The organism is Pseudomonadota bacterium (assembly GCA_022572885.1).
GTDB lineage: Bacteria > Pseudomonadota > Gammaproteobacteria > Steroidobacterales > MnTg04 > MnTg04.
The window spans coordinates 57,672-100,367 of sequence record JACZVC010000008.1; the positions used below are offsets into that span (position 1 = coordinate 57,672).

The window sequence follows — 42,696 nt, forward strand, 5'->3', positions numbered from 1 at the left end:
CTTTACTCCGCATTCGATACCGTGGCGCTCGCTGAGCGTATCGCTCAACCATTCAACCGCCGCGACAAAGCCCAGCTCGTACAAAACGGGCGGACTGAGCTCGAAAACCAGTGTGCGGGTTTGGCGAATGGCATGGTCGATCAATTCATTGATTTCGTTCAAGGAATCAAAACTTCCTTCATCACTGGAATCTTGCAGCACCGACCCCAGCTTAAGCTTGGCGATACTGAGCTGCTGAGCCACGGTATCGTGCAGGGCGACCGCTATGTCTCGCCGCACCTTTTCCTCCGCGAGGGCGAGTCGCGTCGTCATGGAGCGAAGCTGGCGTTCATAAATTCGCAGATTCTGCTCGGTTTTCCGGCGCTCGGTGACATCCAGCAATGCCGAGACTCTGAGACTTCTGCCACCAATATCCAGAGTTCGCGCACGTATTTCGACGACGATTTTTTCGCCGCCCTTGCGCACGCCGGTGACTAAGTATGTATCTTCCAGCCGGCCGGCGAGATGATCCTTTACAACTTGGCGGCTATCCGGGTCGGTCAGGTCAATAACGGAACGTCCGACCAGTTCTTCCCGGCTGTACCCGAAATCATGACAGCCCCGCTGATTGACGGCGAGGATTTTGCCATTTTCAGATATGAACAAGCCCTCAAAGCTGGCATCGCTCATGATGTTCAGCCAGGCCTGGCTTTCCTGCAGCTTCAGTTTGGCCTCGTAAAGACGACTCACCAAGCCGTTGGCAGTCATGCCCAGCACCAGAAATGTCACCGTTGTGATTAGCCGGTGCGTCAGGTGGTCTTCGCCTGGTTTGACCAGGGCCACCAAAAAACCTTGTTGCTCATCGAAAAAAGCCACCAGCCAGGCATCGAAGCACCAATACAGGACCGCGACCGCGAAAACACTCCAGAAAAAACTGCCAAAACAATGCTCCGCCATCGATTTTTTTTCGTTGGCGGCGCTGGCAACAGGGGTAGTTCGCTCATATTCATTATTGCCATACAATCGGTTGCAGGACGAAACCCGGGCTACAGGCATGCCCCACCTCCAAGGGGGGGTTATAGCTTGCGTCGGCCCGCATATTTCACCAAGGCGGTGACATGCAGGCTAGCCGGCTTTCTTGGCCGCTCCGGTGTTTTCTGCATCCAGCACCCGGCGGATTTTTCGGGCCAGCTCATCGTGGCCATAGGGCTTGCAGATTACGCTGTCCGGACCGGCTTCTACGCCTTTATACATGATCGTGCTTTCAGCAAAGCCCGTAGCAAACAGGACCGGTAAGTCAGGGCGGATATTTCCAGCTTTTTGCGCCAGCACCGGCCCTCGCATCCCACCTGGCATCATGACATCGCTAAACAACAAGTCGATTTCCGGGTGCGCCTGCAGCACGCGCAGCGCGGATGGCCCGTCCCCCGCTTCCAGGGTCTGGTAACCGAGGTCGCTGAGCAGAGCTATCGTGGTTTTTCTGACCTCGTTGTCGTCTTCGACGACCAGTATGCACTCATCGCCTTTTGGCATTTCAATTTCAATAATCTGCTGCTCGCTGCTCGCTGCTTCGTCATCTGACATCGGGAATAACAGTCTGACGCGAGTTCCGACACCGACATCGCTCCTGATGCTGGTAAAACCACCAGACTTCTCGACAAAACCATGGACTATGCTCAGGCCCAGACCACTGCCCTTGCCGACGTCCTTGGTCGTAAAGAATGGCTCGAAAGCCCGATCGGCTACATCGGACGGCATTCCGCACCCGGTATCGCTTACCGCCAAAAATACATACTCACCTGGCGTCGCCTGAGGAAACTCGGGGGATCCGCTATCGGGGATGCTCAGGTTGCTGGTCTCGATCAGGAGTTGCCCGCCTTCCGGCATGGCATCCCGCGCGTTGATCGCGAGATTTAACAGCGCGCTTTCCAGTTGCCCCGGATCGATGGTTGCCGGATGCAGGTTTTTTTCGAATCGGGTTTCTATGTCAACGCTGCTGCCCAGCGTTCGCCTCAGCAACTCGTCCATTTCCATGACCAGTTCGTTGATATCCAGCAATTTGGGTTCGAGCATCTGGCGGCGAGAGAGGGAAAGCAGCCTCTTGGTCAGTTCCGCACCCCGCATTGCTGCCTTCAGTGCGGCATCGATCAGCTCCATGAGTTTCTCCTGCCCTTTTAACGGCCTGGAAAGCAACTGGAGATTGCCGACGATAATGCTCAGAAGGTTATTGAAATCATGGGCTACGCCACCGGTAAGCTGACCGACTGCTTCCATTTTCTGCGCCTGGCGCAGCTCCGCTTCCAGCCGCCGGTGCATGGTCATATCCTGGACCACGGAAAAGAAACCGATGACATCGCCGCTGTCGTCGCGGTGCGGAATATAGGTCACCTCCAGTTCAAAATCCTGCATCTCCCGCTCGGCGCCAGCCGAATAAGTGACCATCTCGCCGGCCAGGACTTTGTCGATTCTCGGCCGTATTATCCGGTACGATTCCTCCGAGGTGATATGTCTGATTTTCTTGCCAATCAATTCGGGTTGTCTTACCCGGAACCAGTCGAGATAATTTTGATTGGCGAAGGTAATGGTTTCGTCTTTTTCAACATAGGCGATGCTGATCGGCACCGAATTCAGAATCAGTTGGAAAAAGGACTGGCTGCTACGCAACGCTTCCTCGGCCTTCTTGCGCTCACCAATATCCGCCACTGAGCCGGCCATCCGGGTTGCTCTGCCATCCGCATTACGAACAGACTGACCCTTGGCCTGCAGCCACAGGTACTCGCCGTTCTCCCTGCGCAGCCTGAATTCCACGTTGAAGGGCCGATCGTCGCGCAGATGCTCGATCACCGCCTGCCAGACGCGCGGATGGTCATCGGGATGGGTGCGAGACTGAAATTGTTTGTAGCCGTCGTTTTCAAGCTGCGGGTCGAAACCCAGGAGGTCGACCAGTCTCGGCGATGCAAAGAACCGATCGGCGACCAGGTCCCAATCGTACAACCCATCCAGCGATCCCTTGACCGCCAGTTCAAAGCGTTCTTCGCTCTTGCGTAGCGCCGCCTCCGCCCGCATCCGCTCGGTCACGTCGATCAAAGTACCCTGGTAGTGGGATGGATTCCCATCGCTGTCGTAAACCAGGCAGGAATTCTCCAGCACGGTAATTTCCCGGCCGTCTTTTCTTGTCAGCCTGAGCTCCGAGTTGACCATTTCGCCCGCTGCGTGAACCTGCTCGACCCAGCGTTGCCTTTGTTCCGGACAGGCATGAATCTGGCTGGGGATATCGATCTTTAGCAACTCCTCCTCGCTGTCATATCCGAGAAGTTTTACCATGCTGGGGTTGGCGGAGATAAACTTGCCATCGAGCGTCGTGCTAAAAACACCGGCGACCACGTTGCCATAAAGAGCCCGGTATTTCTGCTCCGATGACTTGAGCTCGATTTTGATGCGGGCTCTCTCGGTCGCGTTGCGTATCGTTCTGACCAGAAGTTCACAGTCGAATTCATCCTTGACCAGGTAGTCCTCGGCGCCGCAGCGGACAGCTTCCAGCCCCAGTTCCCTGGGCTCCTGACCCGAAAGAACGATAACCGGTACGTCTCCGGCCAGCGGCAACAACTTCTTTAGCGCCTCCAGCCCTTTGCATCCGGGCAGCGCGAGGCTCAGCATGATGACATCGTATAGCTCGCCGTTAGCGACCGTAATATTGGTAGATGCTTCGATCTGCGGGATCTCCGTCAGCTCGAAGCTGACGGAGATCGCCTGGTCCAACTGCTCGCACAGGGATGCCCTGTCGCTGGCATCGTTGTCGATTAACAGCGCACGGATCAATGTCTTGTCTGCGGTCATGAGCGTATTTCCCAGAAATCCCCGAGTTGCAAAGCAGACGCAGAATCTAGCATGGCGTTTCCGGCCTTTTGTGGCCCTGGTTCACATTATTCGGAGCGGGCAGAAATATCGCAGCCGGGTCGCCGCCGCCGCACCGTTCGATTACGATAGAGTCCGGGAGAAGTAGCACTGCGCCGGGGGCACGCTCGGTTACGCAGCAACGACAGCACTCTTGATGAACAGAAAAAAACATTGGGACACCGTGTATGCCGCCAAGGCGTCAGACCAGCTGAGCTGGTACCAGGAAACTCCTGTTACCTCGCTGGACCTGATTGACCAAACCGGGGTCGCTCGCGAAGACGCAATTATCGATGTCGGCGGCGGCGCATCGGTCCTGGTCGATCACCTGCTGGCGCTCGGCTACACGGACTTGACGGTACTGGATATCTCAGGCCGCGCGTTGCGCGCTGCACGGCGCAGACTCAGCGGCAAAGCGGATCAGGTCTGCTGGATAGAATCCGATATTACGATGCTGGAGCCGCAACGCCAGTATGCGCTCTGGCATGACCGTGCAGTATTTCATTTTTTGACCGCGCCTGCAGACCGGGCGAAATACGTCGCGCTTTTGAAAAACAGCCTGGCCACCGATGGATTTTTGGTGATAGGCGCCTTCGCCGTAGATGGCCCCGCGCGCTGCAGCGGTCTGGATGTCGTCCGCTACGACCGGCAAGGAATCTGCGCGGAACTGGGCGCGTGTTTCCGTTTGCTCGGCGAATTTGCTGATCCCCATAAGACGCCATGGGGAGCCGAACAGAAGTTTGCTTTCTTCAGCTTTCGATACCTGGGGAATGACGATCGGCACTGACCATCCGGCGCGCTGGCCCGCAAGCGCCCCGTCACGGTATAGTGCATGGGTTGAGTCATTCGGGAGATACCCTATGTTGTGGTGGGGATGGATCGTACTCGGTGTAATTATCCTGGGCGCTGAGATGTTTGTGATCGACGCTCAGTTTTTCCTGGTGTTTATTGGTTTGTCGGCCATATTGGTCGGCCTGCTGGACCTGTTTGGGCTCGCCATGCCGGAATGGGGACAGTGGATGTTATTTGCCGCGCTGGCCTTGATCTCAATGTTCACTTTTCGCAGGGCTCTGTATACCAAGTTCAAGGGCAGCGCGCCTGGTTTTCGCGCGAGCCTGGAAGGCGATATGATCCTGGTTGCGGATGAGCTGGCGCCGGGCGCCGAGAGCAGGGCCAGTCACCGCGGCACGAAATGGACCATTCGAAATGTCGGCGGTGATAGCATCCCGGCAGGACAAAGAGCTCGTGTGCTAAAAACCGAGGGCCTGGTCCTGCATGTGTCAAACGATCCGGCGGATTGAAGCCGGGCAATTACAAATTTACAAATACGGAGAAAAAACCCATGGATTCATTGATTGTCGCACTGGCGATCGTTGTCGTCGCCGTTATCATCATCGCCAAGACTGCGGTCGTGGTACCGCAGCAAAACGCCTACGTAATTGAAAAGCTGGGCAAATTCAGCCGGACGCTCAAGGCCGGTTTTCATATTCTGGTGCCGTTTTTTGACCGGATCGCCTACAGGCACACCTTGAAGGAACAGGCGATCGATATTCCCGAACAAATCTGCATTACCAAGGACAACGTACAAGTGGGCGTTGACGGGATCCTGTACCTGCAGATCCTCGACGCGGGCAGGGCATCCTACGGGATCTCCGATTACATCTGGGCCATCATTCAACTGGCGCAGACCACCCTGCGTAGCGAAATAGGCAAGATAGTCCTGGACCGGACATTCGAAGAACGCTCGATGATCAATTTGAACGTGGTCACTGAACTCGACAAGGCGTCCGATCCCTGGGGCGTCAAAGTCTTGCGTTACGAAATCAAGAATATCAACCCGCCGCATGACGTCTTGACCGCGATGGAAAAACAGATGCGCGCCGAGCGTGAAAAGCGTGCGGTCGTGCTGACCTCCGAAGGCGAACGCGATGCCAAGATCAACGAAGCCGAAGGCGAGAAACAGCGGGTGATCAAGGAATCGGAAGCGACCAAGCAAATGCAGATCAATGAAGCGGCCGGTGAGGCGCAGGCTATCCTGGCCGTGGCAACCGCGACCGCTGAAGGCATGCGGCGCATCGCAGCCGCCGTGATCGAGAAAGGCGGCAACGAAGCGATGCAATTGCGTATTGCGGAACAGTATATCGAGCAATTCGGCAAGCTGGCCAAGGAAGGCAACACCCTGGTCATCCCGGCACAGCTTGCGGATCTGAGTTCCATGATCGCGCTGGCAACCAACATCGCCAAGGGAGACAAGACCGTTGTCGGTTAAGAAGCTGGCAGATCGCACGCAGAATTTGGAAGCCGCCTGACCCGGATTCCGATGAAAACGGCGCTGCTGATTTTCTCCGTTGCCATGGCCGTTTTTCTGACCTGGCTGTTTTTCTCGCCGGTTTCCATTTCTCCATCCGGCTGGCAACCGGACGCCGATCCCGGGATGACCGGCGCTTTCCGCCGCAACAACGCCCTGGCGAGCGTGGTTCGCCTGACGCCTGGCCTGGGCGAAGGGCCCGAGGATATTGCGCTGGGCCCGAGCGGCCTCCTGTATACGGGCCTGCAGGATGGCCGTATCGTGCGGTTCCTTTCTGACGGAACGATTATCGATGATTGGGTCAATACCGGTGGCCGGCCGCTGGGTATGCAGTTCGACAACCAGTACAACCTGATCGTGGCCGATTCGACGCGCGGCCTCCTGCGTATTTCACCGTTAGGTGAAATAGAAGTTCTAACCGACTCGGTCAATGGCCAGCGAATGATATTCGTGGATGATCTGGATATCGCAGACAATGGCGTAATCTGGTTCACCGATGCCTCGCAAAGGTTCGGACAGGACGAATGGCGCCTGGACCTGATCGAAGCCAGCTTTAGCGGTCGCCTGCTCAGTTATGACCCGCAAAGCGGAGAAACCCGGGTTCGTATCGGCAAGCTCGGCTTTGCCAATGGCGTCGCATTGGGACCCAACGACGAATACGTACTGGTCAACGAAACGCTGATGGCAAAAATTCACCGGTTGTGGCTCAAGGGGCCGCTGGCCGGGACGCGTGATGTTTTCGTCGGCTCCCTGCCAGGCTATCCGGACAACCTTTCCTTCAACGGCAAGGACCTGTTCTGGGTCGCCCTGCCATCGCCCAGGCAAAAAATTCTCGAGAACCTGGCCGGCTCGCCGTTCATGCTCAAGGCCCTTGCCCGGCTGCCGGAGAGCTTCGGGCCAAAGATTCCTCCGCTGGGCTGGGTAATCGGCATCGATCTGAGCGGACAAGTCAGGCACAGCATGCAGGACTGGTCCGGCACCTACTCCGGCGTTACCAGTGTCAATGAGATTGACAACCGGCTTTTCCTCGGCAGCATTGTCATGCACACAGTTGGCGCGATCGACCTGCCCGAGCGATCCCGGTAACCCCTGGATCGCAGATGATCCCGGAGCCAAAGCCCTGCTATTTCGTGATTTGACATAATCTGATTCCGAACGTATTTGTGATCCGGGTTCAGGCCGTGTTAAGCCGCCACTGCTAGAGTTGACGAGAGTCTCAAGCTGGCAGGACCATGTGACATGAATCGATCGACTATCCGGTGGCCCACCGCGGCAGCCATCGCCATGACCATGCTCGCTGGCTGCGCCAGCCAGCCGTCCGCGCCGGTTTACACCTCGAAGGAGAAATTTCGCTCCGTCTCCCAGGCTCGGGAGGTTCCACGCGGATCATCGCTGGGCCGGCGACTCGCGCGCACCGCGACAAATATGATCGGCGTGCCCTATGTTTACGGCGGGCGCACGCCAAAAGGCTTCGACTGCAGCGGACTGGTGTACTACTCCTACCAGCAGGCCGGGATAAAGGTCCCGCGTACCTCGAAGGAACAGTTCAAGGCTGCCAGGCGGGTTTCATTATCCGACGCGCAACCCGGTGACTTGTTGTTTTTCCGCATCGACCGAAAAATCTCGCACGTCGCCATGTACATCGGCAACGGCTATTTCGTGCATGCTCCTTCGAGCGGCAAGGCCGTGTCCGTCGCCAACCTCAATGACGCGTATTACCGTGAGCATTTCGAGCGCGCCGGCCGCCTGCATCGGGGCAAATAGACCGTAGATTTTACTAGGGATCGCGGATTTCGGGTTAAGCCCCGGGCGGCTGCAGGCCTCAGCGAGCCGCATTTTTCAAACCTTATATCGCACCAAGTCTTCCAATCGGGGAACAAGCGTTTATCCTCTTGGTCGTAGTCATGTTGGTAAATCATCGGGGAGCTTCCATGAAAAAGTCTAGCGGCCGCACACTGGGTGCACTGGCGGTACTGTTATTCGGCGCTAATGCCTTCGCGTCCATGCCGGACATCGACATCCCATACGAGAAATTCACGCTGGACAACGGCCTGCGGGTCATCGTGCACGAAGACCGCAAGGCGCCGATCATTGCGGTCAGCGTCTGGTATCACGTCGGCTCAAAGGACGAAAAACCGGGCAAGACCGGTTTCGCTCATCTTTTCGAACACCTGATGTTCAACGGTTCGGAAAATTACAATGATGAGTATTTCAAGCCATTTGACGAAATCGGCGCCACCGCGATGAACGGAACGACCTGGTTTGACCGTACCAACTACTTCCAGAACGTCCCGACCACGGCGCTGGAAGTTGCGCTGTGGATGGAATCCGACCGCATGGGGCATCTGCTCGGCGTGGTGACCCAGGAAAAACTCGATGAGCAGCGCGGCGTCGTGCAGAACGAGAAGCGCCAGGGCGACAATCAACCTTACGGCCTCGTCGAGTACCGTACGCTGGAAGGCCTGTTCCCCGTGGGACACCCCTATCGCTGGAGCACGATCGGGTCGATGGAGGATCTTGACGCGGCTTCCCTCGATGACGTCAAGGAGTGGTTCCGCCAGTATTATGGCGCGGCCAACACGGTGCTGGTTTTGGCCGGTGACATCAATGCCGCCGAGGCGCGTCCGCTGGTGGAAAGATATTTCGCCGATATCGACGCCGGCCCACCGCTGAAACGCCTGCAAGCAATGGTCCCGGAACGCGAAACCAGCACCCATGAAGTCATGTATGAGCGAGTGCCCCAGGCCCGTCTTTACCGGTCATGGGCAGTACCGGGCCGCACCGCACTCGAAGGCGCGCACCTGCAGCTGGCTGCCGCGATTCTTGGCAGTGGCCGCAATTCGCGGCTGTATCGCGAGCTGGTCTACCAGCGGCAGATCGCAACCGCGGTCAGCGTCGATTATGAGGCGCACACACTGGCCAGTATTTTCACCATCGATGCGATGGTGAGACCGGGCTCCGACTCTGCTGAAGTCAGCCGGGTCATCGAGCAGGTGGTGGGGGAATTTCTGGACAAGGGCCCGACCAAGGCCGAGATTGCACGTGTTCGCACTTCCATAAATGCCAGCTTGATTCGCGGTCTCGAGCAGATCGGCGGATTTGGCGGCAAAGCCGGAACCCTGGCTCGCAGCGAGCTGTATGGCGGCAGCCCCGATTTCTGGCGCACCCGCCTGGGCTGGCTGAACTCGGCAAGCAGGCGTGACGTACTCCGCACTGCCAAAAGATGGCTGCAGAAAGGCAATTACCAGCTCGATGTGCTCCCCTTTGCCGAACACCAGACGGTGGCAACCGACGCCGATCGCAGCAAGATTCCGTATCCGTCTGCCATGCCGGCGTTGAAATTCCCACAGATAGAGCGTTCCCGGCTGAAAAACGGTATCGAGGTGGTACTGGCCGAACGCCACGCCGTGCCTATAGTCAATATCGCGATTCAGTTTGATGCCGGCTATGCCGCCGACGCAGACCGCAAGCTCGGTGCCGCCAGCTTCACGCTGGCCATGTTGCGTGAGGGCACGACCAGCCGCGACGCGCTTGAGATCAGCGAGGAATCCGAACTGCTGGGCGCCCGGATTCGGGCCGGCTCCACACTGGATACGTCGCAAGTGAGCCTGAATGCGCTGAAGGAGAACCTCGACGAGTCGATGGAGTTGTTTGCCGATATCGTACGTAATCCGGCATTCGAAGTTGAGGAGATCGAACGGCTGCGGCCCCGATCGCTGGCGGCCATCCAGCAGGAAAAAGTGCAGCCGGTGGCTATCGCCCTGCGCGAGCTGCCACCGTTGCTGTATGGCAAAGACCACGCCTACGGAATTCCGTTCACCGGGTCCGGCACAGAGGAGTCGGTCAAATCGATTACCCGGGATGATCTGCGTGCATTTCACGCAGACTGGCTGCGGCCTGACAACGCAACCATTTTTGTCGTCGGCGATACCAGCATGAGCGAAATGCTGCCCTTGCTGAACCAGTACTTCGGTGACTGGCATGCACCGGCCAGCGAAAAACCGACCAAGTATATCGCCGAAGTCGAATTGGCAAGCGAAGCGAAAATTTACCTGGTCGACAAACCTGGTTCGCCGCAATCGCTGATCCTGGCCGGCCACCTCGCACCGCCGGCGGGCGCCGATAATAATCTGGTTATCAATGCCATGAATAATGTCATCGGCGGCGATTTCACGGCACGCATCAACATGGATCTGCGCGAGACCAAATCCTGGTCTTATGGCGCCCAGACTTTCATGATCGGTGCGCGCGGGCAACAACCCTACATGGTTTATGCGCCCGTGCAGACCGATCGCACGGCCGACTCGGTGACCGCCTTGCTGAAGCAGTTCGACGCCTACCTGGGTTCCGATCGGACCCGGCCCGAGGAACTGGACCGGGTCGTCAAGAACGAAACCCGCAGCCTGCCGGGGCGGTATGAAACCGGTGCGGCGGTATTGCGGACCATGCTATCCAACGCGCGATACGGCCGGCCCGACGACTATGTACTGACCTTGACCGACCAGTACGAAGCGATGAGCCTCGAGCAGATCGATGCGGCGGCCGACGAGGTCTTGAAACCTCACCAGCTTATCTGGCTGATCGTTGGCGATCTTGCCAAGATCGAGGAACCCATCCGGGCGCTCGGGATCGCGGATGTCGAAATACTGGAGTTGTAACTCAATTCGGTTTTTCAACAAGGTCAGAACAGATGTAGGAGGGCCTTCAGGCCCGATAACGCGAACAAACTGCGATGTTTTTTTCAAGAGATTACTAATGAACGACAATCAGACGACAGCCGGGATCATTGGCAGTGCCGTACTGGCGCTGGCCGGCGCAACCTGTTGTGCCCTGCCCATCGCGCTGGTCGCGCTCGGGCTGGGCGGCGTCGTGGCCTCGGCAGTTTCGGCATTGCCCTGGCTGGGAGTGCTCGCCGAATACAAAGCCGTCACTTTCAGCCTCACCGCCGTGATACTTAGCTATAGCTGGTGGCTTCTCCGGCGTTCCAGCCTATGCGAGGTCGGCGAAGCTAAACGATTGCGCGTACAACAGATTATCCTGTGGGCAATTACGGCGTTGTTTGCCGCCTCCGTATTTGCAGCCTATGCACTTTACCCGCTGACGCTGTTTCTGCACGGCCTTGACTGAGCCAACGAGGAGCTACATGAATCGCTTGTTTTTTCTTTTCACCTTACTGTTTTTTACGAGTCAGACCCTGGCGGAAGATGTGCAATATCATCTGGTGGTTGACGGTCTGGTCTGTCCTTTTTGTGTATATGGTGTCGAGAAGAAACTGAAAAATCTTGAGAACGTCGTGGACATCAAGTCGAAACTCGAAACCGGCGAGTTCTTCGTCCAGGTCGAAGACGGCGGGTCGCTTTCCGAAGAGACTATTAAGGAATTGGTCACCAAGGCCGGGTTTACGCTGGTGACTTTCAAAGAAATAATCCTGGTAGATTGAGCATGAGGCCAGCAGCCGCCCTCGCCGTTTCGAGCGCAGGCATCGGAGACTCTAAGATTTCCGGGTGAACTACTGAAAGGGCCAGACTCCCAACGACCCCGAAAATCGCGCGAAGTCCGGCTTCTCAATACACCAGACTTTCAACGGGAACTTGTGCACGATTATTCGGCTACTTATCTCGAAACTCCTTGATTATACTTGCCGATCGAACGGCTCGATCACGGACGCACTGCAGCTTGTGGAAAAAGAATACGACTTCCCGAATCGTGGCATTTACGACTTCGTATCGCGGTATATCGATGGCCTGCCTGATCTGACCGGCAAGGTCGTCATCGATATTCCGTGCGGTGACGGCCGGTCCAGTTACGCATTCAGCCTCAAAGGCGCTACGGTCAAAGCGTTTGACCTGTATCCCGAGTTCATGAAAATCGATGGAATGAAAGCTGAGTATGCGGACCTCGCCGGCCGTATTCCGGTTGACGACTCGAGTGTGGACTATCTGATCTGCCAGGAAGGTATCGAGCATATGCCGGACAAGATCAGCCTGTTCAGGGAATTCAGTCGAGTTCTCAAGAAGGGCGGAACCTTGATTATTACCGCGCCCAGTATTTCCCACGCCCGGGCGCGTTTATCGATGTTTTTAATGGAGAGTGAACTCTGGCGGCGGACGCCGCCAACGGAAATCGACAGCGTATGGTTCACGGAAACGAATTCCGACCGCCTGTATTTCGGTCATCTGTTCCTGGTCGGCGTGCAGCATCTGCAGACAATTTGTACATTATCCGGATTCAGGATTTCACAACGCGTACGGACCAAATTCAATATTACATCGGTGATTCTCGGAATCTTTTTTTACCCGTTGTTTGCACTTGGATCGTTGCTCGCATACAGCTTGTATAAAAAGAAAAATACGCATGTCGAAAAAAATCGACGTTATGCGATTCTGTGGGACAGGGCAAAGCTCAACCTGTCGCCCACCGTCATTTTCTGCAAACATATTTTCTGGGTTCTGAAAAAAGAGCACGATGAAGCGGAAGTACTGCAAGACCTCAAGTCCTTGACGCGGTTTGAAGAGTAGCGCTGAGTAGTTTCCTCTTCCGGCAAAATATCGACATTCGTTGATTCCAGAGTTCGACTCGTAGGAGATTCTATGGCACTTAGCTATAGGCGGTCTCCTGTTTTTTGAAGGATTGTTGGTTGGTTAACAAGGTGAAGGCGATTCTGGCGAGTTTGCGAGCCAGGACGACTTTGGCAGCGATTTTGGATAGTCCTTTGTCGAGTTGTTTCTGATAGTAGTTGTCGAAGAGTTGATAGGATCTTGCCGGTTGGGTGGCGCAGAACAACAGTCGTCGTATTTCGGCTTCACCGCACTTGGTGAGTTTACGTTGGCCTTTGTATTTGCCGGATTCGCGCATTCGTATATCGAACCCGATGAAGGCGACGAAGGTATCGCTGCCGGCGAAAGCACCCCGGTAAAAGACGCTGACCAAAGCCGCGGCATTCAACGGACCGATGCCGGGGATGGATAAACAGCGCTGATAATCAGCCCACCAACCCAGCGCCCGCACGAGTGCCTGTATGTGCCTGTCGATACGATCGAGCAGGTGTTGGATCTCAGCGGACAGCGCCTTGGTCGAGAGTTTGATCCCACTAAAGCTTTGTTCGAGCTGGGTGCGCATCTTGACCACCGCAGCCCGTCTTTTTAGCAGCGCCCAAAGCCGCTGCGCCTTGGCGCATAGGGGCTTGAACGGGCGCAGCGAGCTGCACTCACGGGCCAGGTAACGCGCCAGCAGCCAAGCATCCTGCGGGTCGGTCTTGTTGCGTACATTGACCGCTACCCGATAGTGGACCAGCTGGCGAGAGTCGATGAGATAGACCTCACAGCCCAGCACATGGGCTTGTTCAACCACCGCCAGGTGATAACTTGAGGTCGGTTCGATGGCGATCCGAACCGGCCCGTACAAGGATTTAAGCCAGGCCTTGATAGGGCTGCCCTGATTCGGCAGCGTGGTGATTTCTGCGGTATCCCAGTCACAGATGACCAGCTCATCCTTGGATACATCGATTCCGAGCGTGATTTTTTTGACCAGTTTTGACACAATGACCTCCGCGGTTAAGTTGCCGTGAAGCCGGGAACTCACCGGACGCAAGCTTGCAATCAATTGGCTGTTTAGGCAGCTAGATTCTTAATTGGCGTTCTATGGTGAGGGGATGGGGACGAAGTCTCCTACGGTCTGTACCAAAAGGTCAGAAGCGGCTTTTATGTCCCTCCCATCCCGGCGCCTTCCATCATCCTGATTTCAGGCACGAGTTACCATACAAGCGGCTTCAGCCGCGATTGGTCTCCCATTCGAGCCTGAAGGCCTTCCTACACAATTAATACAGAACTTCTCATTCGGGTCGCGGTTAAAATTCATCCATATAATAACGCACTTGATTTTCGGGTATGGTACTGGGTGAATTTCCCGCAAGCCATAAACGTAAGACCGCATACCGCGCGCCCTACTGGGCTGCCGAAATATGCAAGAGCCTCGATGCGATAATTGCCGAGCATTGTCCAGCGCCATAACCAGCGATATATTTCGGATTGCAAGTTGGCCGAGGATGATTACTGGAGCGGGTGATGGGAATCGAACCCACATTCTCAGCTTGGGAAGCTGATGTTCTGCCTTTGAACTACACCCGCTATTCTTTGTTCCCCAGGGGACAGACCACGGTTATTGTTAGCTTACCCGGAAAAGTCGGCAGGCAGGAACAGTTTGGTTCCAACCAAAACCGTGGTCTGCGCCCTATTTTTGAGTTTGACTGAAATCCTTGTCCGTAAAAAGCCGCGGCATATCCGGATCGACCAGGCGATTAACCAGCGCTCTTATTTTGCCAACCAGGACGGCACGGGTCGCGCGCAAGTCATCGATTTCGCTTCCCAGGCGGGTCAGTCTGAGTACCGACAGCATCGATACCACCAGGCCCACCTCCGCCTCTATCAATCGTACCGAGGCAAAGAAACTGAAGGTCAGGGCTATCACCGCAACGAATGCCCACCAGAACCCAAAGTTGATGCCAACGACTATCGCGATGAGCAAATATAAAAGCGGCAACAGCAAAATCGTCGAAAATACCTTCAAGGTTGCGATATCGTCCATTTCATAGCTAAAGCGATCGCCGACCGTTGCCGCTATCCAGCCGACCGGCAGGTGCAAAAGCGCGCCGGGTATCGCAAGCGGCAACAAGGCGAGCATGGTCAGGCTACGGAGCATCACTTTGCGAAACGCCCGGTCCAGCGTCATCGGCTGGCGTAATTGAAAGTCTTTAAGACCGAGCATGTCCAGCCGCGCCTGGTAGTTTTCCATCTCGTCCCGAAACGCCTGCATCTCCGGATCGTCTGCCGCCTGCAGATAGCCATCGACAAAGCGCCGGTTCAACTCGATATATTCCCTCGGGCGAAGGTCTGCCGAAGCCGGCTTGTATAAACGCCTGGCCGTTTGTATGAAACGCAATGTGCGCCAGTCCGGCGCATTCAGGGTAACGATGGTCAACGCCTCAGCGAGGTACTCGGTCAATTTTCTAACCGTTCCCTGTTCATCCTGGCTGTAGTCCCGCAACCATTGATCGTCGATGACGATCGGCTCGCCGAATTCGATCAGCACCTGGCTCCTGAAACGGTGGCGGTTAATGTAATTCAGACCGCAGGGAATAATTTTGACATTTGCTTTGCCGCGGGCAGATACGGAAAGCGCGATGCGCGCCGTACCGGTTTTCAGCTTGACCAGTTGCGACTCGACATGGCTGATGCCCTCTGGAAATATGCCCATGCAATTGCCGGACTCGATAACCTCGTATAGCTTTTCAAAAGCCTGGCTGTTATCGACCTCGCCAGAATGCTCCTCGCGACGGTAAACGGGCACGGCACCGATCGCATTCAGGACTGGCGCGAGCAGCCGATATTCCCAGAGCTTGGCGTTTGCCATGAAGTGCAACGGCCACCGACCGCACTTGGCGATCAGCAGGAAGCCATCCATCAGGGCATTCGGATGATTGCCGGCAAAAATTACCGGCCCGTCGGCGGGCACATTCTCAATACCGACCACATCGATTCGGCGAAAAAAAGTATTGGCGATAATGCCAATCAGCGAAATAATCATGCGCTGAACCATCGATACGCTCCGACACGTCCCCGGATCAATTCACTTTGCGATTTTGCCTGGTTGCTGTCAAATTTCCTTTGCTGACAGTTTTCTGGACGCGCGTTTGCGATCGGGCTCTTTCAATAATTTTTTCCGCAAACGTATATTTTTTGGTGTTACCTCGAGCAGTTCATCATCATCGATGAACTCCAGCGCCTGCTCCAGTGAATAACGAATCGGTGGGGTAAGCACGATATTCTCGTCGCTTCCAGCCGCGCGGATGTTGGTTAATTGCTTGGCCTTGGTCGGGTTTACCACCAGGTCGTTGCCGCGACTGTGGATGCCGACGATCATGCCTTCATAAACCTCGGCTCCATGGCCTAAAAACAGGCTCCCGCGTTCCTGGAGATTGAACAAGGAATAGGCCAGCGCTTTGCCCGCGACCATCGAGACCAGCACCCCGTTGTTGCGTTGCCCGATCGTGCCCGGCACCTGCCGATCATACTTGTCGAATACGTGGTAAAGCAGCCCCGTCCCCGATGTTGCGGTCAAATATTCGGTTCGGAAGCCGATCAACCCACGGGTCGGAATGCGGTAATCGAGCCGCACCCGCCCTTTCCCATCCGGGTTCATGCTGAGAAGTTCGCCTTTGCGACTGGCGAGGCGGGTCATGACGGCGCCCTGGTATGCTTCTGCAAAATCAACGCTGAGATTCTCCCAGGGCTCCAGCTTGACGCCGTCTTCTTCGTGAACGATGACCTCCGGTCTCGACACCGACAGTTCATAGCCCTCCCGGCGCATGGTTTCAATGAGTATCGACAAGTGCAGTTCGCCGCGCCCGGACACCCGGAACTTATCCGGGTCGTCGGTTTCATCCACGCGCAATGCCACATTGTGTTTGAGTTCCTGGGCGAGCCGCTCTCCGATCTGCCGGCTGGTCAGAAATTTGCCGTCCTGCCCGGAAAACGGCGACTTGTTGACCTGGAACGTCATGCTTATGGTCGGTTCGTCGACCGCCAGTGCGGGGAGCGGATCGGGGTGATCCACTGCGCACAAGGTATCGGAGATATTGAGCTGATCGATGCCGCTGAAGACGACGATGTTGCCGGCATCCGCACGCTGAATTTTCTCCCTCTCGAGACCGTGGAAGGCATGCAGTTCGAGAATCCGGGCCTTGCGAACGGCCCCATCGGGGGTCACTACGCAAACAGTGGAGTTGGCCTGAACGCTGCCCCGCTGCACCCGCCCGATGCCCAGGACGCCCACATAGGCGTCATAATCGAGGCTGGAAACCTGAAGTTGCAGCGATCCTTCCCGGTCTACTTGCGGAGGAGATACGTGTTCGATGATCGCCGCCAACAACGGCGTCATGTCTCCCTGGCGTACCGTTGAATCCAGTGACGAGTAACCGTGAAGGGCAGACGCGTAAATGACCGGGAAATCGAGTTGCTCGTCGGTTGCGCCGAGGCGATCGAACAGATCGAAGGTCTGGTCCAGAACCCAGTCAGGCCTTGCCCCGTCGCGATCGATCTTGTTGATGACCACGATGGGTTTGAGGCCGCTGGCAAATGCTTTTTGGGTGACGAAGCGCGTTTGGGGCATCGGCCCTTCTACCGCATCGACGAGCAGCAGTACGCTGTCCACCATGGACAGGATGCGTTCCACTTCGCCGCCAAAATCTGCATGTCCCGGTGTGTCGACGATGTTGATCAGGTAGTCGTTCCAGCGAATCGAAGTATTCTTCGCCAGGATCGTAATGCCGCGTTCCCGTTCAAGATCGCTCGAGTCCATTACCCGGTCAGGCACGGCTGCGCGCGGTCCCAGGGTGCCGGACTGCTGCAACAACTGGTCGACCAGCGTGGTCTTGCCATGATCGACATGCGCGATGATGGCGATATTCCTGAGATGAGAAAGATTCGACATGGATGTGGAGGTGGGGCGGAAAAGGCGCCGATTATAATGAGCGACCCGGTGAATTGATATGGTGTCTTCGAGTTAAGCGACCGACCACGGTTTTTTGCTGAAAACCATAGTCTGTCCCTGTTAAATAAGTGATATCGTCACAACAGTTGGATTTTACCGTCAAGGGGACCGCTAAAAAATCTGGATTGGGTGTAGTCTTGGTTAATAACCTTATAAAACAAGAGCTTGCACAGGCTCGGTCAAGTTGAAAGCCTCACTGATTGCGCTGGCCAGGGATGCGATTTCCAGCCTGCGTGATCTCCTGCCGGTCGCACTGGTCATCACCGTATTCCAGGTGTTTGTGTTCCACGCGCCCGCCTCGGTCCTGGTGTCGCTGGCTGCCGGCGGCTTCCTGATCGTTGCGGGGCTCACCTTCTTCATTTTCGGGCTGCGGCTCGCCTTGTTTCCTATCGGGGAAGGGCTCGCCCATGCATTGGCGAAAAAAGGCAGCGTGTTCTGGCTGGTCCTGTTTGCTTTTTTACTCGGCTTTGGCACGACCATCGCCGAACCGGCGTTGATTGCGGTTGCCGCCGAAGCAGCAGAAGTCGCGGCGGGAGCGGATGCGATCGCATCGTCCGCCGAATCAAAGGCCAGCTACGCGCTGGGGTTGAGGATGATCGTCGCGCTGGCCGTTGGTGTCGCCCTGATCGTGGGTGTAATCCGAATTTTGGCCAATTGGTCGTTGCCGATCATGATTATCGGCGGCTACGTTCTGGTCATCCTGCTTACGACGATTGCGCCCAAAGATATCATCGGTATTGCCTATGACTTCGGTGGCGTAACGACATCCACGGTGACCGTGCCGCTGGTCACGGCGCTCGGCGTCGGCCTCGCGAGTTCACTCAAGGGGCGTAATCCGATGACCGATGGATTTGGCCTGATTGCGTTCGCCTCCCTGGCGCCAATTTTGTTTGTACTTGTCTACGGAATAATCGTGCAATGGAACTGATCGTCTCCAGCATCGAGTCCATCGCCAGAAGCGCTGTCGATGTGCTGCCGATCGTAATCTTCCTGTTCGCCTTCCAGCGGCTGGTCATCGGCGGGCCGATGCCGAACCGGAAACAGATCGCGGTCGGTTTTCTTTTTGTGGTTGTCGGGCTCGGTCTGTTCCTGGTCGGGCTGGAGCGAACGCTGTTTCCATTGGGTCGCCTGATGGCGCAGCAACTGACAGACCCCGAGTTTCTGCGAGATGTTGCGGGACAAGGAGCGTCAGCCCTCGTCTGGCAGGATTATTACTGGGTTTATTTGTTCGCGCTCGCCATAGTATTCAGCACAACGCTTGCGGAACCAGCGTTGATCGCCGTTTCGATGAAAGCGAATATGGTGTCAGGCGGCGCGATCGGCGTATGGGGTCTGCGCGTCGCCGTGGCAATCGGCGCCGGCATCGGGGTAAGCCTCGGCTGTTTTCGAATCATTACGGGCTTGCCATTGCATTATTTTATCGGCGCGGCATACCTGGTGGTCATCGTACAAACGGCGTTGGCGCCGAAAATGATTGTGCCACTGGCGTATGATTCCGGCGGTGTGACGACATCTACGGTAACGGTTCCCATCGTCACCGCACTCGGGCTCGGGCTTGCCGAGGCGATACCTGGGCGCAGCCCGTTGCTGGACGGCTTCGGCCTGGTGGCTTTTGCGGCCCTGTTTCCGATAATCTCGGTCCTCGCATACGGCCAGATTGCAGTTTTGAAAAACCGCGTCTCGAAATCCGACCCGGATGGTCGAGACCCAGAACAGGAAAACGACCATGCACTTTAAACTTATCATCGCCTTTGTCGAAGACAAAAAAACGGATGACATCATGGAAGCTGCTCGTGAAGCGGGTGCAACAGGATGCACGGTAATCAATAACGCCCGCGGGGAAGGTATTAAGGAGAGCAAGACCTTTTTCGGCCTGACCCTGGCGACTCAACGCGACGTTGTGCTACTGCTGGTCGAGGAGCATCTGAGCCGGCATATTCTCGAACACATTGGAGAAGTCGGCGAATTCGATGCGAAACCGGGCACCGGCATCGCCGTGCTCGTCGATGTCGAAGATGCGGTGGGTGTGATGCATCAGGCGGAAGAACTCGGGGAAATCGTGGAGGAAAACCTATGACCATTCAAAACTGGGCCCCCGTACGAGATTGCATGCGGACGGATGTGACGGAAGTTGACGGTCGCCTCGACGTACTCTCCGCACTGAAAATAATGAAAAAAGTCGGCGCGACCAGCCTGATCGTCAAGCGTCGGGATGAGAGCGATGAGTATGGCTTGCTCCTGTTCTCCGATATTGCCAAGAAAGTCATCGCGCAAAATCGTGCGCCGGAACGCGTGAATGTCTATGAAGTAATGGCCAAACCGGTCCTGACCGTGCGGCCGGACATGGATATCCGCTACTGCGCGCGCTTATTCGATAATTTCGGTATCAGCCACGCACCAGTCGTCGAAAACGAGAAGATCGTAGGCATCGTCAGCTATTACCTGCTGGTACTGCAGGGCTTGCCGGACCTCGACTGACAAAAATTCCTTCCATTTGAGTGGGCGTCTGTTATAGTCCGCCGCGTTCTGGCGCACTATCGGTCTGCGCCATTCGCTCCAGCCCAGCAATTCCGCGGGTTTCGGAGCTACCTGACAATCCAGCCTGGACCGAACCACGCGCGGCAATGCCGCCATCGTGTCAGGCGACCCTGGAGTACAAACACCATGTTTTTTGATCAACTCGGCCTGTCGGCCGAATTGCTGCGTGCGATCGATGAAAAAGGTTACCGTGAGGCAACCCCGATCCAGCAGCAAGCCATTCCCTTAATCCTTGAAGGCCGGGATGTGCTGGCTGGAGCCCAAACCGGCACCGGCAAGACCGCCGGCTTCACTTTGCCGCTGTTGCAGCGGCTGCAGAATTCACGATCCGGCCAACGGCGCGTGCGCGCCCTTATACTCACGCCAACGCGTGAACTCGCCGCACAAGTCAGCGAGAGTGTGCGCGACTATGGCCGCCACCTGCCGTTCAAGGCAACCGTCATCTTTGGCGGCGTCAGCATCAATACACAAATTTTCAAGTTGCGGAAAGGTGCCGACATCGTAGTCGCCACGCCGGGCCGCCTGCTCGATCACATGCAGCGGGGCACGATCGATCTCGGCGGAGTCGAGATCCTCGTTCTCGATGAGGCCGATCGCATGCTCGATATGGGATTCATCCGCGACATACGCAAAATCCTCAAAGAGCTGCCGAATGAGCGTCAGAATCTGCTGTTCTCGGCGACGTTCTCGAAAGAGATCAGGCGGCTGGCAGCCGACCTGTTGAATGCACCGACCGAGATCCAGGTCGCGCAGCGCAATACCACGGTCGAACTCGTTACCCAAATCGTGCACCCTGTCGACCGCAGCCGCAAACGCGAACTGTTGTCGCACCGCATCGGCGCGGAGAACTGGCGACAGGTGCTGGTTTTCACGCGCACCAAGCACGGCGCCAACCGGCTCGCCGAACAATTGTCACGCGACGGGCTCGAGTCCGTTGCGATCCACGGCAACAAGTCGCAAGGGGCACGGACCCGCGCACTCGCGGATTTCAAGGCCGGTGTGGTTCGAGTGCTGGTCGCGACCGATATCGCTGCGCGCGGTCTCGATATCGATCGGTTGCCGCACGTCGTCAATTACGAGTTGCCCAACGTTCCTGAAGACTACGTGCATCGTATCGGGCGTACCGCCCGTGCCGGTCAGGAGGGCCATGCCATATCGCTGGTCTGCGTCGATGAGCACAAGCTGTTGGGCGATATCGAGCGCTTGCTGAATTGCAAGATTGCAAAAGAAATTATCCCCGGCTATGAACCGGATCCGCGGATCAAGGCAGAACCGATCCGGCAAGGTCGCACGCAACGGCCTGCTGGCCGCGGCGCTGGCTCGCGCAAGAAATTCAGAGCCGGCGCATCGCATGCTCATGGCGGACACCGCCACCGTTCAGCCAGCCGCCAGCGACGCGCGGGATAGGGCTTACGAACAATATGCGCCGGCTTTTCATTTATAATGCCGCGTCATGAAAGGCCTCTATACAGAACTCAGGCGCCGCAATGTGTTTCGCGTCGGAGTGGCTTATGCAGTGGTCGGCTGGTTTCTGGCGGAGCTCGGCGCCTTGCTGTTCGGGACTTTCGAAGCGCCGGCCTGGGTCATGAAGGTTTTCGCGACCCTGATAATCCTGGGTTTTCCGTTGGCCCTGTTTTTCGCCTGGGCATTCGAAATGACACCGGATGGGCTGAAACGTGAGAAAGATATAGACCGGTCTCAGTTCGCCACACAGCAATCCGGCCGAAAGTTCGACTTCCTTATAATTTTCCTGTTGGCCGTTGGCCTGGTTTATTTCGTTTATGAGTCGCGGTTGAGAGTTGATCCCGCGACGGAACCACCGCTAACCCAGCCTGATTCGGCTATGGACGCAAGTGTGGATCAGCAACGGGCGCCGGCTAAATCAATCGCCGTTTTGCCGTTCGTCAATATGAGCGGCGTCCAGGAGAATGAGTATTTTTCCGATGGGCTGGCGGAAACCTTGTTGCATATGTTGGCGCAAATCGAGGAATTGCAAGTTGCCGCCCGCACATCGGCGTTCAAGTTCAAGGGCAAGAATGAAGACGTGCGCCTGATTGGTAAACAGTTGGGGGTTGCGACCGTACTCGAAGGCAGTGTGCAACGCGCCGGCAACAGGATTCGCATCACTGTGCAGCTCATAAATGTGGCGGATGGTTTTCACCTGTGGTCACAGAATTATGACCGGACCCTGGATGACATTTTTGCGGTTCAGGACGATATCGCCGCGTCTGTAGTCGATGCCCTGGAATTGACATTGCTCGGCCGGCTGCCTGGCAGGACCGGACAGGATCCCGCCACCTATGACGAGCTATTGAGACTACGGAACGCCTTGGCCGGCGGTAAGGATATCGCCGCCACAATCGATAATTTGCAGGCATTCATAGAAATTCATCCGGATTATGCTGACGCCTATGCAACACTGAGCGAGGCCTATGTCATCCATAGAGATCATGCGGGTCTGATACCCGAAGAAATAGGTCAAAAAGCGATTGAAGCAGCCCGGGAAGCGGTTGAGCTGGATCCTGAAGCGCCCGGTGCGAATGCTGCATTGAGTCGCGCACTGGTGAATCAGGGCTGGTTCGTAGCTGCAATCCCCGTACTGGCAAAAGCAATGGAACTCGAGCCAGGCAATGCGGACACCATTGTTGATCAGGCCACTGTCATGGCCGCGCAAGGTCAATTTCAGAAAGCCACAGGACTGATGGAACTGGCGATCAAGCTCGATCCACTCAACGACAACACCAGAATAAAGCTGTCCGGGCTATACGACGCGATAGGACGTCATGATCGGGCGCTGTCGGTACTGGAAGCCGGATTGGAGCTGTCGCCCGATAGTACGCCGCTGGTTTTCGCGATGGCATTACACCACCAGGGAATTGGCCACTACCCCGATGCGGTGGCGAGTCTGCACGAGCTGCTATCGAAAGAGGCCGATCACATCAATGCCTGGCAGATTTTATTCGCTATTTATATCAGCCTGGGGGACCTGGCAACGGCTGAGGTCTACCTGCAGCGCGTCGAGGAATTGTCCGAGGACCGCGGCGCGGATGAACGGGCGTTGTTCTGTTATCTCGAGCAGGATAAAGCGTGTTGGCGCGAGGCCACCGCGCGGATGCTGGCGAATCGAGAGGCGTTCTTTGTTCAAATATGGCAAAGCAGGATGATGCTGGAAGATGGTCGGCTGGATGATGCGATCGCGGTCATGATTCCGGTGGTGGAGCATTTCGGCGTCACCGGTGAAATTTACGGAAATTTCGAATCCCGGATCAACCTGGCTGCTCTCTACCACTTCGCCGATGATGGTGAAAAACGCGATCGGCTTCTGAATGACGCAACCAGCGCCCTTCATTTCTCGATCGATAGCGGATGGGAGCATTCAGCTCCCTACGTATACCTGGCGATGGCCTCTGCGGCAAAAGGCGATACAGCAAGCGCTGTACGAAATCTAGATGAAGCATATGGACGGGGCCACCGGCACCTGTGGTCAATCCATACAGACTACGCGTGGGACCCCATACGCAGCGACCCGGAATTTCAGCAAACGATTCAGCGCATCAAGGATGATAACTGGGCAATGCTTGAGCAGATTCGAGCCGTTGATGCCGCTAATCACTAGCCGATCGCCAAAGTCAGGTCTTGCGTAACCAGAACTGGTACATACCGACAAAGGTCTCGGGATGCAGTTGCTCGAATTCATGCCAGTTGTCGAGGCTGGTCATGCCCGGGTCATCCGGATAGGCGTCAAGGTATTGTTGCCCGGTACTCGCGAAGCCGTGTTCAAAACCCAGGAATTCGAGGTCGAGGCCGGCGAGAATTTCTTTGATTTGCGGCAGCGTGAAGCAATGCTCCTGGACGTGAAACAACAAGTCGCGGCACAGGGACAGATTGAAGAAATCGCGACTTTGCGCCACTGGTCGCGCCGGGTGATCGGTGGCCAGTGAAAAAATTGCCTGCCGGCAACGCCGAATTCCGTCGCGTGTGGCTTGAAAATCGCCCCCCTCGATCAATGCGCGCGCCGCGACCACCGGCCGCCTGGCCAGATCGCTGTACAGGCCGATGCGCATCAGACCACCCGGTTCTAACAAGCCGCCGAGTACCGCCCAGCCCTTTTTTGGCTCCGCCATATGATGCAGCACGCCGCTGCAGTCGATAATATCGAAACATTCATCGAGCATAGCCAGCTCAAGCACATCCGCCTGGGCAAACTCGACATCCTCGATATCCAGTTCATCGGCTTTGCGGCGGGCGAAGGCGAGGCTTGCCATACTGAGGTCTATCGCCAGGGTCGTCGCACCGGCAAACCTGGCGGCGGTTTCAAATGCATTGCGACCGGTGCCGCACCCGGCAACGAGTATCCGCGGCTCGCGCTGTGATGTAAACTCCGAAAATCCCCGGCCCGGGAAAACCTGTCGCATGACATCGGCGACGCTCCTTCCCTCCGCCGCGGTGTATTCCGACCACCGCGGGTACGGATTCTCTTCATACTGACGTTGCACCGCTAACGAGACATCGTCGCTGATATCGCCGATTCGAGGAATGTCCTTAGCCAGGTCCGCTTCTGTTTGCGGTTCGGTGATCTGGGTGCGCGCCAATGCTTGCAACGCTTTGTTGCCAGACCTGCGGGCCAGATCGTGTATTTTGGCCGCGTCAAACCAATACTCGAGCGGCGCGTAACATGCCAGCAGAAACACGCCCGCCGGTACCGCATCAGCTTGGCTTAGCGATGATTTCAAATCGGTTGCCAGCGCCAGCGTTTTCTGCTGTTCCCGATCGCTGACCCGCCAAACGAATTCGTTGAGCCAGCACTGTGTTGCCAGCGTTTCGCACAAGCGGCTCGATTCCAGGCCGGCAGCGGGCCGATCTGAGAATTTATCGAGCAATGCGTGTCTGCACCCGCTCAGCAAATACTCCAGCTTTTCATCGCCAACGATGCAATGGCCAAGCAGCGCCTGCATTAACGGATCGGCCAGTCTCCCGGTCAGATCGTCGAGTACGATCGCGGCGTCGTCCTGGTCCGCCCAATCGGCCGGCAACGTGAATGCGCCACCGACGCTCGGGTCCTTTTTGAGCAGGCTGAGAGCCGGCAGCGCCAGGTGTTGATAATCGATCCCGTCTTTTGCAAAGCAATCGATCAACAGCGATTTCAGGTCGGCATCGAAACCGGAAAATTCCGTGGCCCGCATCGCCTGGGCCAGCCCGGCCCAGAAGCGCAAGGTGCCCGGCTCCATCCGTACCGCCGCCCGGTATGCGCTAATGGCCTCATCGTGGCGGCCGGCGTGGTCCAGCGCATTGGCAAGGTGGTGATGGGCCGCGGCGTATCCGGGCTTAACCTGTATAGCAGCCTGGAAACCCGCAATTGCGGCGGCCGATTTTTGCTGGCCGTGCAACACGATCGCCTTGTTGTGCAAAGCCTCGGCATCGCCAGGGTTGATTGACAACGCACGGTCGTACGCAGCTATAGCCTGTTCCGATTTACCCAGCGAATGGCAAACGATGCCGAGGTTGTACCAGGCATCCTGGTGGCGGGGATCCAGTTCCACCGCCTTGCGATATTCCTGAAATGCGTGTTCGTCGCGCCCCGTATCGCGATACGCGTTGCCAAGGTTTGAATGCATCGCCGCAATGTCGCCCTGTATGGCGATCGCTTTTTCGAGATAGGGAATCGCGCCATCGGCATCACCATGCTGGCGCATTGCAAGACCGAGCAGATGCAAGGCATCCGGATTCTCGGGCTCGCTGGCAAGAACCTGCTGATAAACAGGGATCGCATCGCTTACCCGGCCGCCCTGGTGCAGCGCGATGGCTTGCTGCATCGCCCCGGCGATCCGATCGTCCTTTCCTGTCATTTATCTGCCCGTTTCCGCTGCCCGCACGAGCCGGTGGCGCGACTATATAACAGCCGTGTACACCGCGCATTGCACCCGACCTCGCACGGGGCCTCGATTTCACCAACGATACGCCGCTCGGGCTCCATACGATTGCGTGGCATCGGCAACAAAACAGCGGATTGGCGGTCTGGCTTGGCGGCACGCTAAAAATCGGCTATTTGCCTTCATTAAACTGGCGGCAACGGGCTGTACGGAGGTATCATCGCCGGCCCCCGTAGGAGATATTGGGTCCGTGTGCTGACTGGCCCAGGGCGATAATTATTGGATTCCCGCTGTCAAAGGAAAATGAATGACTGACAAGTTCGCAAAAATTCTGACTGCCCTGCTGTTGTCTTCTGCGCTGGTCTCATGCGGCGACACCGATCAGCCGCTACCGGAGTTGCTATTCAATACGGAACCGGCGGTAAGCCCCGTTGCTACGCTTGCGCACGCCTGGGAGCTGACTGTCTCCACCAACCTGTTTACCGCGATCACGGCGGTGCTGGACGACGGCATGGGCCATGCATATACGATCGAATTCGGCCGACAGCAACGCGACCACGTTCTGACCGTACTCGGGATGCGCCCCGACCGGACTTATACAGTGAACGTCACCGCACACACGCTTGACGGCATCACCCTGGAATCCACGACACAACTGCAAGTTACTACACCGCCGCTACCGGCAAACTTCCCGGTAATCAGTTTGCTGTCGGGTGACCCCGCCCTGATGGAACCAGGTTTCACGCTGATGGATACCGGGCGCAAGGACGGCAGCGCGGCGTTTATCGTCATCGTGGACGACGCGGCGGAAGTCGTCTGGTATTTCCAGACCAGTTCGCTGTCGGAGACCGAGCGCGTCGCATCGGGTGAATTCCTGTCCATCGACGAGGGGTCAGGCCTGATCCAGTTCATCAATGAAAGAGGCGAGGTGGTTAACTCCCTGCATTCGGCGCAGTCGCATCCCGCGACCGGCAGCAGCATCCCTGTCGATGTGGCCGAATTTCACGACGAAGTCGTCAAACACGACCTGTTCTCCCAGTACTTCACCAGCATCCGTGATGCGTCGCGTACCGTCGATAACTTTCCGCTGGACGAGAACGACCCCTTGGTGACCGGGACCGTAAACGTTTTGGACGAGCCGATCATCGAAATCGATCTCGACGGCAATATTCTCAACCGCTGGGATTTTCTCGATATGCTCAAGCCGACACGCATCGGCTATGACGGCACGTCGGGATTACCGGCGGCGGCCGACTGGGCTCATGTCAATTCGATCGCCTATGACGTAACCACAGACAACCTGATCGTGTCGCTGAAACATCAGGACGCCGTGGTGAATTTCTCTCGTGCCGACGGTACGCTGATCTGGATCCTGGGCAACCCCGCAAACTGGCAGGGCTTTGAGCAATTTCTGCTAACGCCCGATGGCGGCGTCTTTGCCTGGCCTTACCATCAGCACGCCGTCGAAATCACCGGCGACAACCTGATCATGTTCGACAACGGCAACCGCCGCGCCAGCCCATTCACCGGCGAGCCAATCGTGAGCGCGAATGCCAATTCCAGCCGCGCCGTCGAGTATGCGATCGACACAGACACGATGATCATTTCCCAGGTCTGGGAATGGGGTCTCGCGCAAAGCGGTGAATCGCTGTATTCGTCCTTTGCCGGCGATGCCGACCGCCTGCCATTGGGCAACACACTGATAACCTTTGGCGGCCTGTGCGAGGAAAATGGGGTTCCCAGTGAAAACCTGGCGATTTGCCGCTCGTCCGCGCGTGTCATTGAAGTCGATACGACTACCGGCGCGAAAGTATTCGACATTTCGATCGATGACGCCGACCCCCTGTCTTCGGGTTATATCGTCAATCGCAGCGAGCGGCTCCGTGTATTGTATTCGCTATCTACCGTCACCATGACGGTGCCGTAATTCTGACATCATGTTGATCCAACTCATTGGCAAGACCAAGGAACTGCCCGGCAATTGGTCCGTGTCATCCCCGATCGAAGGCAACGTTTTTGAGGAATTCGCTTGACCGAAGACCGCCAGCGAACCGTACGCAGCTTCGTAATGCGGATAGGCCGCATGACCGAATCCCAGTCACGCGCAATAACCGACCTTTGGCCGGTCTTTGGCGTGGACTATGGCAAGAATCCGCTTGATTTCACCCGGCTTTTTGGGCGCCCGGCGTCGGTCGTCGTCGAAATTGGATTCGGTAACGGTGAAAGCCTGGCGCAACAGGCCGCCGACGAGCAGGAAGTCAATTTCCTTGGGATCGAGGTGCATCCGCCGGGTGTCGGTCACTTGCTGATTACGATTCGCCAACTCGAACTAAAAAATATCCGCATCAGCCGCCACGATGCGGTTGAAGTGCTGCGCGACCAGGTGCCGGATAACAGCCTGGCTGGAGTCAACTTGTTTTTCCCCGACCCCTGGCCCAAGAAACGGCATCACAAACGCCGCATCGTGCAAGCGGATTTCGTCAACATGGTCGTGGGGAAAATGCGGCCCGGGGCGTTTTTCCACCTGGCGACCGACTGGCAGCCCTATGCCGAACATATGCTCGCGACGCTGGATGGCTGCGCGGATTTGATCAACGAATCCGGAGCCGGTTGCTTCAGCGACCGGCTGGACAGCCGCACGCTGACCAAGTTTGAGGCACGCGGCCAGCGGCTTGGCCACGACGTCTGGGATTTGCGCTATCGCAAAGCCGAGACCGCCATATAAAGATCGCCTGGATTCCGCCCACCACGTACTGGACCGCGAGCGCCACCAGGATTTTGATCGGCCATTCAGCCATGACGCCCTGCACCATTCCGAATTTTGTTTCCACCAACTCTTGCTCGGGGTATATTTACTTTGCAAGGGGTTTGCGCGCGCGTAAATATTCTCGATCGCAGACCCTGCGGTAGAAACATGGACTGCGTTCTGGCGCCGCGAAAAACGTGGTGTCAGTCGCTGGGGCGATAATGGCGGACAGTCATGAAGACTGTATATCCAATTATCGGTAACTGGTATCGTCGCCCGGGTGGCCCGATTTTTGAGGTAGTGGCCACCGACGACGATGACGGCAGTATCGAGATTCAGCATTTTGACGGAACTGTGGAAGAACTGGATATCGATGCTTGGCATGGCTCAGTTTTCTTGTCAGCTGAAGCGCCTGAAGACTGGTCGGGTTCGCTCGATATAGACCCGGCAGACAAGGTGCAGGACCAGGACGGCGCAAAAAGCCAGGACTGGTTTACGGCGATGGATTACGTTGACCACGCAGATTGATACCAGGCGAACCGGTTGAGATAGGCGCACGCGCGCGGCGGCAAACTATGTTTTGGTCTTGGCCGGAGCCGGCAACCCGACCAGCACTCTTCCATCGGTAACTTCTACGTCCAGCGAGGTCAGACTGGCCCACAGGCAAGCGCCCGCGACGCAAAGCCCTGAATCGATCTCGAACAAGGCGCCATGCCCGGCGCACATGATCAGGCCATTATCCCGGGTCGGCGATATCCGATAGCAGCGCTACCTGCTGTTTGCCGATGCGTTCCACTGTGTTTGTCGAATCCCTTCCTGCACAGACCGCCGCCAATACCTTACCATTGGCCCATGGCCGCATCCTAGGCACCTTCCCTGCTGCCGGGATCGTCGAGTTCAGTCAGGCGACAGGCGGTGACTTCCTGCAGTTCCGTTTCAGCCATTTTTCTGCGCTGCATTTGCGGACCACCACATCATTACGAGTGACAAGCCAATCGCCGGAATTCCCATTGCCGCTGCGTAATGAAAGAACCACTGGTAATCATACTTATCGACAAGCATCCCACTATAGCCACTGATAATCTTACCGGGCAGAGTCATCAGCGATGAGAACAATGCATACTGTGTCGCCGTGTACTTGGTACTGGTCAGGCTCGACAGGAATGCGATAAATACGGACCCGGCGAATCCAGCACTGAAGTTATCAGCCGATATGGTTACTACAAGGAATGACCGGTCTGCACCAAGCACTGCCAACTCAGCGAACAAGAGGTTGGTCCCGGCTACCAGAATTGCGCCAATGATGAGCATTCGCGCGGCGCTGTAGCGGGCGGCAGCCAAACCGCCGACGATTGCCCCGGTCACGGTCATGGCAAATCCAAATAGTTTGCTGATTGCAGCTATCTCTGATTTCGTAAAACCCAGGTCCAGATAAAACGGATTGGCCATGATTCCCATGACGAGATCGCCAATCCGATAGACCGCAACGAAGGCAAGTATAGCCAACGCCCACCAACCGACACGTCGAAAGAAGTCCAGAAACGGACACACAATGGCACCGAGAATCCATTTCTGGATTTCGCTGAGTTGATTGCTTCTGGGTACGTGATCGGAGATCGCTTGCAGGAGGTCTACTTCACGGGCTTTCGCGGCATCGAGGTTGACTTCCGGCTCATCGATTAGCAGAACAGTAATGATACCGACGAGCATTAACAGGGCCATCGCGACGTAGGCAATCTCAAAGTTGCTGACATCAGCGATGAACAACACCCCGGCCCCTGCCATTAGCACGCCAACGCGATAGCCTGTCTGGTAATTCGACGCCATCGGTCCCTGATAACGGCTATCCACCGCCTCGATCCTGTAGGCGTCCAATGCGACATCCTGGGTGGCGGATGAAAACGCTACAAAAAACGCAACAAAGGCAAATAAGGCGAGATTCGACAGCGGATTTATCAGCGACATCGTTATCAGACCGAGTGTGATGCCCAGTTGTCCAACCAACATCCAGCTGCGCCGCTTACCGAGTTTCCTGGTCAGAAATGGAACCGGGAGACGGTCGACAAGTGGCGACCAAATGAGTTTGATCGAGTAGGTAATACCTATCCAGCCGAAAAATCCAATAGTAGTACGGCTGACGCCAACGTCGTGCAACCATGCGGACATGGTCGAGAAAACGAGGAGGAACGGTAACCCCGCAGAGAATCCAAGAAACAGCATCCCGACAACACGCGGATGACCATACTCCTTGATGGACTGCCACCAGGAGCCAGTCGACGCTCTCGCCCTTTGCGTCGATGAGTTCTCCGCAGCTGCGCCGTCACCCATAGTCAATCTGATAGTCCATCGTCAGCGGCGCATGATCGGAGAAACGCTCTGCTTTGTAGATATCGGTGCTAATGATCCTTTCTCGCAATCCTGGCGTGACGACCTGGTAATCGATGCGCCACCCTACATTATTATCCCACGCGCGGCCACGATTCGACCACCAGGTATATTGCTCCGCCTCGGAGTTGATTTCGCGAAAGGCATCGACATACCCCTCTGCAAACAATTGATCCATCCAGGCACGTTCCTCGGGCAGGAAACCTGAATTCTTTTGGTTGGCCTTCCAGTTTTTGAGGTCTATCTCCCGGTGAGCGATATTCCAGTCGCCACAGAGTATGTATTCGCGGCGCTTTCTTCTGAGCTTCTTGAGGTGCGGCATGAGCAAATCCAGAAAGCGGAATTTCTTTGCCTGGCGTTCCTCACTGGATGAACCGGAGGGGAGATACAGCGAAACTACGCTCAGTTTACCGAACTGTGCTTCCAGGTAGCGCGCCTCGTGGTCGAATTCCGGCCAGCCCAGCCCGTGGATAATTTTGTCGGGCTTGCGCCGCGAATAAATCGCAACACCACTGTAGCCTTTCTTTTGCGCGTCGAGATACTCGCAATGATAACCGGCTGGACTAAACACCGGGTCGTCGAGCTGGTGGGTCTGCGCCCTGATTTCCTGGGCGCATACGACATCCGGTTTTTGTGCCGCCATCCAGTCAAAGAAACCCTTGCGGGCAGCCGCCCTGATGCCGTTGACATTGATTGAGATCACCCGAAATCGATTTGCCAAAACTGTCCTCCGGAAAATGGGAGCGTGTATCATAGCGGCCTGGTGTCCCACATGCAGCGGGAAGATTGTGAAAGCTCACCAACAAGAATTTCTCGACCTGGCTATTGAAACAGGTGCGTTACGTTTCGGGGAGTTCACGCTTAAATCGGGCCGGGTCAGCCCGTATTTTTTTAACGCGGGTCTTTTTTGCAGCGGCCGCGCGATGGCGGTGCTGGGCCGTTGCTACGCGCAATCCATCGTCGAATCCGGCCTGCAGTTCGACATGTTGTTTGGCCCCGCTTACAAGGGCATTCCGCTTGCCGCGGTCACCGTGGCAGCGCTGGCGGAGAAGTTCGATCGCGACCCGGTGTGGGCCTACAACCGGAAGGAGGCCAAGGAGCATGGCGAAGGCGGTGATATAATTGGTGCGCCGCTGGCCGGACGAGTATTGATCCTGGACGATGTCATTACTGCGGGAACGGCTATACGCGAGGCTGTAGCAATCATTCGCAATGCCGGGGCCGAGGCAGTGGGCGTCGCCATTGCGCTGGACCGCGAGGAACGCGGCCAAGGGGAATTATCAGCGGTACAGGAGGTCGAAGAGGAACTGGGGATGGAAGTCATTCGAATTGCCGGCCTGTCAGACCTGATCGCCATGCTGGCAGGCGATATCAATCACGAGGCAACACTGGCCGCAGTCAGCAGGTATCGGGACCAGTACGGCAGCAAAGCCGGAGCCTGAAACCGTTTTTGGCAAAACTGTGAACTGAGGGTCTTTGGAATCGCCAGGACTGTGGTATACGAACCCTATGAAAAGTAAAGCGTTTTACAGTTTGATCGTTTTGGCGTGCCTGGTCCTGGCCGGGACTGCGACCGCCGCCGATACCTATCGCTGGGTCGATGACAACGGCATCGTCCATTATGGCGACACCGTACCGTCCGAGTACGCGAGGCAGGATCAGCAGGTTCTCAATAGCCAGGGCGTCACCATCAACACCATCCAGGGTTACCGGACGCCAGAGCAACTCGCGGAGCAGGCGCGCATCCGGATCGAACAGGAGCGCATCGCCAGGAACAAAGCGAAGCGGCAGGCCCGCGATTCTGTATTGCTAAGCACTTATCTTTCTGTCGAGGAAATCGAGCGGCTGCGCGACCGTCGCCTGGAATTGCTGCGAGCCCAGTCCATGGTCACCGAACAATACCTTGGCACGCTAAACGCCAGGCTCAGGGGACTGCAGGAAGAAGCCACCAAATTCAACTACCCCTATGATCTCGACTCCGATCTGCCCCCGTTGCCGGAAAACCTGGCGATGGAGATGGTGCAAACCCTGGAGGCGGTCGTACAGTACGAGTCCAACCTGCAGACCAAGCGTGAGGAGCAGGGCAGCATGGTTGCCATGTTCGACAGGGATATCGAGCGCTTCAAGGATCTGAAGGGAATCGAATAAAAAAACCGCAGGCTAATTCGGTCCGTGATAAATGGTGATTTGCAGGCTAATGACGGCCTGAGTGGCCGAAACCTCCGGCTCCGCGTGCGCTCTCGACGAACTCTTCCACCACTTCGAACTCGGCGTGAACGATCGGCAATATGACCATCTGCGCAATTCGTTCCCCTGGTTCTATCGTGAACGGCTTGGGGCTGCGATTCCAGCAGGAAACAAAAATCTGCCCCTGGTAATCCGAGTCGATCAAACCGGTGAGATTACCGAGGACGATACCGTGCTTGTGTCCAAGCCCGGACCGCGGCAGCAACACCGCCGCAAGACCCGGATCGTCCAGGTGTATCGCAATACCGGTCGGGATCAGTTCGGTCTGACCCGGCTCCAGCAATAGCGGCTCGTCCAGGCAGGCACGCAAGTCAACGCCGGCAGATCCTGCGGTCGCCGGCGCCGGTATCGGGTACTCGCCACCAATCCTGGCATCCATGATTTTTAGCTTTATTTTACTCATTCCGGTTGTTTTTCCTTGTCGCTAGTTTGCTGCACCGGCCAGACGGCTAGCAATCAGATCGACGAGTTTGCGTGCGAGTATAAGTTTGTCCTCGGTGGCAAAATGCTTTTTACCGCCCGGCCAGTACGCTGTCAGGGAATTGACCGGCACCTCAAAGCCGAGCCCCGGACCCACCTCGTTCGCAAAAATCATGTCCAGGTCTTTGTTTTTCATCTTGGCCAGCGCATTGGCCTCCACATCGTCGGTTTCCGCGGCAAAGCCGACACAAAATGGCCGCTTCTTGCTTGCAGTGACTCCAGCCAGGATATCGGGTGCGGCTATAAAGCTTATCGACATACCGGCTCCGTCCTTTTTAATTTTTTTGGTCTGAATCGAGGCCGGCTGGTAATCGGATACCGCCGCCGCCGCGATAAATACATCCGCTCCAGACAACGCATCGTTTACTGCGTCACGCATTTGCTCCGCGCTTTCCACATCGACCCTGTCGATGCCGGGCGCTGCAGTCAGATAAACCGGGCCGCTGACCAGGATCACACCGGCGCCCGCCTCGGCCGCCGCCTGCGCCATCGCAAAACCCATGCGGCCGGAACTTCGGTTGCTGATAAAGCGGACCGGGTCCAGCGCTTCCCGGGTCGGTCCGGCGGTAACCACGATTTTCCTGCCGACAAGCGCCCTGCCGCTGGTCAGACGCATGGCGATTTCCAGCGGTTCCAGCATTCGCCCGGGGCCGACTTCACCGCAAGCCTGGTCGCCCGCATCCGGACCAAGCAGCGTGATGCCGCGCTCGCGCAACCGCGCGCAATTCGCCTGGGTCGCCGGGTTGCTCCACATTTGCTGGTTCATCGCTGGCGCGAGAAACAACGGCGCTTCGCTCGCCAGGCACAAAGTGCCCAGGAGATCGTCCGCCGAGCCGCTTGCCAATCGGGCGATCAGGCTGGCGGTTGCCGGTGCAATCAGGATGAGATCGGCCCAGCGAGCCAGTTCGATATGCCCCATCGCCGATTCTGCCTGTTCATCCCAGATATCGGTGCGCACGGGCCAGCCGGATACGGCCTGCAAGGTTAGCGGGGTGATGAAACGTTGCGCGCCGCCGGTCATCACGACGCGTACTTCTGCGCCCCGCTCGCGCAGGCGACGTACCAGGTCGGGGCTCTTGTAGGCGGCAATGCCACCACTGACACCCAGCAAAATTTTTCCGGCTACAGGCATAGGAGCGGCATTATCCCTGCTCACTGGGACGCGCGCCAGCAAAGCGCCAAATTGAGTGACATTCAGGTGCGGACGGGCAGATTTCGACCGTGTCTGCCCGGCCGCTTCATGACACGCTTGCGGCTGGTGGTTTCCAGGGAGCTGATGATGGGTATTCGCGACTGGCCAAAAACCGAGCGTCCGCGCGAGAGGCTGCTGGCACACGGTGCAGAGGCGATCTCCGAGGCCGAGTTACTCGCCTGCTGGCTGGGCTCCGGCAGCCGTGGTTCATCGGCCATCGACCTGGCGCGAAGCCTGCTGTCCAGGTTTGGCGGCCTGCGCGGCCTTTTTCATGCTTCAATGGACGATGTATGCGAGCAACAGGGTTTTGGCCCGGCGCGCTACGTCCAGATGCAGGCCTGGCTGGAGTTATCCCGCCGCTACCTCGCCGAAACCCTGCCTCGCGGCCCCGAGCTGACCAGTCCCGGCGCCACCAGCCGATTCCTGCAGGCCAAGCTCAGGGACCTGGACCATGAGCTGTTTTGTGCGCTGTTCCTGGACAATCGTCACCGGGTGATTCGCTTTCAGCCCCTTTTCCGCGGCACCATCGATGGCGCCAGCGTGCACCCGCGGGACGTCGTCAAACAAGCGCTGCGGCTCAATGCCGCCGCAATGATACTGGCTCATAACCACCCGTCGGGGGTGGCCGAGCCCAGCCAGGCGGACCACCTGATCACGCGGCGATTACGGGATGCGCTGGCGCTGGTGGATATTCGCGTCCTCGATCACCTGGTGGTCGGCGATGGAACCTGTTTTTCCTTCGCCGAACAGGGGTTTTTATAGGCCGGGCTACAGCCAGATCAGCCTTCTCCAGCACCCGGTTTTTCTTGCGCGCAGCCCGCCATACTGGTATAAAGTCCCGCTTTTCGCCAACCCGGCAAGGTCCGGCTGGTATTCGTTGAAACGAAGGATTCAAGACCATGTCCAGAGTATGTCAGGTCACTGGCAAACGACCGATGACCGGGAACAATGTTTCCCATGCCAACAACCACAACAAGCGCCGGTTTTTGCCGAATTTGCACAAGCATCGCTTCTGGCTGGAAAGCGAGAAACGCTTTGTCCGGCTGAAAGTGTCGGCCAAGGGGATGCGGATCATCGACAAATTCGGTATCGAAAAGGTTATCGGCGATCTGCGCGCGCGCGGTGAGAAAGTCTGAGGCTGATTCGGCTTGTTGCTGTCGCCAGCGGATGAGGAATTAATTATGAGAGACAAAATCAGGTTGGTATCGTCCGCTGGAACCGGGCATTTCTACACCACGACCAAGAACAAGCGCTTGCACCCGGAAAAGGTCGAGATCAAAAAATACGACCCTACGATCCGCAAGCACGTGATCTACAAGGAAGCCAAGATCAAATAAGTAGAAGTTAAGTAGAAACGATACAAAAAGAACCCGCCTGTTGGCGGGTTTTTTTGTAATTTGAGAGTTCTGTTGTCAGATCGCCATTGCCGGTTGCAGACGATATCTTTTCAGTACTTCGGCGAATTCCTGCAACGCACGGATGCCGCTGGCTTCCGCTTCCGCGATCCAGTCGTGCAACTGGGCGAGCAGTTTCTCGTTGCTGACATCGGTCGCACCGGTCCAAAGATCACGCAGCCGTTCACGAAACTCAACGACGGTTTTGAGTGCGTGATTGTTATCCAGGATCTCGTGCAGGCGTGCATGGGCTTTTTCATCCAGCAACGTCGGTCGCCGAATCAGCAATTTGCGCGCCCGGCGCAATAAACCGTCAGCCGCGTCCGCACCGCGTAATTCCTTGTGAAATACAGGCAGCGTCACTGTTTTTGTGTAATTTCGCAGCACATGCATGCGATTGATCATGATTGCGCGCAAGGCTTCCAGATTAGCCACGGGTTCGTCCGCGAACACCGGCGCCGGCACTACGCGGCGGACCTTGGCCAGACCAAGGAATTTCATGATGCTGATGAACCCCCAGCCGATATCGAATTCCCATGGGCGGACCGAAAATTTCGCCGAACTCGGGAATGCGTGGTGATTGTTGTGCAACTCTTCGCCGCCAACGAAGATCGCGAGCGGAGTGATGTTGGTCGAAGCGTCATCGCATTCGAAATTGCGGTAGCCATAGTAGTGACCGATGCCATTAATGATTCCGGCGGCAAACAGCGGCATGGAAATCATCTGGAAGGCAATAATGATGATGCCCGGGACACCGAACAACAACAGATCCAGCAGCACCATCAGGATAATCCCGCCATAGGGCACGCGTTCGTAAACATTGCGCTCGACCCAGTCGTCGGGGCAACCGCGGCCGTATTTCTCCAGCGTTTCCGGGTTGCTGGCCTGCACCTTGTATAACTCGGCGCCTTCCAGCAGGACTTTTTTCAGACCTACCATCTGTGGGCTGTGCGGGTCTTCCTCGGTCTCGCAACGGGCGTGGTGTTTGCGATGTACGGCGACCCACTGGCGAGTCAGCATGCCCGAGGTCATCCAGATCCACAGGCGGAAAAAATGGCGCAGCCACGGATGCAGGTCCAGCGCGCGGTGCGTTGCGTCCCGGTGCAGATAAACCGTAACCGCGAATATGCTGACTTGAAACATGATCAATGCGGCTATCACATAGCCCCAGAAATCGAGATTGAGAATGCCGTACAGATATTCCATCGATTCGTTGTCCTGTTGGCGCAAACGCGCGCACTATAACGTATGACACCTGCCGGTTAAAGGAATCACATCATATATTGCGGGACAGCAATGAAAATACAAGCATGGCGGGGTCAAACAGATGATATTAAAGGATTTTTATGCCGGAACTACCCGAGGTAGAAACCGCTCGGCGGGGCATTGAACCGCACCTGCGGGGCCAGCGCATCGTCCGCGTAGACCTGCGCCAGACCCGACTCCGCTTTCCGGTAACCCGCGGGCTCGCGGATTCGCTGACCGGCGCCAGGATTAGCGAAGTCGGACGCCGCGGCAAGTATCTGCTGGTCGGGACCAATCGCGGCACCTTGCTTATTCACCTGGGCATGTCCGGCAGCCTGCGAATCCTGGCCGGGTTCGAGGCAGCCGGTCGCCATGATCATTGGGATATCTGGCTGGAAAATGGCCACGGGCTGCGTTTCACCGACCCGCGTCGGTTCGGCAGCCTGCTCTGGACCACCAGGGACCCTCTGAAACACCGCTTGCTAAGACACCTGGGCCCCGAACCGTTGACCAAAGATTTCAATGGCGCTTACCTGTATGCGCTTGCTCACCGTCGCAAGACGCCGATCAAGCCATTGCTCATGGATGGGCGGGTGGTGGTGGGTATCGGTAATATTTATGCCAGCGAAGCGCTTTTCGCGGCTGGCATCCGGCCTACCCGGCAGTCGGGTCGCATCAGCTTCGAACGTATGGAATTGCTGGTTAGCAAGGTCAAGGACGTGCTGCGCAGGGCGATCAGGGCCGGTGGCACGACGCTGCGTGATTTCACGGGCAGCGAGGGAACACCGGGGTATTTTGCGCAGGAATTATCCGTTTATGACCGGGCGGGCCAGCCGTGTCCACGGTGTTCCGCACCGGTTCGGAAAACGATTCTTGGCCAGAGGGCTTCCTATTACTGCGTGGATTGCCAACGCTAGGGCGAGGGTTATGCTCCGGGCTCCGCCGTCAGCTTGTGATATTTTTCCAGCAGCTGTTCGCGATCTTCCTTGTGGTCCAGATCCAGCGGGATGCAATCCACCGGGCACACTTCGACACACTGTGGCTCATTAAAATGCCCTACGCACTCGGTGCATCGCGCCGGGTCGATGTGATAGATCACCGGCCCCATATAAATCGCCTCGTTTGGGCATTCCGGCTCGCAAACATCGCAGTTGATGCACTCGTCAGTAATTTTCAGCGACATGGAAGGGTACTCAGGCCTTCTTCAGGTCCGACAGCGCTTGGCCGACCGCCGCCGGAACAAATTCGGATACGTCGCCGCCGAGCTGCGCGATCTCCCGGACCAGGCTGGAAGACACGAAAGTAAATTGCTCGGTCGGGGTCAGGAAAACCGTTTCGATATCCTCGGCCAGCCTGCGGTTCATGCTGGCAAGCTGAAACTCGAATTCAAAATCGGAAACTGCGCGTAATCCGCGGATAATCACGCCCAGATCGTGTTGCCGTGCGAACTCGACAGTCAACCCCTGGTAGGCGATCACTTCTACATTATCCAGATCGGCCAGCGCTGCACTGGCCAGTGCGACCCTTTGTTCGATATCGAACAAGGTATTCTTGCCGGGGCTGGCCGCCACGGCGACGACGATCCGTTCATACAGTCGCGCGGCCCTTCGCACCAGGTCGCAGTGGCCGTTGGTAAAAGGATCGAAGGTCCCCGGATACATCGCTTTCATATGTCTGCCTTCAGCCCGGCGGTGGTTGCCGCCGAAACAGATAATAACCGACCTGGCCGGCCTTGCTCTCCCGCCAAAGCATCCACCCAGGTGGAATTCCCGATAGCGGTTCGCGAGCCGGGTTTTCAGCATATACAAAGGCATCTTTGCCGAGCCAGCCATTGGCTTCAAGTTCCTGCATCGCTGGGGCCAGCAACGTACTTTGGTAGGGCGGGTCGAGAAAAACGATATCGAACTTTCGAACCGGCCCTTGCAGGTATGCCAACGCGTCACCGCAGACGACTTCCGCTTCGGCCTCGAGTATATCGAGCTGATCGAGGAGGTGGGATGTTGCCCGCCGGTTTTTTTCCACAAAAACCACGTTCGCAGCGCCACGCGACAAAGCCTCGATGCCAAGCGCGCCGCTGCCGGCGAACAAATCCAGGCAGACGGCGTTTCTGACCGGTTTTGCGAGCCAGTTGAACAAGGTCTCACGGACCCGGTCCGGTGTCGGCCGCAGGCCCGCAGCATCGACAATGGCCATTTTTCTGCCGCGCCAGCGACCGCCGATGATGCGATACTTGCCTGGGAGTCCCGAGTTACTATGTTGCACTGCAGTATCGATCCTCGATTCTGGCCGGGAGCCGCCGCCTGTAGCCAGATTCGGCCCCTACTGTTCCTTGCGTTTTACAAGATAACAAGCGTAATCTTAGCAGCATAAATAAGCCCGCCAGGGTTAATCAAAACAACAGTTATACCTCAGGAGCTCAGGCATGAATCCACGTATCGCTGCGGTACTTTTCACCGCCAGTCTTTTCTTAGCTGGATGTTTCTCGGACGCGGACAAAAAAGATATAGTCGGCAGCATGGCGCCGGCACCGCCGCCGGGAGGAACAGCACCGCCACCGCCTGCGACTGGCTTCAGGGCGCTTTACGTGCTTGCCGCGGGTGCGTTGCCATACCCGAACTCGCTGTTTTTCAACGGCAGCACGGATGGCACGATGAACCTGCCGCTGCTAGCTACATCGCCGCTGAACGCTACGCTAAATACGCTCGACGGTTTTTCGACTACCCAGTATTTCAACCAGAATTTCAGCGCCCCCATCGACCCCGCGTCCATCATTGGCGGCGTTACGGTCAATGTGCTTGAAGTGGTTGAGGACCTGGCCACGACGGCCACCATTGGTGTGGTCGGTGGCCTGATACCGGGTGTGGACTACAGTGTCGGCCTGGCACCGGACCTCGATGCGGGCGGGGCGACCTTGCAGGTTCGGCCTTTGAAGCCACTCAATCCATCGAGCTCCTACCTGGTGTTGATGACCAGCGGTATTACCGACATCCTTGGAAACCCGGCAACAGCGGACACCGATTATGCCGGGCTGCGCGATGCCGCCCTCGCCGGTATCACCCTGCCCGACCCCACGCTGGATGGCCTGCGGCAACTGATCGGCGCTCACCTGGCGATCGCCGGGGCGATCGGCATGAACCCGGCAGCGATTATTTCCAGCGCCAATTTCCGCACCCAGTCGATCGGCAACGTCATGGCGGCAGCAGCAGCCCAGACAGTGGGTCAGGGCGCCGTGGTCGGACCATTCCCCGGCGCGCCGGTGGGATGTCCGTTCGAGCCTTTGAACACAGCCTGCGTGTTGCCGCCGAGCGCGATGCCGAGCGGTAATGCCGACATCTATGTCGGCCAGCTGGTTGTCGATTACTACAGCGACACGCCGGCAACCGGCGATCCGGTTTCTTCGTTCTGGACCGGCGCACCATTCACCCTGGATCCGACGGCCACGCCGACCAATTTTGTCCATCGCTTCAACCCAGTCCCGGTCGCAACAGCGACCTTTGGTATACCGCTGATGATGACCGTGCCCAACGCCACCTCGGCCTGGATACAGGCGGTCGGAGCTCCGCCGCCAGGCGGCTGGCCCGTGGTCATTTTTTCGCATGGCATAACCCGCAACCGTACCGATATGCTGGCGCTGGCCGAACCGTTCGCCGATGCCGGTTTCGTGGTCATAGCGATCGATCATCCCTTGCATGGACTTACCGAGCCGAACCCGCTGGTCGATCCCACCGGAATATTCTTCCAGCCGGGTGCCGAGCGTACTTTTGACCTCGATGCCATCGACAACGTGACTTTCGCCCCGGGCCCGGACGGGCTGATTGACATATCGGGGTTCCACGCATTTCTCAACCTGGGCAACCCGCTGACTATCCGTGACGCGTGGCGCCAGGGCGCGGTCGATCTGATCGCACTGGCCCGCACGATCGGCATCATCGATGTCGATGGCAACGGCAGCCCCAACGATGCGGCGGACCTCGATGGCAACCGCGTGCATTATGTCGGCCAGTCGCTGGGCAGCATGATCGGCATCAATGCGTTGACCCACAGCAGTGATTTCAGATCGGCGACACTGGGCGTACCCGGCGGCCTGATTCTGCAACTGGCCCTGGATTCGCAATCCTTCGGCGCGCTGGTTACCGGAGCGCTTGCGGCACAGGGCCTGACGCCGGGCACATCGTTGTTCAATAACACCCTCCGTGACATGCAAACCGCTATCGACGGGGCCGATCCGTGGAATTTCGCGGCCGGCGCCCTGGGCCAGCCGGTACACATGATCGAGGTCATCGGCGATACGACCGTACCCAACAGCGCGACCGAGCGCCTGATCGACGTCATGGGGCTGCCCGGCATCTCGACGCCGGGACCGAATTTCGTCTCGCAAGGCGTGGTTCGATTTACCGAAGGCAGCCATGGCTCGCAGCTCGATCCCACGGCCAGCCTCGCCGCAACCATCGAGATGATGACGCAGACGGTGGTTTTCCACGCAGGCGTTCCTGGCGTATTGCCGGGAGACGGCTTGGTTATCCTGATCAGCAATCCGGCGATTATCTCGACTCAGCCGTAGATTCGCGCAGGAACATAAAAAAACCCTGGGCGGCCTTTGGGCCGCCCTTTTTTATTCCTGCCCGCGACTGGTTAGCATTAACAGAGGTTAGTAAACTCTACACCGATGCTAAAACGAAAATCCTACGCAGCCAAGGATGAGTCACGACAGAACCCGGCAGGGTTTTTGCAGCGAGTGCGGCAACGCCTTAATAAAGGTGACTCGTGGCTGACTCGCGATATCACCGACTTTGTCCCGAGCGGCAAGATCGATGACGAGGTCATGGAGGAACTGGAAACACGGCTGCTGCTGGCCGATGTCGGCGTGGATG

40 protein-coding genes and 1 tRNA gene (1 of these 41 cut by a window edge) are annotated in these 42,696 nt (G+C 57.0%); 26 read left to right on the forward strand and 15 right to left on the reverse strand.

The genetic code is table 11. From position 1 onward, the window contains the following. Positions 1-936 carry the 5' portion of a PAS domain S-box protein gene (locus tag IIA05_04500; GenBank protein MCH9026362.1) on the reverse strand. The gene continues 333 nt to the left of window position 1, outside the view, so the window shows 936 of its 1,269 coding nt (coding positions 1-936); the start codon lies at positions 934-936; its stop codon lies beyond the left edge, outside the window. A 168-nt stretch (positions 937-1,104) separates the two neighbouring features. Further along, the gene (locus IIA05_04505) at positions 1,105-3,816 is read right to left on the reverse strand and encodes a PAS domain S-box protein (GenBank protein ID MCH9026363.1); all 2,712 of its coding nucleotides are present in this window, start codon (positions 3,814-3,816) and stop codon (positions 1,105-1,107) included. Positions 3,817-4,027: 211 nt separating this feature from the next. Between IIA05_04505 and IIA05_04510 the strand changes: the two genes are divergently transcribed. The 9 genes from IIA05_04510 (at position 4,028) to IIA05_04550 (ending at position 12,699) form a co-directional block, all read left to right on the forward strand. Then, positions 4,028-4,660, forward strand: coding sequence for a methyltransferase domain-containing protein (locus tag IIA05_04510; GenBank protein ID MCH9026364.1), 633 nt, complete (start codon positions 4,028-4,030; stop codon positions 4,658-4,660). Between the two features lie 73 nt (positions 4,661-4,733). After that, positions 4,734-5,174: an NfeD family protein gene (locus tag IIA05_04515; protein ID MCH9026365.1), complete on the forward strand. Its 441-nt coding sequence runs from the start codon at positions 4,734-4,736 to the stop codon at positions 5,172-5,174. Positions 5,175-5,215: 41 nt separating this feature from the next. After that, positions 5,216-6,142, forward strand: a complete 927-nt coding sequence (locus tag IIA05_04520) for a paraslipin (protein ID MCH9026366.1) — start codon at positions 5,216-5,218, stop codon at positions 6,140-6,142. A gap of 51 nt (positions 6,143-6,193) precedes the next feature. Further along, a complete protein-coding gene (locus IIA05_04525; GenBank protein MCH9026367.1) occupies positions 6,194-7,267 on the forward strand; it encodes an SMP-30/gluconolactonase/LRE family protein in 1,074 nt (357 codons plus the stop codon). A gap of 153 nt (positions 7,268-7,420) precedes the next feature. Next, complete coding sequence (locus tag IIA05_04530; GenBank protein MCH9026368.1) at positions 7,421-7,945, forward strand: C40 family peptidase; 525 nt, start codon at positions 7,421-7,423, stop codon at positions 7,943-7,945. Between the two features lie 140 nt (positions 7,946-8,085). After that, complete coding sequence (locus IIA05_04535) at positions 8,086-10,839, forward strand: insulinase family protein (GenBank protein ID MCH9026369.1); 2,754 nt, start codon at positions 8,086-8,088, stop codon at positions 10,837-10,839. Between the two features lie 97 nt (positions 10,840-10,936). Next, a complete protein-coding gene (locus IIA05_04540; protein MCH9026370.1) occupies positions 10,937-11,308 on the forward strand; it encodes a hypothetical protein in 372 nt (123 codons plus the stop codon). Positions 11,309-11,324: 16 nt separating this feature from the next. Beyond that, positions 11,325-11,621 carry a heavy-metal-associated domain-containing protein gene (locus IIA05_04545; protein ID MCH9026371.1) on the forward strand — a complete coding sequence of 99 codons (297 nt, stop codon included), beginning with the start codon at positions 11,325-11,327 and terminating at the stop codon, positions 11,619-11,621. A gap of 238 nt (positions 11,622-11,859) precedes the next feature. Then, positions 11,860-12,699, forward strand: coding sequence for a class I SAM-dependent methyltransferase (locus IIA05_04550; GenBank protein MCH9026372.1), 840 nt, complete (start codon positions 11,860-11,862; stop codon positions 12,697-12,699). A 79-nt stretch (positions 12,700-12,778) separates the two neighbouring features. On the opposite strand, the gene IIA05_04555 is transcribed toward IIA05_04550, so the two are convergent. From IIA05_04555 to typA, 4 genes are all read right to left on the reverse strand, one after another. Next, positions 12,779-13,720, reverse strand: coding sequence for a transposase (locus IIA05_04555; GenBank protein ID MCH9026373.1), 942 nt, complete (start codon positions 13,718-13,720; stop codon positions 12,779-12,781). A gap of 513 nt (positions 13,721-14,233) precedes the next feature. Beyond that, positions 14,234-14,307, reverse strand: a tRNA-Gly gene (locus IIA05_04560). Positions 14,308-14,410: 103 nt separating this feature from the next. After that, complete coding sequence (locus tag IIA05_04565; GenBank protein ID MCH9026374.1) at positions 14,411-15,775, reverse strand: 1-acyl-sn-glycerol-3-phosphate acyltransferase; 1,365 nt, start codon at positions 15,773-15,775, stop codon at positions 14,411-14,413. Between the two features lie 57 nt (positions 15,776-15,832). Next, positions 15,833-17,668, reverse strand: coding sequence for a translational GTPase TypA (typA, locus tag IIA05_04570; GenBank protein ID MCH9026375.1), 1,836 nt, complete (start codon positions 17,666-17,668; stop codon positions 15,833-15,835). Between the two features lie 244 nt (positions 17,669-17,912). Here typA and IIA05_04575 point away from each other — a divergent pair, with 244 nt between their 5' ends. The 6 genes from IIA05_04575 (at position 17,913) to IIA05_04600 (ending at position 23,882) form a co-directional block, all read left to right on the forward strand. After that, entirely contained in the window at positions 17,913-18,656 is a 744-nt protein-coding gene (locus tag IIA05_04575; protein ID MCH9026376.1) for a DUF1538 domain-containing protein, read from the forward strand. Further along, complete coding sequence (locus IIA05_04580; GenBank protein MCH9026377.1) at positions 18,647-19,465, forward strand: DUF1538 domain-containing protein; 819 nt, start codon at positions 18,647-18,649, stop codon at positions 19,463-19,465. Before IIA05_04575 ends, IIA05_04580 begins: the two co-directional genes overlap by 10 nt. Beyond that, positions 19,455-19,805, forward strand: coding sequence for a P-II family nitrogen regulator (locus IIA05_04585; protein MCH9026378.1), 351 nt, complete (start codon positions 19,455-19,457; stop codon positions 19,803-19,805). Before IIA05_04580 ends, IIA05_04585 begins: the two co-directional genes overlap by 11 nt. Then, on the forward strand, positions 19,802-20,206 hold the full coding sequence (locus IIA05_04590; protein MCH9026379.1) for a CBS domain-containing protein: 405 nt from the start codon (positions 19,802-19,804) through the stop codon (positions 20,204-20,206). Before IIA05_04585 ends, IIA05_04590 begins: the two co-directional genes overlap by 4 nt. 186 nt (positions 20,207-20,392) lie before the next feature. Next, entirely contained in the window at positions 20,393-21,673 is a 1,281-nt protein-coding gene (locus IIA05_04595; protein ID MCH9026380.1) for a DEAD/DEAH box helicase, read from the forward strand. Between the two features lie 46 nt (positions 21,674-21,719). After that, positions 21,720-23,882, forward strand: coding sequence for a hypothetical protein (locus IIA05_04600; protein MCH9026381.1), 2,163 nt, complete (start codon positions 21,720-21,722; stop codon positions 23,880-23,882). Between the two features lie 13 nt (positions 23,883-23,895). Here the strand turns inward: IIA05_04600 and IIA05_04605 are convergent, their stop codons facing one another. Further along, on the reverse strand, positions 23,896-26,112 hold the full coding sequence (locus IIA05_04605; GenBank protein ID MCH9026382.1) for a tetratricopeptide repeat protein: 2,217 nt from the start codon (positions 26,110-26,112) through the stop codon (positions 23,896-23,898). Between the two features lie 331 nt (positions 26,113-26,443). Here IIA05_04605 and IIA05_04610 point away from each other — a divergent pair, with 331 nt between their 5' ends. The 3 genes from IIA05_04610 to IIA05_04620 all read left to right on the forward strand — a co-directional run bounded on the left by IIA05_04610 (position 26,444) and on the right by IIA05_04620 (position 29,410). Further along, a complete protein-coding gene (locus tag IIA05_04610) occupies positions 26,444-28,063 on the forward strand; it encodes an aryl-sulfate sulfotransferase (GenBank protein MCH9026383.1) in 1,620 nt (539 codons plus the stop codon). Between the two features lie 96 nt (positions 28,064-28,159). After that, positions 28,160-28,861 carry a tRNA (guanosine(46)-N7)-methyltransferase TrmB gene (gene trmB, locus IIA05_04615; GenBank protein ID MCH9026384.1) on the forward strand — a complete coding sequence of 234 codons (702 nt, stop codon included), beginning with the start codon at positions 28,160-28,162 and terminating at the stop codon, positions 28,859-28,861. Between the two features lie 255 nt (positions 28,862-29,116). Next, positions 29,117-29,410, forward strand: a complete 294-nt coding sequence (locus tag IIA05_04620) for a hypothetical protein (GenBank protein ID MCH9026385.1) — start codon at positions 29,117-29,119, stop codon at positions 29,408-29,410. A gap of 408 nt (positions 29,411-29,818) precedes the next feature. Here IIA05_04620 and IIA05_04625 read toward each other — a convergent pair whose 3' ends face one another. Next, entirely contained in the window at positions 29,819-31,102 is a 1,284-nt protein-coding gene (locus tag IIA05_04625) for an MFS transporter (protein ID MCH9026386.1), read from the reverse strand. A 100-nt stretch (positions 31,103-31,202) separates the two neighbouring features. Further along, positions 31,203-32,021 (reverse strand): exodeoxyribonuclease III, encoded by an 819-nt coding sequence (xth, locus tag IIA05_04630; protein MCH9026387.1) that lies wholly within the window; start codon positions 32,019-32,021, stop codon positions 31,203-31,205. A 34-nt stretch (positions 32,022-32,055) separates the two neighbouring features. Here xth and pyrE point away from each other — a divergent pair, with 34 nt between their 5' ends. Both pyrE and IIA05_04640 read left to right on the forward strand, forming a co-directional pair. Continuing rightward, entirely contained in the window at positions 32,056-32,709 is a 654-nt protein-coding gene (pyrE, locus tag IIA05_04635) for an orotate phosphoribosyltransferase (GenBank protein MCH9026388.1), read from the forward strand. A 67-nt stretch (positions 32,710-32,776) separates the two neighbouring features. Continuing rightward, positions 32,777-33,415 carry a DUF4124 domain-containing protein gene (locus IIA05_04640; GenBank protein MCH9026389.1) on the forward strand — a complete coding sequence of 213 codons (639 nt, stop codon included), beginning with the start codon at positions 32,777-32,779 and terminating at the stop codon, positions 33,413-33,415. A 46-nt stretch (positions 33,416-33,461) separates the two neighbouring features. On the opposite strand, the gene dut is transcribed toward IIA05_04640, so the two are convergent. Both dut and coaBC read right to left on the reverse strand, forming a co-directional pair. Continuing rightward, positions 33,462-33,917 (reverse strand): dUTP diphosphatase, encoded by a 456-nt coding sequence (gene dut, locus IIA05_04645; GenBank protein MCH9026390.1) that lies wholly within the window; start codon positions 33,915-33,917, stop codon positions 33,462-33,464. A 21-nt stretch (positions 33,918-33,938) separates the two neighbouring features. Further along, positions 33,939-35,126, reverse strand: coding sequence for a bifunctional phosphopantothenoylcysteine decarboxylase/phosphopantothenate--cysteine ligase CoaBC (coaBC, locus tag IIA05_04650; protein MCH9026391.1), 1,188 nt, complete (start codon positions 35,124-35,126; stop codon positions 33,939-33,941). A 147-nt stretch (positions 35,127-35,273) separates the two neighbouring features. Here coaBC and radC point away from each other — a divergent pair, with 147 nt between their 5' ends. From radC to rpmG, 3 genes are all read left to right on the forward strand, one after another. Beyond that, entirely contained in the window at positions 35,274-35,948 is a 675-nt protein-coding gene (gene radC, locus IIA05_04655) for a DNA repair protein RadC (GenBank protein ID MCH9026392.1), read from the forward strand. A 137-nt stretch (positions 35,949-36,085) separates the two neighbouring features. After that, on the forward strand, positions 36,086-36,322 hold the full coding sequence (gene rpmB / locus IIA05_04660; GenBank protein MCH9026393.1) for a 50S ribosomal protein L28: 237 nt from the start codon (positions 36,086-36,088) through the stop codon (positions 36,320-36,322). 45 nt (positions 36,323-36,367) lie between these two features. Beyond that, complete coding sequence (gene rpmG / locus IIA05_04665; GenBank protein ID MCH9026394.1) at positions 36,368-36,523, forward strand: 50S ribosomal protein L33; 156 nt, start codon at positions 36,368-36,370, stop codon at positions 36,521-36,523. Positions 36,524-36,598: 75 nt separating this feature from the next. Here the strand turns inward: rpmG and IIA05_04670 are convergent, their stop codons facing one another. Next, complete coding sequence (locus IIA05_04670) at positions 36,599-37,786, reverse strand: fatty acid desaturase (GenBank protein MCH9026395.1); 1,188 nt, start codon at positions 37,784-37,786, stop codon at positions 36,599-36,601. 140 nt (positions 37,787-37,926) lie between these two features. On the opposite strand from IIA05_04670, the gene mutM reads away from it, so the two are divergent. Further along, positions 37,927-38,742 carry a bifunctional DNA-formamidopyrimidine glycosylase/DNA-(apurinic or apyrimidinic site) lyase gene (mutM, locus tag IIA05_04675; GenBank protein MCH9026396.1) on the forward strand — a complete coding sequence of 272 codons (816 nt, stop codon included), beginning with the start codon at positions 37,927-37,929 and terminating at the stop codon, positions 38,740-38,742. Positions 38,743-38,750: 8 nt separating this feature from the next. On the opposite strand, the gene IIA05_04680 is transcribed toward mutM, so the two are convergent. The 3 genes from IIA05_04680 to rsmD are packed head-to-tail and all read right to left on the reverse strand — an operon-like array spanning position 38,751 to position 40,018. Beyond that, positions 38,751-39,008, reverse strand: a complete 258-nt coding sequence (locus tag IIA05_04680; protein MCH9026397.1) for a YfhL family 4Fe-4S dicluster ferredoxin — start codon at positions 39,006-39,008, stop codon at positions 38,751-38,753. Between the two features lie 10 nt (positions 39,009-39,018). Continuing rightward, positions 39,019-39,495: a pantetheine-phosphate adenylyltransferase gene (coaD, locus tag IIA05_04685; GenBank protein MCH9026398.1), complete on the reverse strand. Its 477-nt coding sequence runs from the start codon at positions 39,493-39,495 to the stop codon at positions 39,019-39,021. A 10-nt stretch (positions 39,496-39,505) separates the two neighbouring features. After that, positions 39,506-40,018: a 16S rRNA (guanine(966)-N(2))-methyltransferase RsmD gene (gene rsmD, locus IIA05_04690; protein ID MCH9026399.1), complete on the reverse strand. Its 513-nt coding sequence runs from the start codon at positions 40,016-40,018 to the stop codon at positions 39,506-39,508. 229 nt (positions 40,019-40,247) lie between these two features. On the opposite strand from rsmD, the gene IIA05_04695 reads away from it, so the two are divergent. Next, positions 40,248-42,386 carry an Ig-like domain-containing protein gene (locus IIA05_04695; protein ID MCH9026400.1) on the forward strand — a complete coding sequence of 713 codons (2,139 nt, stop codon included), beginning with the start codon at positions 40,248-40,250 and terminating at the stop codon, positions 42,384-42,386. A 105-nt stretch (positions 42,387-42,491) separates the two neighbouring features. Further along, positions 42,492-42,696 (forward strand): signal recognition particle receptor subunit alpha (locus tag IIA05_04700; GenBank protein MCH9026401.1); only part of this gene is annotated, 205 nt, incomplete at its 3' end.

Bases quoted from the DNA above. Each gene is read 5' to 3' on its own strand.
- IIA05_04505 (MCH9026363.1), bottom strand. From the start codon at position 3,816: ATGACCGCAGACAAGACATTGATCCGTGCGCTGTTAATCGACAACGAT.
- IIA05_04515 (MCH9026365.1), top strand. From the start codon at position 4,734: ATGTTGTGGTGGGGATGGATCGTACTCGGTGTAATTATCCTGGGCGCT.
- IIA05_04520 (MCH9026366.1), top strand. From the start codon at position 5,216: ATGGATTCATTGATTGTCGCACTGGCGATCGTTGTCGTCGCCGTTATC.
- IIA05_04525 (MCH9026367.1), top strand. From the start codon at position 6,194: ATGAAAACGGCGCTGCTGATTTTCTCCGTTGCCATGGCCGTTTTTCTG.
- IIA05_04530 (MCH9026368.1), top strand. From the start codon at position 7,421: ATGAATCGATCGACTATCCGGTGGCCCACCGCGGCAGCCATCGCCATG.
- IIA05_04535 (MCH9026369.1), top strand. From the start codon at position 8,086: ATGTTGGTAAATCATCGGGGAGCTTCCATGAAAAAGTCTAGCGGCCGC.
- IIA05_04540 (MCH9026370.1), top strand. From the start codon at position 10,937: ATGAACGACAATCAGACGACAGCCGGGATCATTGGCAGTGCCGTACTG.
- IIA05_04545 (MCH9026371.1), top strand. From the start codon at position 11,325: ATGAATCGCTTGTTTTTTCTTTTCACCTTACTGTTTTTTACGAGTCAG.
- IIA05_04565 (MCH9026374.1), bottom strand. From the start codon at position 15,775: ATGGTTCAGCGCATGATTATTTCGCTGATTGGCATTATCGCCAATACT.
- typA (MCH9026375.1), bottom strand. From the start codon at position 17,668: ATGTCGAATCTTTCTCATCTCAGGAATATCGCCATCATCGCGCATGTC.
- IIA05_04580 (MCH9026377.1), top strand. From the start codon at position 18,647: ATGGAACTGATCGTCTCCAGCATCGAGTCCATCGCCAGAAGCGCTGTC.
- IIA05_04585 (MCH9026378.1), top strand. From the start codon at position 19,455: ATGCACTTTAAACTTATCATCGCCTTTGTCGAAGACAAAAAAACGGAT.
- IIA05_04590 (MCH9026379.1), top strand. From the start codon at position 19,802: ATGACCATTCAAAACTGGGCCCCCGTACGAGATTGCATGCGGACGGAT.
- IIA05_04595 (MCH9026380.1), top strand. From the start codon at position 20,393: ATGTTTTTTGATCAACTCGGCCTGTCGGCCGAATTGCTGCGTGCGATC.
- IIA05_04600 (MCH9026381.1), top strand. From the start codon at position 21,720: ATGAAAGGCCTCTATACAGAACTCAGGCGCCGCAATGTGTTTCGCGTC.
- IIA05_04605 (MCH9026382.1), bottom strand. From the start codon at position 26,112: ATGACAGGAAAGGACGATCGGATCGCCGGGGCGATGCAGCAAGCCATC.
- IIA05_04610 (MCH9026383.1), top strand. From the start codon at position 26,444: ATGACTGACAAGTTCGCAAAAATTCTGACTGCCCTGCTGTTGTCTTCT.
- IIA05_04620 (MCH9026385.1), top strand. From the start codon at position 29,117: ATGAAGACTGTATATCCAATTATCGGTAACTGGTATCGTCGCCCGGGT.
- IIA05_04625 (MCH9026386.1), bottom strand. From the start codon at position 31,102: ATGCTGTTTCTTGGATTCTCTGCGGGGTTACCGTTCCTCCTCGTTTTC.
- xth (MCH9026387.1), bottom strand. From the start codon at position 32,021: ATGATACACGCTCCCATTTTCCGGAGGACAGTTTTGGCAAATCGATTT.
- IIA05_04640 (MCH9026389.1), top strand. From the start codon at position 32,777: ATGAAAAGTAAAGCGTTTTACAGTTTGATCGTTTTGGCGTGCCTGGTC.
- dut (MCH9026390.1), bottom strand. From the start codon at position 33,917: ATGAGTAAAATAAAGCTAAAAATCATGGATGCCAGGATTGGTGGCGAG.
- coaBC (MCH9026391.1), bottom strand. From the start codon at position 35,126: ATGCCTGTAGCCGGAAAAATTTTGCTGGGTGTCAGTGGTGGCATTGCC.
- radC (MCH9026392.1), top strand. From the start codon at position 35,274: ATGGGTATTCGCGACTGGCCAAAAACCGAGCGTCCGCGCGAGAGGCTG.
- rpmB (MCH9026393.1), top strand. From the start codon at position 36,086: ATGTCCAGAGTATGTCAGGTCACTGGCAAACGACCGATGACCGGGAAC.
- rpmG (MCH9026394.1), top strand. From the start codon at position 36,368: ATGAGAGACAAAATCAGGTTGGTATCGTCCGCTGGAACCGGGCATTTC.
- IIA05_04670 (MCH9026395.1), bottom strand. From the start codon at position 37,786: ATGGAATATCTGTACGGCATTCTCAATCTCGATTTCTGGGGCTATGTG.
- mutM (MCH9026396.1), top strand. From the start codon at position 37,927: ATGCCGGAACTACCCGAGGTAGAAACCGCTCGGCGGGGCATTGAACCG.
- IIA05_04680 (MCH9026397.1), bottom strand. From the start codon at position 39,008: ATGTCGCTGAAAATTACTGACGAGTGCATCAACTGCGATGTTTGCGAG.
- coaD (MCH9026398.1), bottom strand. From the start codon at position 39,495: ATGAAAGCGATGTATCCGGGGACCTTCGATCCTTTTACCAACGGCCAC.
- rsmD (MCH9026399.1), bottom strand. From the start codon at position 40,018: ATGGCCATTGTCGATGCTGCGGGCCTGCGGCCGACACCGGACCGGGTC.
- IIA05_04695 (MCH9026400.1), top strand. From the start codon at position 40,248: ATGAATCCACGTATCGCTGCGGTACTTTTCACCGCCAGTCTTTTCTTA.